47 protein-coding genes and 1 pseudogene (2 of these 48 running past the window's edge) are annotated in these 57,671 nt (G+C 67.7%); 19 read left to right on the forward strand and 29 right to left on the reverse strand.

The genetic code is table 11. The annotated features are described in order from the left end of the window. The 3 genes and pseudogenes from tssA to rng all read right to left on the reverse strand — a co-directional run. On the reverse strand, positions 1-209 hold the start of the coding sequence (tssA, locus tag OTERR_RS14630; protein ID WP_149426213.1) for a type VI secretion system protein TssA. The gene continues 1,354 nt to the left of window position 1, outside the view; only the first 209 of its 1,563 coding nucleotides appear in the window; it begins with the start codon at positions 207-209; its stop codon lies beyond the left edge, outside the window. 239 nt (positions 210-448) lie between these two features. Next, positions 449-922 (reverse strand): annotated as a pseudogene (locus OTERR_RS14635) (IS3 family transposase); the annotation flags it as partial. Positions 923-1,209: 287 nt separating this feature from the next. Then, entirely contained in the window at positions 1,210-2,688 is a 1,479-nt protein-coding gene (gene rng, locus OTERR_RS14640) for a ribonuclease G (RefSeq protein WP_054620321.1), read from the reverse strand. Positions 2,689-2,865: 177 nt separating this feature from the next. On the opposite strand from rng, the gene trhP reads away from it, so the two are divergent. Together trhP and OTERR_RS14650 are read left to right on the forward strand one after the other, a co-directional pair. Beyond that, positions 2,866-4,125 carry a prephenate-dependent tRNA uridine(34) hydroxylase TrhP gene (trhP, locus tag OTERR_RS14645; protein WP_149426568.1) on the forward strand — a complete coding sequence of 420 codons (1,260 nt, stop codon included), beginning with the start codon at positions 2,866-2,868 and terminating at the stop codon, positions 4,123-4,125. 21 nt (positions 4,126-4,146) lie between these two features. After that, positions 4,147-5,328, forward strand: a complete 1,182-nt coding sequence (locus OTERR_RS14650; protein WP_149426214.1) for a hypothetical protein — start codon at positions 4,147-4,149, stop codon at positions 5,326-5,328. 225 nt (positions 5,329-5,553) lie between these two features. Here the strand turns inward: OTERR_RS14650 and OTERR_RS14655 are convergent, their stop codons facing one another. The 8 genes from OTERR_RS14655 to OTERR_RS14690 form a co-directional block, all read right to left on the reverse strand. After that, positions 5,554-6,177 carry a Maf family protein gene (locus tag OTERR_RS14655; protein ID WP_054620323.1) on the reverse strand — a complete coding sequence of 208 codons (624 nt, stop codon included), beginning with the start codon at positions 6,175-6,177 and terminating at the stop codon, positions 5,554-5,556. A gap of 144 nt (positions 6,178-6,321) precedes the next feature. After that, positions 6,322-6,792, reverse strand: coding sequence for a 23S rRNA (pseudouridine(1915)-N(3))-methyltransferase RlmH (gene rlmH / locus OTERR_RS14660; RefSeq protein ID WP_054620324.1), 471 nt, complete (start codon positions 6,790-6,792; stop codon positions 6,322-6,324). A 25-nt stretch (positions 6,793-6,817) separates the two neighbouring features. Then, positions 6,818-7,201 carry a ribosome silencing factor gene (gene rsfS, locus OTERR_RS14665; protein WP_054620346.1) on the reverse strand — a complete coding sequence of 128 codons (384 nt, stop codon included), beginning with the start codon at positions 7,199-7,201 and terminating at the stop codon, positions 6,818-6,820. A gap of 59 nt (positions 7,202-7,260) precedes the next feature. After that, the gene (nadD, locus tag OTERR_RS14670) at positions 7,261-7,944 is read right to left on the reverse strand and encodes a nicotinate-nucleotide adenylyltransferase (protein ID WP_246154202.1); all 684 of its coding nucleotides are present in this window, start codon (positions 7,942-7,944) and stop codon (positions 7,261-7,263) included. A gap of 40 nt (positions 7,945-7,984) precedes the next feature. Then, a complete protein-coding gene (locus OTERR_RS14675) occupies positions 7,985-8,824 on the reverse strand; it encodes a BPSS1780 family membrane protein (protein ID WP_149426215.1) in 840 nt (279 codons plus the stop codon). A gap of 2 nt (positions 8,825-8,826) precedes the next feature. After that, positions 8,827-9,582, reverse strand: a complete 756-nt coding sequence (locus OTERR_RS14680; protein WP_054620327.1) for a BPSS1780 family membrane protein — start codon at positions 9,580-9,582, stop codon at positions 8,827-8,829. Between the two features lie 104 nt (positions 9,583-9,686). Then, positions 9,687-10,022: a DUF2782 domain-containing protein gene (locus OTERR_RS14685; RefSeq protein ID WP_054620347.1), complete on the reverse strand. Its 336-nt coding sequence runs from the start codon at positions 10,020-10,022 to the stop codon at positions 9,687-9,689. Between the two features lie 185 nt (positions 10,023-10,207). Beyond that, a complete protein-coding gene (locus tag OTERR_RS14690) occupies positions 10,208-10,936 on the reverse strand; it encodes an LOG family protein (RefSeq protein ID WP_054620328.1) in 729 nt (242 codons plus the stop codon). 18 nt (positions 10,937-10,954) lie between these two features. Here OTERR_RS14690 and polA point away from each other — a divergent pair, with 18 nt between their 5' ends. After that, on the forward strand, positions 10,955-13,714 hold the full coding sequence (polA, locus tag OTERR_RS14695; RefSeq protein WP_149426216.1) for a DNA polymerase I: 2,760 nt from the start codon (positions 10,955-10,957) through the stop codon (positions 13,712-13,714). A gap of 24 nt (positions 13,715-13,738) precedes the next feature. On the opposite strand, the gene OTERR_RS14700 is transcribed toward polA, so the two are convergent. From OTERR_RS14700 to cobT, 15 genes are all read right to left on the reverse strand, one after another. After that, complete coding sequence (locus OTERR_RS14700; protein WP_223115958.1) at positions 13,739-14,806, reverse strand: glycosyltransferase family 9 protein; 1,068 nt, start codon at positions 14,804-14,806, stop codon at positions 13,739-13,741. Continuing rightward, positions 14,796-15,860 carry a glycosyltransferase family 9 protein gene (locus OTERR_RS14705; protein WP_149426217.1) on the reverse strand — a complete coding sequence of 355 codons (1,065 nt, stop codon included), beginning with the start codon at positions 15,858-15,860 and terminating at the stop codon, positions 14,796-14,798. The genes OTERR_RS14700 and OTERR_RS14705 overlap by 11 nt, the downstream gene beginning before the upstream one ends. Further along, the gene (locus OTERR_RS14710) at positions 15,857-17,065 is read right to left on the reverse strand and encodes an O-antigen ligase family protein (RefSeq protein ID WP_149426218.1); all 1,209 of its coding nucleotides are present in this window, start codon (positions 17,063-17,065) and stop codon (positions 15,857-15,859) included. Before OTERR_RS14710 ends, OTERR_RS14705 begins: the two co-directional genes overlap by 4 nt. Beyond that, entirely contained in the window at positions 17,062-17,832 is a 771-nt protein-coding gene (locus OTERR_RS14715; protein ID WP_149426219.1) for a glycosyltransferase family 25 protein, read from the reverse strand. Before OTERR_RS14715 ends, OTERR_RS14710 begins: the two co-directional genes overlap by 4 nt. A 44-nt stretch (positions 17,833-17,876) precedes the next feature. Continuing rightward, on the reverse strand, positions 17,877-18,998 hold the full coding sequence (locus OTERR_RS14720; RefSeq protein ID WP_149426220.1) for a glycosyltransferase family 9 protein: 1,122 nt from the start codon (positions 18,996-18,998) through the stop codon (positions 17,877-17,879). Positions 18,999-19,007: 9 nt separating this feature from the next. Continuing rightward, positions 19,008-20,225 carry a glycosyltransferase gene (locus OTERR_RS14725; RefSeq protein WP_149426221.1) on the reverse strand — a complete coding sequence of 406 codons (1,218 nt, stop codon included), beginning with the start codon at positions 20,223-20,225 and terminating at the stop codon, positions 19,008-19,010. Next, a complete protein-coding gene (locus tag OTERR_RS14730) occupies positions 20,218-21,453 on the reverse strand; it encodes a glycosyltransferase family 9 protein (RefSeq protein ID WP_223115959.1) in 1,236 nt (411 codons plus the stop codon). Before OTERR_RS14730 ends, OTERR_RS14725 begins: the two co-directional genes overlap by 8 nt. Before the next feature lie 2 nt (positions 21,454-21,455). Continuing rightward, positions 21,456-22,295: a polysaccharide deacetylase family protein gene (locus OTERR_RS14735; protein WP_149426223.1), complete on the reverse strand. Its 840-nt coding sequence runs from the start codon at positions 22,293-22,295 to the stop codon at positions 21,456-21,458. Between the two features lie 2 nt (positions 22,296-22,297). After that, on the reverse strand, positions 22,298-23,422 hold the full coding sequence (locus OTERR_RS14740) for a glycosyltransferase family 4 protein (RefSeq protein ID WP_246154204.1): 1,125 nt from the start codon (positions 23,420-23,422) through the stop codon (positions 22,298-22,300). Positions 23,423-23,442: 20 nt separating this feature from the next. Then, positions 23,443-25,146: a lipid A export permease/ATP-binding protein MsbA gene (msbA, locus tag OTERR_RS14745; protein WP_246154207.1), complete on the reverse strand. Its 1,704-nt coding sequence runs from the start codon at positions 25,144-25,146 to the stop codon at positions 23,443-23,445. 182 nt (positions 25,147-25,328) lie between these two features. Then, complete coding sequence (locus OTERR_RS14750) at positions 25,329-26,531, reverse strand: glycosyltransferase family 4 protein (protein WP_149426225.1); 1,203 nt, start codon at positions 26,529-26,531, stop codon at positions 25,329-25,331. Then, positions 26,528-27,697, reverse strand: a complete 1,170-nt coding sequence (rfaQ, locus tag OTERR_RS14755) for a putative lipopolysaccharide heptosyltransferase III (RefSeq protein ID WP_149426226.1) — start codon at positions 27,695-27,697, stop codon at positions 26,528-26,530. The genes OTERR_RS14750 and rfaQ overlap by 4 nt, the downstream gene beginning before the upstream one ends. 32 nt (positions 27,698-27,729) lie before the next feature. After that, complete coding sequence (locus OTERR_RS14760) at positions 27,730-28,347, reverse strand: histidine phosphatase family protein (protein ID WP_054621481.1); 618 nt, start codon at positions 28,345-28,347, stop codon at positions 27,730-27,732. A gap of 11 nt (positions 28,348-28,358) precedes the next feature. Further along, on the reverse strand, positions 28,359-29,141 hold the full coding sequence (locus OTERR_RS14765; protein ID WP_187775258.1) for an adenosylcobinamide-GDP ribazoletransferase: 783 nt from the start codon (positions 29,139-29,141) through the stop codon (positions 28,359-28,361). Positions 29,142-29,156: 15 nt separating this feature from the next. Then, entirely contained in the window at positions 29,157-30,221 is a 1,065-nt protein-coding gene (gene cobT, locus OTERR_RS14770) for a nicotinate-nucleotide--dimethylbenzimidazole phosphoribosyltransferase (RefSeq protein WP_149426227.1), read from the reverse strand. Between the two features lie 66 nt (positions 30,222-30,287). On the opposite strand from cobT, the gene cobU reads away from it, so the two are divergent. From cobU to OTERR_RS14815, 9 genes are all read left to right on the forward strand, one after another. Next, a complete protein-coding gene (gene cobU / locus OTERR_RS14775) occupies positions 30,288-30,929 on the forward strand; it encodes a bifunctional adenosylcobinamide kinase/adenosylcobinamide-phosphate guanylyltransferase (protein WP_149426228.1) in 642 nt (213 codons plus the stop codon). 145 nt (positions 30,930-31,074) lie between these two features. Next, positions 31,075-32,238 (forward strand): polyphosphate kinase 2, encoded by a 1,164-nt coding sequence (ppk2, locus tag OTERR_RS14780; RefSeq protein ID WP_149426229.1) that lies wholly within the window; start codon positions 31,075-31,077, stop codon positions 32,236-32,238. Between the two features lie 65 nt (positions 32,239-32,303). Continuing rightward, the gene (locus tag OTERR_RS14785; protein ID WP_149426230.1) at positions 32,304-32,546 is read left to right on the forward strand and encodes an RNA recognition motif domain-containing protein; all 243 of its coding nucleotides are present in this window, start codon (positions 32,304-32,306) and stop codon (positions 32,544-32,546) included. A gap of 152 nt (positions 32,547-32,698) precedes the next feature. Further along, positions 32,699-34,888 carry a TonB-dependent siderophore receptor gene (locus OTERR_RS14790; RefSeq protein WP_149426231.1) on the forward strand — a complete coding sequence of 730 codons (2,190 nt, stop codon included), beginning with the start codon at positions 32,699-32,701 and terminating at the stop codon, positions 34,886-34,888. 137 nt (positions 34,889-35,025) lie between these two features. Then, entirely contained in the window at positions 35,026-35,721 is a 696-nt protein-coding gene (locus OTERR_RS14795; RefSeq protein WP_149426232.1) for a response regulator transcription factor, read from the forward strand. Continuing rightward, positions 35,721-37,652, forward strand: coding sequence for a sensor histidine kinase (locus OTERR_RS14800; protein ID WP_223115960.1), 1,932 nt, complete (start codon positions 35,721-35,723; stop codon positions 37,650-37,652). The genes OTERR_RS14795 and OTERR_RS14800 overlap by 1 nt, the downstream gene beginning before the upstream one ends. 169 nt (positions 37,653-37,821) lie before the next feature. Further along, complete coding sequence (locus tag OTERR_RS14805) at positions 37,822-39,567, forward strand: ShlB/FhaC/HecB family hemolysin secretion/activation protein (RefSeq protein WP_187775259.1); 1,746 nt, start codon at positions 37,822-37,824, stop codon at positions 39,565-39,567. Between the two features lie 126 nt (positions 39,568-39,693). Further along, the gene (locus OTERR_RS14810; RefSeq protein WP_149426234.1) at positions 39,694-43,167 is read left to right on the forward strand and encodes a two-partner secretion domain-containing protein; all 3,474 of its coding nucleotides are present in this window, start codon (positions 39,694-39,696) and stop codon (positions 43,165-43,167) included. Between the two features lie 39 nt (positions 43,168-43,206). Further along, complete coding sequence (locus tag OTERR_RS14815; protein ID WP_149426235.1) at positions 43,207-46,416, forward strand: two-partner secretion domain-containing protein; 3,210 nt, start codon at positions 43,207-43,209, stop codon at positions 46,414-46,416. A gap of 186 nt (positions 46,417-46,602) precedes the next feature. On the opposite strand, the gene OTERR_RS14820 is transcribed toward OTERR_RS14815, so the two are convergent. Then, positions 46,603-48,120, reverse strand: a complete 1,518-nt coding sequence (locus OTERR_RS14820; protein ID WP_223116071.1) for a cobyric acid synthase — start codon at positions 48,118-48,120, stop codon at positions 46,603-46,605. 381 nt (positions 48,121-48,501) lie between these two features. On the opposite strand from OTERR_RS14820, the gene cbiB reads away from it, so the two are divergent. Genes cbiB through OTERR_RS14835 form a run of 3 tightly spaced genes read left to right on the forward strand, consistent with a single transcriptional unit; the run spans position 48,502 to position 51,474 of the window. After that, a complete protein-coding gene (gene cbiB, locus OTERR_RS14825) occupies positions 48,502-49,527 on the forward strand; it encodes an adenosylcobinamide-phosphate synthase CbiB (protein WP_187775260.1) in 1,026 nt (341 codons plus the stop codon). Beyond that, positions 49,520-50,545, forward strand: a complete 1,026-nt coding sequence (gene cobD, locus OTERR_RS14830; protein ID WP_149426237.1) for a threonine-phosphate decarboxylase CobD — start codon at positions 49,520-49,522, stop codon at positions 50,543-50,545. Before cbiB ends, cobD begins: the two co-directional genes overlap by 8 nt. Further along, complete coding sequence (locus OTERR_RS14835; protein ID WP_149426238.1) at positions 50,545-51,474, forward strand: cobalamin-binding protein; 930 nt, start codon at positions 50,545-50,547, stop codon at positions 51,472-51,474. The genes cobD and OTERR_RS14835 overlap by 1 nt, the downstream gene beginning before the upstream one ends. Positions 51,475-51,734: 260 nt before the next feature. Here the strand turns inward: OTERR_RS14835 and OTERR_RS14840 are convergent, their stop codons facing one another. Together OTERR_RS14840 and OTERR_RS14845 are read right to left on the reverse strand one after the other, a co-directional pair. Further along, positions 51,735-52,790 carry an MBL fold metallo-hydrolase gene (locus tag OTERR_RS14840; protein ID WP_149426239.1) on the reverse strand — a complete coding sequence of 352 codons (1,056 nt, stop codon included), beginning with the start codon at positions 52,788-52,790 and terminating at the stop codon, positions 51,735-51,737. Positions 52,791-53,008: 218 nt separating this feature from the next. Next, entirely contained in the window at positions 53,009-54,511 is a 1,503-nt protein-coding gene (locus tag OTERR_RS14845; RefSeq protein WP_149426240.1) for a cryptochrome/photolyase family protein, read from the reverse strand. 242 nt (positions 54,512-54,753) lie between these two features. Between OTERR_RS14845 and OTERR_RS14850 the strand changes: the two genes are divergently transcribed. The 4 genes from OTERR_RS14850 to pyrR all read left to right on the forward strand — a co-directional run. Next, positions 54,754-56,427: a flagellar assembly protein A gene (locus OTERR_RS14850; RefSeq protein ID WP_187775261.1), complete on the forward strand. Its 1,674-nt coding sequence runs from the start codon at positions 54,754-54,756 to the stop codon at positions 56,425-56,427. 61 nt (positions 56,428-56,488) lie between these two features. Next, complete coding sequence (locus OTERR_RS14855) at positions 56,489-57,088, forward strand: YqgE/AlgH family protein (RefSeq protein ID WP_054621495.1); 600 nt, start codon at positions 56,489-56,491, stop codon at positions 57,086-57,088. Continuing rightward, positions 57,081-57,548, forward strand: a complete 468-nt coding sequence (gene ruvX, locus OTERR_RS14860) for a Holliday junction resolvase RuvX (protein ID WP_054621496.1) — start codon at positions 57,081-57,083, stop codon at positions 57,546-57,548. Before OTERR_RS14855 ends, ruvX begins: the two co-directional genes overlap by 8 nt. Further along, positions 57,538-57,671, forward strand: the start of a protein-coding gene (pyrR, locus tag OTERR_RS14865) for a bifunctional pyr operon transcriptional regulator/uracil phosphoribosyltransferase PyrR (RefSeq protein WP_054621497.1). Its footprint extends 370 nt past the window's final position; the window shows 134 of its 504 coding nt (coding positions 1-134); the start codon lies at positions 57,538-57,540; its stop codon lies beyond the right edge, outside the window. The genes ruvX and pyrR overlap by 11 nt, the downstream gene beginning before the upstream one ends.

Consider the following 57,671-nt stretch of genomic DNA (forward strand, 5'->3'; position numbering starts at 1 on the left):
GCCACCAGCATGTCTTTTCCCTTGTCCGCCAACAAGGCCTTGGCAAGTGCTTCCACCTGGGCCCAATCCACGGTGCCGGAGGCCGTCGGGCTGGACAGCTTGCCGATTTCGGCCTGGAGGCTTTCAAATTCTGGTTCGTCGCGCACATCACGACCGGCACCACCGGCGATATCCCGCGTGCCCAGGTCAGCGTAAAGATTAATTTCCACGAATTAATGATCTCGGATGTGGTCGAGGGCCTCGCCCCCTCTGCTATACAGTCGATCCGGCAACCTCAACGGCCTCGTGTGCACGAGTGCTTCAGCGAACAATTCACGCCACGGGGATAACCGGCTGCCCAACGACGCCAATTTGTAAATTGTTGCCAACCAGGAGCGACTCAACGTCCAGAGCAGCATTCGAGCTGTGCGTCCCTTGCGTCAAAATTAACTACTGAATCGCCCCGGCTTCAGTAGACGCTCTGTTGCCGGTTGAAATACTGCTTTTCGAACTCTACCGGAGAAAGTCCGTTTGCATAGCCGTGACGGCGTTTCGGGTTGTAGAAGAGCTCGATGTAATTGAACACGTCTCGTCGCGCCTCCTCCCGGTCGAGATAGATTTTTCGCTTGATTCGTTCGCGCTTGAGTAGTTGGAAGAAGCTCTCGGCGACAGCGTTGTCGTGACAGTTGCCGCGTCGGCTCATGCTGGCGCTCAGGTTGTGCGCTTGCAGGAACGCCTGCCAGTCGTGGCTGCTGTACTGGCTGCCCTGGTCGGAGTGCACGATCACCGGCACGGATGGATTCCTTCGCCAGATAGCCATCAGCAAGGCATTGAGCGCCAAGCCCGTCTCCCTGCGCGACTGCATCGACCAGCCAACAAATTGCCGTAAGAAGAGATCCATCACTACGGCAAGATAAAGCCAACCCTCGTGTCCCCGGATGTAGGCCCTGACCGATGTGATTGTGGCCTGGATGCGCGAAACCGTTTAGGAGGTAAATTTCTGCACCGGACAAAGCAGTGGAAGACTTCCGCAAACGCTTCGCTCGGGTAGCGGAGCCCCCCGTCGAAGTGCTCGACCGCCTCGCCGACGAAGGCCACGCCCGGTCAGCCGCGCGACCGGCCTGAGCACCCGGGCAGCATCACGCCGCACTACGAAAAACGCCCCGGTGGACAACCACCGGGGCGTTTGCATTTGCTGGCCCTTGAACGCCTGGGACGGCCCCGGAGCCCTCACAGCAGCACGATGTCGTACTGCTCCTGGGAGTACCCGGGCTCAGCCTGGAGCGAGATGGGTTTGCCAATGAAGTCGGAGAGCATCGCCAGGGACTGGGATTCCTCGTCCAGGTACAGGTCGATCACCGCCGGAGCAGCGATCACCCGGTATTCCCGGGCGTTGAACTGGCGGGCCTCGCGCAACAGTTCGCGCAGGATCTCGTAGGTGACGGTGCGCGCCGTCTTCACCTCGCCCCGACCGCCGCAGGTGGGACAGGGCTCGCACAGCACGTGGGCCAGGGACTCCCGGGTGCGCTTGCGCGTCATCTCCACCAGGCCCAGGGCGGTGAAACCATTGACCGTCATGCGCGTGTGGTCCCGGGCCAGGGCCTTGTTGAACTCGGCCAGCACCGCGTCGCGGTGCTCCGACGTCTCCATGTCGATGAAGTCGATGATGATGATGCCGCCCAGGTTGCGCAGGCGCAGCTGGCGGGCGATGACGTGGGCCGCCTCCAGATTGGTCTTGAAGATGGTGTCGTCGAAGTTGCGGTGGCCGACGAAACCGCCGGTGTTCACATCGATGGTGGTCATGGCCTCGGTCTGGTCCATGATCAGGTAGCCGCCGGACTTCAACTCGACGCGCCGCGCCAGGGCCTTCTCGATCTCCTCCTCCACCCCGTGCAGGTCGAACAGGGGGCGCTCGCCGGTGTAGTGCTCGAGCAGTTCCAGCACCATGGGGGTGTACACCTCGGCGAACTGGGTGAGCTTCTGGAAGTTTTCCCGGGAGTCGATGACGATGCGCGCCGTCTCCGGATTGACGAAATCGCGCAGCACCCGCTGCCCCAGGGACAGCTCCTGGTAGAGCAGGGCCGGCGGCGAGGAGCTGCGCGCGGCGTCGCGGATGTCGCGCCAGATGCGGCGCAGGTACTCGATGTCCCGGGCCAATTCGTCGTCGGTGGCCCCTTCGGCCATGGTGCGGACGATGAAGCCGCCGGGCTCGTCCTCGGGCACCAGCTTGGTCAGGCGCGACTTCAGGGCGAGGCGCTCCTGCTCGTCGCCGATGCGCTGGGAAATGCCGATGTGCTTTTCCTGGGGCAGATACACCAGCATCCGCCCGGCGATGGAGATCTGGGTGGACAGGCGCGCCCCCTTGGTGCCGATCGGATCCTTGATCACCTGCACCAGCAGGCTCTGCCCCTCGGACAGGATGCGCTCGATCGGCTTCGGCACGGCGTGCCCGTGGCCGCTGCCATTCTCTCCCGGCTCCCGGGGCATCAGGATGTCGGCCACGTGCAGGAAGGCGGTGCGCTCCAGGCCCACGTCGATGAAGGCCGACTGCATCCCCGGCAGGATGCGCACCACCTTGCCCAGGTAAATGTTGCCGACGATGCCGCGGCTGGCGGTGCGCTCGATGTGCAGTTCCTGCACCACCCCCTGCTGCATCACGGCAACGCGGGTTTCCTGGGGGGTGAAATTGATGAGGATATCTTCGGGCATGGCGGGAGCGGTAAAATTGGTCGGACCGCAGGAACGACGTCCTCCACGAGGCCCCTCCGTTCGGCTGCGGTTTTTGCTTTCTTGGATTCTAACCCAGTGCCCCGCTCCGCCCCCGCCGCTACCGCCCCCTCGCTTCGCCGCGTCCCCGAACTGCTCGCCCCCGCCGGCTCCCGGGCCATGGCCGAGACCGCCTTCGCCTTCGGCGCCGACGCGGTTTACGCCGGCCAGCCCCGCTACAGCCTGCGTACCCGCAACAACGAATTCGGCACCCTGGAGCATCTCGCCCAGGGCATCGCCAGCGCCCACCGACTCAACAAGCTGTTCTATCTGGTGAGCAACGTCATCCCCCACAACGCCAAGGTCAAGACCTACCTGGCCGACCTGGCCGAAGTGGTGGCGCTCAAGCCCGACGCCCTGATCATGGCCGACCCGGGGCTGATCGCCATGGTGCGCGAAGCCTGGCCCGAGCTGCCGATCCACCTGTCGGTCCAGGCCAACACGGTGAACTACGCGGCGGTGAAGTTCTGGAAGCACGTCGGCGTCGAGCGGGTGATCCTGTCCCGGGAGCTGTCCCTCGACGAGATGGCGGAAATCCGCCAGGAATGCCCGGACACCGAACTGGAGGTGTTCGTGCACGGCGCCCTGTGCATCGCCTACTCGGGCCGCTGCCTGCTCTCCGGCTACTTCAACCACCGGGATGCCAACCAGGGCACCTGCACCAACTCCTGCCGCTGGGACTACAAGGTGCTGCCCGGCGAGGAACAGCCCAGCGGCGACGTGGCCCGCCTGCCGCCCCCCCCTCCTGCCGCCGCCCCCACCGGCCAGGTCTGGCTGCTCGAGGAAGGCCAGCGTCCCGGCGAGCTGATGCCCATGGAAGAGGACGAGCACGGCACCTACGTGCTCAACTCCAAGGACCTGCGCGCCATCGAGCACGTCGCCCGGTTGGTGGAGATCGGCGTCGACTCGCTCAAGATCGAGGGCCGCACCAAGTCGCCCTACTACGTCGCCCGGGTGTGCCAGACCTACCGTCAGGCCATCGACGACGCCGTGGCCGGCCGCCCCTTCGACGCCAGCCTGCTGTCCGAGCTGGAAGGCCTGGCCAACCGGGGCTACACCGGCGGTTTCTACGAACGCCACCCGGACCAGGCCTATCAGAACTACCTGCGCGGCCACTCCGAATCGGACCGCAGCCTCTACGTCGGCGACGTGGCCGGCTACGACCCGGCCCGGGGCCTGGTCGAGGTGGTGGTGAAGAACCGCTTCGGCCGCGGCGACCGGATCGAAGCGATCCACCCGGCCGGCAACCGGGAATTCGTCGTGGAGCGGCTGGAGAATGCCGCCGGCGAGGCCATCGAGGTGGCCCCGGGCAGCGGCCACCGGGTCTGGCTGCCCCTGCCGGAGGAGTTGGCTGGCGCCTTTCTCGCCCGCTTCGTTTAAGCGGCGGCGCGCGCACCGGCCATGGCCCACCTGCTCGTCACCATCACCGGCCACGGTTTCGGCCACATCGCCCAGACCGGCCCGGTACTGGCGGCGCTACGCCAACGCTGCCCCGACCTGCGCCTGACGGTGGTCAGCAGCGCCCCCGAAGCCACGCTGCGCCAGCGCCTGCCGGAAGGCTTCACCCTCATCCCCCGGGCCCTGGATTTCGGCTTCGTCATGGCCGACCCGTTCCGCATCGACATCCCCGCCAGCGCCGCGGCCTACCGGGAATTCCACGCAGACTGGGACGCCCGTGTGGCGGCTGCCGCCGACTGGCTACGCCACTTGCCCGGCGGAGTCCCAGCCCCGGACTTGGTGCTGAGCAACGTCGCCTACCTGCCCCTGGCCGCCGCCGCCCGGGCCGGCATTCCGGCCTACGCCATGAGTTCGCTGAACTGGGCCGACCTGTTCGCCGCGACCTTCGCCGCTCCCACCGAGGCAGCCTGGGCCGCGCCCATCCACGCCCAGATGCGGGCCGCCTACCGCAGCGCTCGGGCCTTCCTGCAACTGACGCCGGCCATGCCCATGGCGGACCTGGACAGGCGCATCGTCGTCGGCCCGGTGGCCCGTCTCGGCCAGCCTCGCCGGGACGAACTGGCAGGGCTGCTCGGCCTGCATCGTGGGTCAGACACCGCCGCCAGCGCTGCACCGGCGCGGATCGTCCTCGCCGCCCTGGGCGGCATCGCCCTGCCCACCGGCCCGCTGCGCCTGGCGGAATGGCCGCAGTGCCCGGGCTGGCGCTGGCTGGTGCCGCAGCGCTGGCGGGAGACCATGACCCCGGCCGAACGGGCGGCACGGCCGGACATTGCCGCCTTCGAGCCCCTGGGCTGGGACTTTACCGACCTGCTCGCCTCGGTGGACGCGGTGCTCGGCAAGCCGGGCTACGGCACCTTCGCCGAGGCCGGCTGCAACGGCACGCCCATGCTCTACGCCCGCCGCCCCGGCTGGGCCGAGCAGGACGCACTGATCCCCTGGCTGGCGGCCCACGGCCGCTGCCGGGAAATCGCCGAGGAGCAGCTGTTCACCGGGAATGTCCTGGCGGATCTGGCCGCACTGTGGGCCAAGCCCGCGCCACCGCCGCCCGCCCCGGACGGGGCAGCCCAGGCCGCGGCAGTGCTGGCGGAAACGTTGGCGGACGCCGGGGAGCCCCAAGGCCGGTGATCCCGGCACCCGGTCTGCCGCCGGGACATCCATCCGCAGCTACGTCCAGCCCCGCCGCACCGAACGGCGGCCGAGCATAGCCCGGCCGAATTCTTCAGTTTTACTTATGTAATTGGCCAGGCGAATCGTAAAACCCTACGACTGGCGCGGACCTTTGCTTTTTGCCCGCCCCAATACTTCAGTTTTACGCATGTATTGGCCGAGCCCCGAGGCACCGGCCACGGCTCACAAGCCGTCGAAGCCGATTTTGCGCAGCAGCGCGCCGGTTTCGAACAGGGGCAGGCCCATGATGCCGGTGTAGCTGCCTTCCATATGGGCCACGAACAAGGCCGCCCGACCCTGGATGCCGTAGCTGCCGGCCTTGTCCAGCGGCTCGCCGCTGGCCACGTAGCGGCGGATCTCGGCATCGCTCAGTTCGCGGAAGCGCACCCGGCTCTCGGACAGGGCGGCCTCGATCTGGCCGGCCGGGGTGGCCACCACCACGGCGGTAAGCACCCGGTGGGCGCGGCCGGACAATAGACGCAGGGTGCGGGCGGCATCGTCCCCGTCCACCGGCTTGCCCAGGATCTGGCCATCGACTTCGACCGTGGTATCCGCCGACAGCACGACCTGGGGCTGCAATTTGCGCCAGACCAGGATGCGCCGGCCGTGCTCGGCCTTGGCACGGGCCACCCGCTGCACGTAGGTCACCGGGTCCTCACCGGGCAGGGGAGTCTCGTCCACCTCGCCATCGGCCCGGGCGCCGGCACGGAACAGCAGGGTGTCGAAATGGACGCCGATCTGAGTGAGCAGTTCGCGCCGCCGCGGGCTGCGCGAGGCGAGGTAAAGGCGTTGCGGGGCAAGGGTCATGGCAGCGTCGTCAAGCGGTGAGGGATGGGGTGCGGTCAGCCGGATGAGCCGGCGGAATGCCGCAGGCCGTGCGCCGCGCGCACCGGGTGCCCTGACTACGGCAAGACATCCCGGCGGCGTAGCCTGGTGGCAGGCGGATGGGCATCACTCCCGGTGGTAGGGATGGCCCTTGATCAGGCTGGCGGCCCGGTACAGCTGCTCGGCCAGGATCAAACGGGCCATGGCGTGGGGCAGGGTCATGCTGGACAGGCGCAGCAGACCGTCGGCCCGGGACTTGATCGCCGGGTCCAGGCCGTCGGCGCCGCCGATGACGAAGGCCAGGTCGCGGCCTTCCTCCATCCAGCGTTCGATGCGCTCGGCGAAGCGGGCCGTGGTCAGGTCGTCGCCGCGCTCGTCCAGGGCGATCAGGCGGGCGTCCTTGGGCAGCACGGCCTCGATGCGGCTGCGCTCGGCGGCCATCAGCTGCTCCCGGGTCTTGCCGCCGGCGCGGGGCTCGGGCTTGATTTCGAGCACCGCCGCCGGCAACTCCCGGGGCATGCGCTTGAGGTATTCCTGGCAGCCGCTTTCGACCCAGCCGGGCATCTTGTGCCCGACCGCGAGGATGTGGAGCTTCATGGCAGGGGATTACCGGGGGCCGCGCTCAGCCGGCCTCGGGAGGCTCCACCAGGGGCGAGGCGGGGCGCCGGGCGGGGGCCCGGGAGGCCCACAGCTCTTCGAGGGCGTAGTACTGGCGCACGGCGGGCTGCATGACATGGACGACGATGTCGCCCAGGTCCACCAGCACCCATTCGCCGCTACCCTGGCCCTCCACGGAAATGACGTTGAGGCCGGCTTCCTTGGCCTTTTCCTCGACGTTGCGGGCCAGGGCGTTGACCTGGCGGTTGGAGTCGCCGGTGGCGATGACGATGCGGTCGAACAGGGAGGTGAGCTTGGAGGTGTCGATCACCTCGATGTCCTTGCCCTTGATGTCTTCGAGGGCGTCGACGACCAGGGCGACGGCGTGTTGCAGGTTGGGGGTGTCCATCAAATCAGTCAGTGGGTAAAACAGGTTGAAAAACGCAGCGAATCTGTCGCCAACGCCCGTCATTCGGGGCGATAGAGACCATTCGCCGCAATATAGTCGATCACGCTCGGCGGCAGCAAATAACGCACGCTGCGTCCCTCGCGCAGCCGGGCGCGGATATCGGTGGCCGATACCGCCAGGGGCGCCATGGGCACGAAGAGCAGACTGCCGGCCGGGCGCGCTTCCAGGCTGGCCCGCTCCGCCGGATCGAGACGGCGCTCGGCGATCAGGTCGGCCAGCTCGGCATCGGCGTGCATCCCTTCGCCGGCCGCCACCCGGGCCGGATCGAACTGCACGCCGGGACGGGTGAGCACGGCCAGGTGGGCCAAGGCGACGATGTCGCGCCAGCGGTGCCAGCGGGTAAAGCCGAGAAAGGCGTCGGCGCCGAGCAGCAACACCAGGGGGCGGTCGCCTTCCAGGATGCGCAAGCGCTCCAGGGTGGTGACGGTGTAGGACGGCGCGGCCGAATCGACCTCGGCGCTATCGACGCTGAAGGCCGGATTGTCGGCCACGGCGGCGCGCACCAGGGCCAGGCGGTGGGCCGGGGCCACGCTCGGGCCGGCCCGGTGCGGTGGCTGGCCGGCGGGAATCCAACGTACCTCGGGCAGGGCCAGTTGCTCCCGGGCCTCTTCGGCCAGGCGCAGGTGGCCGATGTGCACCGGGTCGAAGGTGCCGCCAAAAATACCCAGCAGCCGGGAAGGCACGAGGGACGCGGAGTTTGACACGGGCTGCCCGGACATTGGCTCAGGGCGCCGCGTTCGGGCCATCGGCCTCGGAACTCGGCTCTTGGCGCGGGGTTTCAGCCGATGGTTCGACGCCGTCCGGCGTTTCGTCATCCGCCGCTTCGCTGAACACGTCCCGGTAGCTGAGGTAGAAGCTGGCGAAGAAAATCGGCGCAATGGCCATCAGGAACGGCACCGAGAGCAGCACCGCCAGATTGCCGCCACCGGCCAACAGCCCCACCGCCAAGCCTGGAATGACGCCGCCGAGCAGCACCAGGGTCACGCCGTAGACGAGGAAAGCGCGCCAGTTGCGCAGGCAGGCGAAAAAGCTGAAGAACAGGCTTTTGCCCAAGGAATGGTCGTGCCAGGCGACCAACTGGGGGGCGTACCAGAAGGCCAGGAACACCGGGATGTAGAGCGCCAGGCCGACCTCGGCGGCGGTGGCCAGGGCCTCCAGCTCGTCGGCGTCGGGACGCACGCCGCTGCCCATCCAGCGCAGCAGGGCGCCGTCGTCGAGCAGGGACACCAGGGACAGCACCAGCATCGAGCAGATGAAGTTGAGCCCACCCAGGGCGACCAGGGGGCCGAGGCGCTGGCGCAAGCCGGCGAACAGCAGGTGGGGCAAGGGTGAGCGGCCCTGGTCGATCTCGCGGCAGGCGGTCAGCACGCCTACCGACAGGGCCGGCACCAGCATGGTGGCGGCCACGCCACCCAGGATCGGCACCAGGTTGAGGGCGCCGAGCAGGAACCAGTAGCCCACCACCATCAGGGCCAGCACCCCGGGGTTGCGGCGGAACAGGCCAAAACCTTCGCTGACCCAGCGCCAACCTCGGGAAGCGGGGACGATGCGGGCAATCAGCATGGTCAGGTCCCGAGGAAGACGTCGCGGTACGAGACGTAGATCGAGCAGGCGATCACCGGGGCGGCCACCACCAGCCCCAGGCCGAGGGACAGGGCGCCGAAGAACAGGATGAGCAGGATGAACAGGCCGTAGACCAGGAAGGCCACGCCGTTGCGCGCCACCGCCTCGAAGCTGGCGCGCATCGCCGCCCGGGCCGACATGTCGTGGAAGTAGGCCAAGGCCGGGGCGTACCACACGGCCATGACCAGAGGCACCGAGCTGACCAGGACGACGACGATGGCGAACAGCACGCCAGCCACGGCGATGCCGGTGCCGAGCAGGCCGCCGCCGGCGGCCGCCTGGACCGAACCTCCGAAGGTGGCGGCCCAGCCGATCAGGATGCCGATGGCGATGATCGCCAGCCAGCCGACCATGAACAGCACGCCGACGCGCAATACCGGCGCATGCTTGGGCGAGAAGGCCGAGAACATGTCGGCCACGTGGGCTTCTTCACCCTGTTCGATACGCCGCGCCGCCGCCATGAGACCGGCCGAGAGCACTGGTACGAACCAGTGGGCGGCCAGTTCGCCGACCACGGGGAAGATCATTACGCCGATGACGATGACGAAAAACAGGGCGCCCATGGCCAGCCACACCCCCGGCTGGGCGATGAACAGGGCCCAGCCTTCGCGCAGCCAGTCGATGGCACGGCCGGCGGGCACGACGCGGGAATCCCCCTCGAAGGGCGGGGCGGGCAGGGGAAAATCGGGAGCCGTCATGAAGGCAGCAGAACTCCGGAGAACGACAGGAAGAAACAGGAACCGTTGCAGCCCGCCCGCCCTGTCGCCCGGTCAGGCCGGAGGCAGGCGGCGGCTGCGCCGGATCAGAAGGTGCCGATCAGCCACATCGGCGGACGCACCCCGGTATCGAGGGAATCGCGCCGGGTGAAATTGCCGTCACCCCGGTCATCGATCAGGTAGTAGGGGGGCCCGACCTTGGGGGTGACCTTGACCATGTACAGGCGACCCTTGATGCGGTACTCCTCGACCGTATCCTCGTCGCGCTTCTTGATGGTCACTTCAGGCTCGATGGCAGCATCGAAGGGGGCCATTTCCGGAGGCGGCGGCGGCACATTGGGCAGTGGCGTGCGGCCGGCGGTCTGGGCGACAACGGGCGCGGCGAGGGCAAGGCTCAGGAGGGCGAGAAGGGTGCGCTTCATGGCGGGCATCCTGGGGGAAGCTCCCCCGAGTGATTAGGTGGTTATCCGTGAGACGGGCGCCGCGGCCAGAGGTTCGCCCCGGCGGCGGCGCGGCCCGAGGGCCTCGCCGTTCACAATCTTGTCTGGCTTGCGGCGTGCAAGCTCGCAAGCACGTTTTCCCGCGCAGTTTACCAGCCCGGCCCCGGTTACAGGTTGAGCAGCATTTCCCGCTCTTCGGGCAGGGGCTCGAAGCCCCGGGTTTCGTAGTGCTTGAAGATGGCCGAGACCACCTGGTCCGGATCGTCGATCACCTGGATCAGGTTCATGTCCTCGGGGGAGATCATGCCCTCCCCCACCAGCCGATCACGAAACCAGTCCACCAGGCCCTGCCAGAAGCCGGCGCCCACCAGCACCAGGGGAATCTTGCGCCCCTTGCCGGTCTGGATCAGGGTCAGGGCCTCCATCACCTCGTCCAGGGTGCCGAAGCCTCCGGGCATCACCACGTAGGCATTGGCGAAGCGCACGAACATGTACTTGCGCGCAAAGAAGTGGCGGAAGGTCTGGGAAATGTCCTGATAGGCATTGGACTTCTGCTCGTGGGGCAGCTGGATGTTGAGCCCCACCGACGGACTCTTGCCGGCAAAGGCGCCCCGGTTGGCCGCTTCCATGATGCCCGGACCGCCACCGGAAATGACCGAGAACCCGGCATCGGAGAGTTTACGGGCGATGGTCCGGGCGAGTTCGTAATAGGGCGAGCCTTCCGGCACCCGGGCGCTGCCGAAAATGGACACGGCAGGGCGGATCGGGGCCAGGCGGTCAGTGGCTTCGACGAACTCTGACATAATGCCGAGGATTCGCCAGGATTCCCGCGACGACTGGGTTTGCAGGGCGGCTTCGCGCTCGGCGAGGTCGGGCAGTTTGATTTTTTCGCTCATTTTTTTCAGGTTCTCGTTATGGCTTCTTTGCTGCTCGTCGATGGCTCGTCGTATCTCTACCGGGCCTTCCATGCCCTCCCTGACCTGCGCAATGCAGCGGGAGAGCCGACGGGTGCGCTATACGGGGTCTTGTCCATGCTACGTCGGCTGGAAGCCGACCACAAGGCGATGGCCGGCGATGCAACGGTCTATCGCGCCTGCGTTTTCGATGCCAAGGGCAAGACCTTTCGCGACGACTGGTACCCGGATTACAAGGGGCATCGCCCCCCCATGCCGGAGGACCTGGCTGCCCAGATTCCCGCCATCCACGCGGCCATCGCCGCCGCCGGCTGGCCGATCCTGACCATCGACGGGGTCGAGGCCGACGACGTCATCGGCACCCTGGCCCGCCAGGCCGAGGCGGCCGACATCGACGTGGTGGTGTCCACCGGCGACAAGGACCTGGCCCAGCTGGTCAGCCCCCGGGTCACCCTGGTCAACACCATGAGCAACGAGACCCTGGACGTGGCCGGCGTGGAAGCCAAGTTCGGCGTGCCGCCGGGATTGATCGTCGATTACCTGACCCTGATCGGCGACACGGTGGACAACGTGCCCGGCGTGGCCAAGGTCGGCCCCAAGACCGCGGTGAAATGGCTGACCCAGTACGGCAATCTGGACGGCGTCATCGCCCACGCCGGCGAGATCGGCGGCGTGGTCGGGCAGAACCTGCGCGACCATCTGGATTTTCTGCCCCTGGGGCGCCGCCTGGTAACGGTGAAGTGCGACGTGGCCGATCTGCCCGCGGTGACCAGCCTCGTTCCCCGCACCCCGGACCTGGCCGCCCTGGCCGGGATGTATGCCCACTACGGCTTCAAGACCTGGCTCAAGGAAGCCACCGGCGAGGCGGCGGGCGAGGCCGGCAGCGACGCCCGGGCGGGAGCCAGCGCCGTGGCCGCCAGCGACCCCGCCGCCCTGGTAGCCGACGGCCGCCACCGGGACGGCTACGAAACGATCCTCGACCAAGCCGGCTTCGAGCGCTGGCTGGCCCGCATCGAGGCCGCCAGCCTGGTGGCCCTGGACACCGAAACCACCAGCCTGGACCCGTTCGAAGCGCGCATCGTCGGCATGTCCTTCGCCCTGGCCGCCGGGGAGGCCGCCTACCTGCCCCTGGCCCACTGCGGCCCGGATGCGCCGGTCCAACTCGACCGGGAGTCCGCCTTGGCGCGGCTCAAGCCCTGGCTGGAATCGGCCGCCCACGCCAAGGTGCTGCAGAACGCCAAGTACGACCAGCACGTCTTCGCCAACCACGGCATCGCCCTGGCCGGGGTGGCCCACGACACCATGCTCGAGTCCTACGTGGTGGAGGCCGACAAGGGCCACGACCTGGAGCAGCTGGCCAAGCGCCACCTGGGCTTGGTGGGCCTCTCCTACACCGACCTGTGCGGCAAGGGGGCCAAGCAGATCGGCTTCGACCAGGTGGCGGTGGACCAAGCCTCCGCCTATGCCGCCGAGGACACCGACTTCACCCTGCGGGTGCATGAACGGCTCTATCCGGCCATCGCTGCCGATGCGGGGCTGACGCGCATCTACCACGACATCGAGTTGCCCTCCCGGGAGGTGCTGTTCGCCATGGAGCGCACCGGCATCCTCATCAACAGCGCCCGGCTCGACGCCCAGAGCCACGCCCTGGGCAAGCGCCTGCTGGAGCTGGAGCAGGAGGCCCAGGTGCTGGCCGGCCAGCCCTTCAACCTCAATTCGCCCAAGCAGCTGGCCGAGATCCTGTTCACCAAGCTCGAACTGCCGGTGAAGAAGAAGACCCCGGGCGGCACCCCCTCCACCGACGAGGAGGTGCTCTCGGAACTAGCCCTGGACTACCCCCTGCCCAAGCTGCTGCTCGAGTACCGCAGCCTGGCCAAGCTCAAGGGCACCTACACCGACAAGCTACCGAAGATGGTGAACCCGGTCACCGGGCGCATCCACACCCATTTTTCCCAGGCCACCGCGGTGACCGGGCGGCTGTCGTCGTCGGACCCCAACCTGCAGAACATCCCGGTGCGCACCCCGGAAGGGCGGCGCATCCGCGAGGCCTTCGTCGCCCCGGCCGGCCATGTGCTGGTGTCCGCCGACTACTCCCAGATCGAGCTGCGCATCATGGCCCACCTGTCGGAGGACGCCGGCCTGCTGGCGGCCTTTGCCGCCGGGGAGGACGTGCACCGCGCCACCGCCGCCGAGATATTCGGCATCACGCCCCTGGAAGTGACCAGCGAACAGCGCCGCTACGCCAAGACCATCAACTTCGGCCTGATCTACGGCATGAGCGCCCACGGCCTGGCCCGCTCCCTGGACATCGAGCGCAGCGCCGCCCAGACCTTCATCGACCGCTACTTCGCCCGCTATCCGGGCGTGGCCCGCTACATGGAGGAAACCCGGGCCCGGGCCCGGGAGCAGGGTTATGTCGAAACCGTGTTCGGCCGCCGCCTGCAGCTGCCCGAGATCCGCGCCAGCCAGGCCGGCCGTCGCCAAGGCGCCGAGCGGGCGGCGATCAACGCGCCGATGCAGGGCACCGCCGCCGACCTGATCAAGCTGGCCATGGTGGCCGTGCACCGCTGGCTCGCCACCGAAGGTGTAAAGAGCCGCCTGCTACTGCAGGTTCACGACGAATTGGTACTGGAAGTGCCGGATGCCGAGTTGCCGCGCATCCGCGCCGAACTCCCCGGCCTGATGGCCAGGGTCGCCGACCTGCGCGTGCCCCTGGTGGTGGAAGTAGGGGCGGGGGCGAGCTGGGAAGAAGCGCACTAAGGAGGCGAGGAGCCCCCCTCGCGCCTAGACGGCTACGGTTACGGGTGTGGCTCCTGCAGTCCGCAGCAGGCTGGCAAACGCCTCGGCCGCGACTTCGGGGGTGATGTCCACCACGTTGTGGCTAGGGGTCTGTAGTACCTGGTAGGGCACGCCCCAGGGGTGCCAGCGGTTGGCATCGGAATTACCGAAGAAGCAGACAATCGGCTTGCCCAGTCCGGCCGCCACGTGCATGGCGCCACCATCGGAACATACCACTGCATCGGCCAGGGATAGGCCGGCAATCAACTCTGAGAGATGTTCGGTGCGAACCGGCGCCACCGGCAAACCGGCCATCAATTCTTGCAGGTGTGCCGCCTTGCCATCGTCTCCCGGATGGAAGGGATTTTTCTCATCACCGGGCGACCAGAAGAGTAAAAAACGGGCGCCGTGTTCGGCATGCAAACGTCTGGCCAGAGCAGCAAAATTCTCCACCGGCCAACGCTGCGGCGGCTTGCGCGCACTGATGTGCAGCGCCACCAGTGGGCCTTGCCCGCTGCGGAGTGCCTCTGGCAATGCGGTCCTCAAGGAGCGGGCCACGTCCTCATCCGGCACCACGTGAAGCGGGGGAATGGGTGCGGCAACACCCAGGGGCGCCAACAGGCGGAACATATCCTCCGTTTCGTGGAGGCTCTTGCCGCTACCATGCTCGATTGCTACATCCAGTGTGGGTAACTGAGCGGGATCGGTGACAAAACCAACGACATGGCGCGGCTTGATGATGCGTGCCAACCCCAGGGCGCGCTTGGCATAACCGGCAGAGGCCAGCACCACGTAATCGAAACGCTGCTGGCGCAAGGCAAGAAGCAGTTTGGCACGTCGCCAGTAGGCTCCCAACACTGTCTCCCCCTCGGCGTGCTTGCCTTTGGTATAGGCATGAATAGCATCCAGGTGCGGATTGCCGGCGATGGCCGGGGCATTGTAGCTATTGACCAGCGCTGCCAGGTAGGCGTCCGGATAACGCTGGCGCAGGGCAGCGAACAACGGAGTGGTGCAGATCAGATCGCCAATATTGTCGCGGCGGATGACAAGGATTTTCAGCGACTCATTCCGCATGATGGCATGCTCCGTGGCGGTAGACGCTGTTGCAGGCTTGCTCATCCGCCGGTAATGCCAGGAGCGGGCAAGCGGCAGGCATCTCTCCTACCGCGGCGGCCACATCCCGGGTACCGGCCAGGTTGGCCGCCGCCCGGTCAATGCACAGGGGAGTCCTGCATTGCTTTTCAGCACAATGCCGCTCGCCCAACCCCGCCACGCGCCAGCCCCATGCATTTTGTCCGGGCAAAAGGATTTTGTACGGTTGGGTCGGCCCAAACAGAACATGGCAAGGAATGCCCATGGCGGCGGCGACGTGGTACAGCCCGGTATCGGCGCCGTAATACGCCCGCATGGCACTGAAGCATGCCAACAAGCCGGGGATGTCCTGGAATGCGACCACCTCGGCACCACCGATCTCGCCCTGGACGAATCCCTTGTCGCCGAAGTTGCGCACCAGAATCTTGACCGGGATCCCCGGGTGATCTGCCTTGATTCTATCCACCAGGGCGAGGACGGCCTGACGTGAAAGGTCCTTGCGCGCCTCATCGGTGAGCGGGCAGATGCCGACGAACTCATCCTGCCCCGCTTCACGCCGCATCGCCTGCAACCCCGGAAACAACAGCCGTTCCGGCTTTTTCAGGTTGCTATCCAGTACCTGGGCCACCCGCCAGCTGGCATCGATGATTGGCGCATTTTCGCTGTCGTGAAAATCGACCTGGGGGAACTCGGGGAAGACCTCGGCAAAGCGACCGTTCATGTAGATCTTGCGCCGGGCACGCACCAAGCGCCCCAGCCGCTTCACCCGAGGGCCAAAACCGCGCAGCACGGCAAAAGCGTCAAACGCCGGCCGGGTCAATCGCGCCCAGAGCGCCCAGGCTTGAGCCTGCAAGGCCGATTTGTAGAACACCAGTTCGACCTCATCGACTGCCGCAAACAGTGGCGCGTAATCCTCCCGGACCATGACCGTCACGTGGACTTCCGGATTATTCCTTGCGTATGCCAGGGCCACCGCAACGGCGAGAAGGCTGTCGCCCAGCTTGTCCCGTACTAAAAACAACACCGACTTCGTCATTCCCCCCCCTTGGCCAGGACAAATGTCGTCATCGGAAACAGCACGGCAAAACACGGCCAGTTCACACTATCCGTCTGTCCAAGGACCCCATAGGCCCCCAACCAGCTACCTAGCAGTGCCAAAAATACAGGGGCCGTTTCCACCGACGCACGCTTCCAGGATCGCCAGAGCCTAACAATCACGGCCCCGACAAGACTTACGTAGGCTAGCGCGCCCAGTAAGCCCGCCTGGAAGAAAAATCCCAGAACCATATTGTGTGCTCCAGGCATAACGACGCTCCCAAGCCCTCGATCAACCCATTTTTCCTGGTAAACCCGGGTATACGCTAACGGGTCGAAACCGTGGCCCAACCAGAAGGCGTCACGCAAAAACAGGAGGGTCGGGTGCCACACCTGCGCGATGCGGCTATTATCGCTGGCCCCACGCCGCAAGGCGCTGAAGAAGAGATTATCGCCAGAACCCGAAGCAGCCACGAAGAACAGGGCTAGCCCTGCCATCAAGAAGTACGGCAGTGCCTTGAGCAAACGCCTCCAGCCGGCAACGACACCCAGCCCAACCAGGAAGCCCAACCAAGCCCCGCGAAAGCCGGTGCTAGCCAACAGAACGCAATTGAGTGCCAACCAGGCGACCAGCGCGGCCCGGACCCATTTTTTTTCCGTATGAAACAAGGCAACCGCGAGAAATGGCGCCAAAACGAGCTGCATCGCTCCAAAATTTCGGTAGCGATAGAAAACATCCATTGGATAACTTTCCGGACGCAAGGCGATCGGGCTATTTAGGAAGTAGTACAGCTGGAAAAGGTTCAAAACCACCAGCAATCCCAATGCCCCAGCCAGCACGCCGCGGAAACTGACTGGTGCCCGCTTCATTACGAGCAGTGCCACACCAATCAGCAGCGCTTTTCCCGGACCGTCATAGCTATAGAAAGTTGGCCAGCCGCTCACCAGCGTTCCGGTAGCCACACTCACCCCATAAGCCACCACGAAGAGGGCTCCGGCCGCCCAGAACACCGGGTCTCCACCGACTTTCCGACGCGATTCGCCATCCAGCACGCAAAGAAGGATGAATAGCAGCAGGGATAGGCCGAGCGCTAGGTTGCCCAGGGCCCGGGAAGGAAAAAACACGCACAGCAGCCAGACCAGCAACAGCATCGGCAGCGCGCGCGCTGCCAATCCATTCAGGCGGACACCAAGACCACCTGTCATGATGAATAATGCTCCGGGGTCACCAGGTATTTATTCTTCATTTTTAGGCGGAATTGGCGCCAGACCTGTCGCAGGGCCCCACGTCGCTTACCCTGTGCCGCGGCAATCCGCTGGTCGGTACGCCCGCCAATGTCCGACGGACATTGTGCGTCATCCAATTGGCGCAGCAGGGGCGGACTAACGATCTTGATCGGCGTCACCCCCTTGAACCCCGGGGTTGAATACCAAAAGTCGATGGGAAACCAGATCGGCATCGATTTTTCCAGCAGCCGCTGTGCTGCCAGAGGCGTGATGTAGTACCCACAGGCCAGGTAAAGCGCCTGGTTGACCCAAGCCAGTCGGCGTCCCGCCGGCAATGCCTCCTGACCGAAAGCATAGAGTTCGCTGGGGCCGACGCTGAACAACACCACGTCACCATTCTTGATCTTGGGGACAAGTGCACTGACAACCTGGGTGAATTCCGGCAAGAGTTCGACGTCGTCCTCCAGAATGATCCATCCCGTCTCACCACTCACCACCAGTTCCTGCCAGAGCGCCCGGTGGCTCAAGGCGCAACCGATCTCTCCGCGGTTCAACACTCCCCAATTGGTCTTTTGTGCCAGGTCAGCGCGATACACCTGGGCGATCTGCTCGTCCGTCATCAGCCGGCCATCCACCGCGGGAAAGAACTCTCCAGTCACTCCCTGCTTGTCGAGGACGCTGGCCATATGCCGACGTCGTTCTTCTGAGCGCGGCAGATTAATGATTTTGATTCTGGGGAAGTTCATGACCACCACAATCCATTCAAATAAACGTCAAATACATCAATCAACTAGCAGCAGCTATCCGCCAATATATCTACAGCCGCTTGGACCATCTGCTCCAGGGGAGCGCTGACAATACACGCCCGCGTCCCCATATGGCATTTGTATGGCGCATCGAAACTGTGCGAGCACGGCGCACATGGCTCAGTGCTTCGGATAACACGCACCAACTTGCCAAGCGGACGCTGATCCTCGGCATCTGCCGGGCCCATGTAATCCACGACGGGGATACCGACGGCGTCCGCCAAGTAGGTCACTCCCGAGTCCACCCCGAGATAACAATCCAGCAGCCTCAGCAACTCAGGCAACTCATCCAAGGAAAATTTGCCGACCGCATTAATGATCCGTACACCGCCACATGCCTCGGTCAGACGCGTCGCACACGCCTGATCTGGCGCACTGCCGATCAACACTACCGTGGCGCTGGTTCTGGCCAGCAGGCCTCGCACCACTTGCAGGAGTTGGGCCTCAGTCAGGGCCTTCAAGCGATTGCCGGCACCGATACCCAGCCCCACCAGGGACGAGACATCGTGCGGCAGAATTTCCGCGACCCGCTCACGACCTCCGGGCGAGTCGATCGTCAACGGGGCATCACCCTCAACTCCCTCACTCGCAATGGACAAACCCCGCAACGCAAGCATGGCGGTATCCCGGAACAGACGCCCCGGCTGGTGAGACTGACCGTGGGATAAGAAGGGATAAGCCAAGCGCACGCTACCGGCACGCCGGTCGGGGAGCACGGAAACACGGCAGGCTACTCCCGCCCAGAAGGGTGCCAGGAAAGTGCTCAAGTTCGGGCTAAGCACCAGCACGCCATCGACATCGGCAAGGAGACGCCACAACCATTTCTTGCCTTTCCAGCCGGAATAGCCCCCCGGCGGCAAAGGAATCACCTTGTCAATACTGGACATGTGGCGCGCCAAGGGCACATTGACGGAATGAACCAGTGCGCGGATCTCCGCATCAGGCAAACGGGAACGCAGCACGGCAAACACCTGCCGGGTGGCCACGAAATCACCGATCTTGGCCGTATTGATGACCAGAACACGCCGAAGCGGACGCTTTTTTTGCAGCAGGAGCCTCAGCCAAAAATAGGGGCTCAGCAGCCATGTCAGGAACAGATAAGCCACTGTTTTCCCTTAGCTAACTCGCATGCAAGCCGCAAGCACGTCCTCGACGCCCTGAATATAGGCATCGATGGAAAACTCCCGGAGCACCCGTTCCCGTCCGGCGTTCCCTAAGCGCTCGCGCAGCGCGGCATCGTCGCACAGCCGTTGTAATTGCAGCACCAGACGAGCAATGTCGCCGTAGGGGTAAAGCAACCCCGTTTCCCCATCTCGAACCAGTTCTCGGGTCCCCGTCACATCGCTGCCCAATACCGGTTTCGCGGTCAACATCGCCTCCAGCACTGCCCGCGGCAGCCCCTCGCTGGGTGAGGATAGGGCCAGAATATCCATCGCCCCGATCCAGGCCAGCGGATTATTCTGGAAGCCGGCAAAGGTAACCCGGCCAGTCAGTCCCTGCTCTGCTACCAGTTTCTCAAGTTCCCCTCGCTCCGGACCGTCTCCGACCAGTAGCAGGTGTAGCGGCAACCCTTGTCGCACCAATGCCGCAACCGCGCGTACCAGATGATCGACCGACTTGCGCGCCAGCAGGGAGCCCACGCAGCCGACCACTACATCCCCTGCCTGGATACCGCCAAGCTCCACAGGCGGCGGCACCGATTGACCCCCATCAATCGCGTTATAAACAACGCGAATGCTCTGCTCGGGAATCCCCTGTCCTACGAGCGAATCCGCCACCCCCCGGGATACGCAGATAATGCTTCTGGCAATACGTCCGGCAATGGCGCTTTCTTCCGCGGAAAGGGAGGGATTGGTGCGGCAGTGCTGTACCACCGGCACCCCGGCCTGCTCCCCGGCGAGGTAACCCTCCAGATTCGAGGAGGGCTGGTTGTTCATGTAAAGCAGGTCGAACGGTCCCTGGCCATTACCTTCCCGCAGCAGGCGGACGATCTGGGCGATGCGCGGCCGGACCCGCCACAGGATGTCGATGCCCAGCACCAGGCGGCGCTTGCGTTGCGGCGACCAGAAGAACAGGCCGCGCAGCACCTCCTTGGCCAGCTTGGCCCAGGCTGGACGATGCACCTCGGGCAAGACCACCAGGGGAATACCGATGGCCGCCAGTTCGTCGGAGAGATGGCGGCCACCATCGCCCTTGGGATAATCGCGGTAGAAACAGGCGGTGACGGCGAAGCGTTGCCGGTCGAGGCGTTTGAGCAGCTCGATCATGCTGTTGGTGCCACCACCCCACTCGTTGCCGGTATCGAGCAGCAGGATTCGTTTCGGATCAGCCATGGGTTTCGGGCACGGGTGCGGTACGGCACAACAGGGTATCGACAGCGTCAACCACCTCGTCGACACTAATGTTGTTCATGCAAATCGGTTCGGCGTAAGGGCAGCGCTTCGAGAGGCAAGGGGTGCACGTGCGCCACTTGCGGATAACGATGTGGCGATCGAGATCGTAGGCGGGCCCGGAACGGGCCGGATCGGAGACGGCAAACAGGGCCACGACCGGGGTGCCCACGGTGACGGCAAGGTGCATCGGCCCGGTATCGCCGCTGACCACGCCTTGGCAACGGGCAAAAAGGCCCGGCAGCGCCGTCAGGAGCAGCTCCCCGGCAGAGGCCCAGGCCAGCGCTTCGTCAGCCGGGGCACGGCCGGCATTGATGCCGTCGGCCACTTCCCGGCAGAGGGCGGCTTCGGCTGGAGATCCGGTGACCACGAAGCGCAATGCGGGATGATTCGCTGCCAACTGCCGGGCGGCGGCAATGAACCGACTACGGGGCCAGCGACGGCTGTTGGTGGAGGCTCCCGGTTGCAGGGCAATGAGACGACGTTCCTGCCAGCCAAGGCGCGCGAGGGCCTGGCTCACGGCCGCCGCGCCGGCGGCGTGGCGTGGTACCGACATGCGGCGCAGCGCCTCGAGGAACGGAGTACCCAGAGGCGGAGCAGGCAAGCAGGGCGGCTTGCCGCATGCCAGTCCCGCCACGGCCAGGCGCTGGTCGACGCCGTGCCCCAGATCGTCCCAGCCCAATAGCGGCTCAGGATTGGCGAGCAGGAAACGAAAACGGTTGGTATTGGGTAGTTTGAAGATGAAACGGGCGCCGGACAGGTAAGCCAGCGGGGTGACCTGAGGCTCGTTGCCATGGAAGATCGCCGCCAGATCGTAATCCGCCGACGTTCCGCCCGAGACACGACGTGCCTGTTGGCGGAGAGCCCGGAGGGCCCGCCAGAACCCCCGCCACTTGCCCACATAGGGCACAACCGCATCGACCCCTTCGACCCCGGCGAACAGCTCCGCCAAAGAGGGATGGGCAACCAGGGTCAGGTGGGCATCGGGATAGGCCGTGCGCAAGGCACGCAGCCCCGGGGTCGAAAGCAAGGTATCTCCCAGGGCCGTATTGGAGATCGCCAGGATGCGATGAATATGCGACGACCCTAGCTCGGCCGGGTCGCGGGGGCGGCGATCGAGAGCCCGCTTGAGGCGCAAGCCCCAGTAGAGCAGGCCCTCACGCAGCTTCAACCTCATTTCCGACCTTTCAGACCCAGGTACAGGGCGGCGGTCAGCGGGTTGCCGTAGAGGCGCAAGCGCGACGCAAACCAGCCGGCCGGCTTGTCCTTGACGACGATGCGCGGGATGCGCGCCGGATCGGTGTCCCCCCGGGCCACGCCCGCCTCGGTGGTGTACAGGTGGCGAAAGCCGGCCGCCTGGGCCACCCGCTGGTAGGCCGCGTCGTAATAGCCCTGGGGCCAGCAAAGGTGAGCACTGCCATTTCCCAGTCTCGCCGCCAAGGTGGCGCGGGAAGCGGCCAAGTCGTCGCTCAGGGCCCGATCCCGGGCGTCCTGGTCGGCAATCGTCTTGTCCCAGCGGGTATGGCTGTGGGTATGGGAGTGAAACTCGAAAGTACCGGCATCGCGCATGGCATGGACTTCGGACCAGCGCAGAAAGGCACCGTCCAGCGGGACAGGGTCAGCCGCGTCCTGCCAGGCGCGCCCTGCGGCCATGGCGCCTTTGTGGTCGGGCACATCTGGGACCGGCTGACCCTGCCCGGCGTGGGCCCGCACCTCGCCCTCGCCGATCCAGCCAGTGATGAGGAACAACACCGCGTGCAAGCCGAACTCGGCCAGGACCGGGTGGGCATAGACCCAGTTGTCCAGGTAGCCGTCGTCGAAAGTGATCAGTACCGCCCGCTTCGGCACCGGCGCACCGGCCAGGCAGGCGGCGAACTCGGCCGCGGTCAAGGAGCGCCACCCGTGCTCGGCCAGCCAGGCCATGTGTGCCCTGAAGTTCTCGGGGGAGACCGTCACCAGCCCGGGTTTGGGGCTGACGTGGTGGTACATCAGGACGGGAATCGGGCGTTGCATGGTCAGGCCACCAGGAGGCGACGATAGAGGGCTTCCATGCCGTCCACCATCCGTTCCAGGCAATACGTCTCGCGCACGAAACGGCTGCCGGCTTCGCCCATGGTGTGGCGACGCTGACCATCGCTCGCCAGGGTGGCGATCGCCTCGGCCAGGGCAGGAGCATCTTCTGCCGGGACCAGCAATCCGGTCTCGCCCTCGCGCATGGTTTCCGGCACCCCACCGACCCGGGTACCGATCACCGGCAGCCCCATGGCCTGGGCCTCGATATAGGAGGTGCCGAGGGCTTCCTCCAGGGTCGGCAGGACGAACAGGTCGAGGCCAGCCATCACTGCGGGAATGTCGCGACGCAGGCCGAGCAGAAAGATCCGGTCCTGCAGGTGCAACTCGGCGATGCGGGCCTTGAGATTGTCGGTCTGGGGACCATCGCCGGCAAAAACGAAGCGCACCTGTGCCCCACGTGGGTCGTCGCGCAGGCGGGCGGCAGCCTCCAGCAGCACATGGTGGCCTTTTTTCTTGCGCAGGATGGCGACGGTCCCCACCAGCACCGCATCGGCAGGCAGGCCCAGTTCGCCGCGCAGGTCGGCGGCCGTCGTCTGGCCGGGATCGAAGCGGGTGAAATCCACGCCGGTCGGCACGGTGGTCACCTGGTCGCCGGCGATGCCCTTGGACAACAGGTAATTGCGCACGGCATGGCTGACCGCCACCACCTGGTCGGGCAGGCGGGCGTAGGTGAAGGTGGACGTGATCGGCAGGATCAGGTGGCGGGTGCGCACCACCCGCGGCCGACGTCCCGGGTAGGCCAGGGGCAGGCGCGCCGCCAGACCGGCCAGGGTGGTATCGCGGCTGCTGTGGGTATTGACCACGTCGGCGCGCACCTCGCGCAGCACCTTGGCCAGGTGGAACACCGCCGGTAGGTCGAAGCTCTTGCGCATGCGCACCGCGGCGGTGGCAAAACCGGCCTGGGCGGCACGCTCGAGCAATCGGGCGCCGGGCTGGGCCACCACCGTCACCCGGTGGCCCCGGGCGCGCATGCCCAGGCACTCGTTGAGGGTGCGATTTTCCTGCCCCCCCCAGCCGGTGGAGCTTTCGGTATGCACGATGGACAGCGCTCCGGACGGGGCAACCAACCCGGCGTTCCCCGCAACGCTCACAGCGGCTCCCCGGTGGCCAGCTGGTTACGGTACAAGGCGGCATACGCCCCTTCCTTGGCCAGCAGCTCGGCATGGTTCCCCTGTTCCACCACCCGCCCCCGGTTGAGCACGACGATCTGGTCGGCGTGTTCGATGGTGGACAGACGGTGCGCGATGACCAGGGTGGTGCGACCGGCCATCAAGGTATCCAGGGCGGCCTGGACGGCGCGTTCGGATTCGTTGTCGAGGGCCGAAGTGGCCTCGTCGAGGATCAGGATCGGGGCATTCTTGAGCAGGGCTCGGGCGATCGCCAGACGCTGGCGCTGGCCGCCGGAGAGGCGCACACCGTTCTCGCCGATCAGGGTGTCGAATCCCTGGGGCTGGGCCTCGATGAATTCCAGGGCGTTGGCCGCCCGGGCCGCAGCGCGGATTTCGTCCATGGACGCGTCGCGCTTGGCGCCGTAGGCGATGTTGGCCGCAATGGTGTCGTTGAACAGCAGCACTTCCTGGCTGACATAACCGATGTGGCGGCGCAGCCCGGCCAGGGAATAGCTCTGCAGGTCGAGCCCGTCGAGCAGGATCTGGCCGGAAGTCGGCGCGTAGAAGCGGGGCACCAGGGTCGCCAGGGTGGACTTGCCGCCCCCGGACTGGCCGACCAGGGCGATGGTCTGGCCGGGTGCCACGGAGAGGCTCACGTCGGCCAGGGCATCCCGCTCGGCGTTGGGGTAGCGGAAGGAAACGTGGCGAAAATCGATGCGCCCTGCCACCTGATCCGGATTCACGGTTCCGGAGTCTTCCTCCAGTTCTTCATCGAGCAACTGGAAAACGCTCTCGGCAGCGGCCAGACCGCGTTGCAAAGGGGCGTTGACGTCGGCCAGGTGCTTGAGCGGCGCCAACAGCATGAGCATGGCGGTGATGAAGGAAACGAAACTGCCCACCGTGGTGGTGCCGCTGGACGATTGCTGCAGGGCCACGTACACCACCACCGCCACGGCGACCGCAGCGAACAGCTGGGTGATCGGCGTGGTGGCGGCAGCGGCCACGCTAGCCCGCATGCTGTAGCGGCGCTGCGCCTGGTTCGATTCGGAGAAACGCGCAATCTCCTGGGCTTCTCCACCGAAAATCTTGATCACCCGATTACACAGGGTGCTTTCCTGGAGGATCTGCAGCATGTGGGACATCCCCTTCTGGGAATCCCGGCTTGCCTGCCGCAAGCGACCTGAAAAGGATTTGACGACGAACGCCACCACCGGAATCAGGGCAAAGCAGACCAGCGTCAGCTGCCAGTTCAACCACAACAGCCAACCGAGCAGACCGATCACCGTCATCGAATCCTTGATCACGGTCACCGCCACGGTCGTCGCGGCCCCCGCCACACCGCCGACGTCGTAGGCGATCTTGGTCATCGGCACGCTACTGGCGTGGTTCTGGAAATAACTGGCCGGCAAACGGACCATCCGGGCATACATCTGCTCGCGGATATCGGTAATCACCCGCTGTGAAACCCAGGCAAAGCCATAGGATGAAAAGTAGTTGAAGATGCCGCGCAAGATAAATACGCCAACGATACCCAGAGGGATCCATACCGGGTCGTCGAAAATCCCATTCCGCGTATTGCCAGCAGCGGCAAAGCCTTCATCGAGCAGGGGCTTGAGCAGGGCGGGGAACATCGGCTCGGTGGCGGCAGTAATGGCCGTAGCGAGCAGGGACAGAGCAATCACTTTCCAGTACGGACGCACATAGCTCAGCAGCCGCAAGTAAAGGGCTCGACTCTCGGACAGTGAGTGCACCGGGGACTGTTTTTTCTTGGCCATATAGATGAGAGAAACGACCCCGCCACGGGGGAAAAACGCAATCGGGCATTATACCCGGCCGCAGGGCGTCACCCGGCGCCAGCGAAGCTTCAGGCACTCGGCGCCAGGCGGCGATAGAGGGCAAGCAACTGGCCGGCCATAGCGGCCAGAGACAGGTCGGCGACGCTGGCCCGGGCGGCCTCGCGCATCCTTGCAGCCGCGCCGGGTTCCGCCAGGGTCGCCAGGTGGCCGGCCAGGGCGGCCACGTCCAGGGCATCGCAGACGAAGCCGTTTTGTCCGGGGACGATGCGCGCCGCGGCACCGCAGGTGGTGGAGGTCACCACCGGCAAACCGGACGCCAGGGCCTCCAGGGCGGCATTGGGAAAGGGGTCGTAGAGGGTGGGCAGGACGAAGGCGTCGGCCGCACCGTAATAGGGCTTCACATCCTTCTGCGGACCGACGAAGTGCACCCGCCCGGCCAGCCCCAGGGCGGCAGCGCGGCGCTGTAGGGCGCTCAGGCGGCGGTCGCCGCCAACCACCACCAACGCCCCTGCCGGCACCTGGGCCAGGGCGTCGAGCAGACGCGGCACCCCCTTGCGCTCGAACCCACCGCCCACGTAGAGAAACAGTGGCGTCGTTTCCGCCACACCCAAAGCCTGGCGCACGGCAGCACGATGGGTGGTGGCCAGGTTCGGATGGAACGCTTCCAGATCCACCCCATTCTCGATCACCACCAATTTGTCCGCGCCAACCCCGTAGTACCGGGCGATCTCCTCCTTGACCAGCGCCGAGTTGCAGATCACGGCCCGCAGCCGGGGATGAGCGAACATGGCCGCCTCCTGGGCGACGACATAACGGTGGTAGGGCGACAGGCGTTGCCCCAGCCGCCCCAGGGGCGACAACAGCCGGGATCGATGGTCGAGCCAGGCGGCATGCACCCCGTCGCCGGCACGAAAGATCATGCAGCCGGGTAAGCGCTCGTGGGACTGGGTGATGTCGAAGCCCCCGTGCTCCAAGGCATCGCTGGCGCAGGCGGCAAACGCCTTGTCCCGCCCGGTCCGCCCGCCCAGCAGCCTGGAGAACAAGGAACGGCGCGGGTTGCAGCGTTGCAGGGTAAACCCCGAATCCGGCGCCGGTTCGACTCCGACCCATTCCCGGGCGATCAGGGTGACATCGGCACCTTCGGCGACCAGGGCCGCCAAGGCCCGCTCGACGAAGCGCTCGGCGCCACCGTAGGGGTTGTAACGCTGCCGCACCAAGGCGACGCGCAGGCGATGGGCCGGGTTGGGCTGCGCCAGGGCCGCCTCGCTCATGCCCAGCGTCCTTCGGCTTCGGCCAGTACGCCGTCGAGGGCGGCAAACACCGCTTCGGGGGTCAGGGCGACCAGGCAGTCGCTCACCTTGCCGCCGCCGCAGCCGTCGATACCGCAGGGTCGGCAGGGATGGCGGGTGCTGGCCACCACCCGGTGCGACACGGTCTGCCCGGCACCGCTGATCGGCCAGGGGCCCCACTCCTTGTCGCCGGAGGGGCCGAACAGGGCCACCGCCGGGGTGCCCATGGCAGCGGCGATGTGCATCGGCGCCGAATCGACGCCGACGAACGCCCGGGCCCGAGCGGTCAGGGCCGCCAACTCCTTGAGGCTCAACTGCCCCGCCAGGCTCACTGCCTTGCCCGGCGCCGCCGGCAGGGCGGCGATGATAGCTGCCACCAGGCCTTCCTCGGCCGCACCGGGCGCACCGGAAAACACCAGATGCTGCCCCCGGTTCACCAACTGAGTGGCCAGCGCAATCCAGGCCTGGGTGGTCCAGCCCTTGAACATCCAGCGCGACGCCGGGTGCAGATGGATAAAAGCGCCTGGCGCCAGGCCATGCCCCGCCAGCAACGCCTCCACCTTGGCCTCCGCCACCGCGCCGGGGACCAGGGCCACCCCCCGAGCCTCAGGGGCCGGGTAGATGCCAATGCGGCGCAGGAAGTCGAGATTGCGCTCCACCGTGTGGCGCAAGGCATTGCCTGGTTTGGCGACGAAATGGGTGAAGGCCTTGGCCCAGCTACCGTCGCGCCCCTTGACCCGGGGCGCCACGCCGTAGCGGGCCCCGCTCAAACGGGTGATCCAGGCGCCGCGGCGGTGTTCGGTGAGATGCAGCACCAAGTCGTAGCGCCGTCCGCGCAGGGTGCGCAGCAGGCCCCATTCGGCCTGCAGCTGACCCAGCGGACCGCGCTTCTTCCAGTTGCGGTCGATGCAATGCACGGCGCTGATCGCCGGGTGGCCGGTGAGCATCTCCCGGGTATCGGCATAGACCAGAGCGTCGATCTCGGCATGGGGAGCCGCCGCCTTGAGCACGGAAAAGACCGGGGCGGAGAGCAGCACGTCGCCGTGGTGGCGCAGCTTGATCACCAGCACCCGCTTCAGGTCGGCCAGGGGGACCGGATCGGGCACGACCGGCGCAGCAGCGGGTAGAAATGTCAGTGGAGCAGTCATGGCGGCGGATTTTACAGGGCGGAACGCCCGGATTAACGGTTGAGCGCCAGCAGGCGCGGCGGTGCGCCACCGGCCCGGGGCCACTCCAGCACCGTCAAGGCGGCAAAATCCACCTGCAGGCGGAACCAGTCCGCCGGCGCCAAGCCCAGGGCAGCGCCGGTCAGCGCGCGGATCACCCCGCCGTGGGTCACCACCACCCGGGCCCCGGCCGCGACGTCACCTGCGACCTCATGGTCGCGGGCTTCCGCAGCCAGGTCGTCGAGCCATTCCAGCACCCGCCCCTGCAACATGCGCGCCGATTCCCCGGCCGGCGGGGCGAAGTCGCTCATGTCCTCGGCCCAGGCCGTCAGGGGGCCTGGGCCGATCTCGTCCCAGGTGCGCCCTTCCCAGGTGCCGAAGGCCATTTCCATCAGGCGCCCATCGACGACCGGCTCCGGATGCAGTTCCCGGGCCAGGGCCAGACAGCGGCTCAAGGGGCTCGAATAGAGAGGCAGCGCCACCGGCGGCAGCAAGGTGCGCAGGCGCTCGGCCGCGGCACCCGGCGGCGCTGCCAGGGGAACGTCGCGCTGGCCGTAGCAGATGCCGGGCGGGGTAGCCACCGCCGGGTGACGGATCAAGTACAACGTCAGCGGTGCAGCGGTCCCGGCCATGGCCAGCCCCCTCAAATCGCCGGCCACTGGGCGAGCAGGCCCAGGTAGAAGGCGATCTCGCTGACCTGTTGGGCCGCCCCCAGGCAATCGCCGGTATACCCGCCCAGGTTGCGCAGCATCAGCCGGGCCAGCCAGACGGTCGCCAGCAACGCCAGGAACAGGGCCGGCAGGAGGAGGGCGGCAGGGGCCGCCGCGCACCACAGCGCCAGGCCGGCGGCGGCGAACAGGGCCGATACCGCCAAGGCGGAGAGCGGCATCCGGTTGGCTAGGGGCTTGGACTTGCTGCTCAGGTCCTCGCGCACGTAGTCGAGCCGGGTCAGCAAGGCGCCGCTGCAGCAGCGCGACACGCTGTGGCCGGCCACAAGGGCGGCCGGCACCCAGGCGGCGGGCAGCAGGCAGAGCGCCGCCACCTTGCCCGCCAGGGCGAGGAACAGGGCGGTGGCGCCGTAGCTACCGACCCGGGAATCTTTCATGATGTCCAGGATGCGCTCCCGGGTCCAACCACCGCCGAAGCCATCCACCATGTCCGAGAGGCCATCCTCGTGGAACGCGCCGGTGGCGTACAGGGTGGCCGCCAGGGAGGCCAGCACCGCCACCGGCTGGGGCCACACCTGGGCGGCCAGCCAGAATGCGGCAGCGCCGAGGCCACCAACCAGCAGCCCGACGGCGGCAAAGTAGCGCGCCGCAGCCTGCAGCATTTCAGCCGAATGCCCCACCCAGGCCGGTACCGGCAGGCGGGTGAAGAAGCGCACGGCGGCGAAAAAATAGGCCAGTTCGCGCAGGAGCAGGGTCATGACGATAGGGCTGGCTTACTCGGTGTCCTGGTCGCTCACCCCAGCCGATTCGAAGCTGGCCATGTCGTTGAGGAAGGCCACCGCCGCCTTGACCATCGGCCAGGCCAGGGCGGCACCGGTCCCTTCGCCCAGACGCAGGCCCAGGTCGATCAGGGGGCGGGCGTTGAGTGCCGCCAACTGGGCGGCGTGGCCGGGCTCGGCGGAGCAGTGGCAGAACACGCAGTAGTCGCGCAGCGCCGGCTCCAGGCGAATCGCCGCCAGGGCGGCGCTGCCGACGATGAAGCCGTCCACCAGCACCACCATGCGCCGCACCGCGGCGGCCAGCATGGCACCGGCCATCTGCACGATCTCGAACCCGCCGAAGGCCGCCAGCACCTCTAGGGGTGCGTCGCCACCGCCGGCCAGGCGGTGCCGCTCCAATGCAGTGGCGAGCAAGGCCTGCTTGCGTGCCAGGCCGGCATCGTCCAGGCCGGTGCCGCGGCCAATGCATTCGGCCAGGGGGGTGCCGGTCAGGCAGTGGGTGATCAGGGAGGCGCTGGCAGTATTGCCGATGCCCATCTCGCCAAAGCCCACCACGTTGCAGCCCCTGGCCGCCAGGTCGGCGATCACCGCGGCGCCAGCCGCCAGAGCCTCGTCGCGCTGGGCCGGCGTCATGGCCGGGCCTTCCAGGTAATTGGCGGTGCCCGGGGCGATCTTGGCCGAAACGAAGTCCACCCCGTCGCCGCCGCGGCCGGTGCCAAAGTCATGGGCGACCCCGGCGTCCACCACGGTCAGGCCCAGGCCGTTGCTGCGGGCAAAAACGTTGATGGCGGCGCCGCCGGCGAGAAAGTTTTCCACCATCTGCCAGGTCACGTCCTGGGGGTAGGCCGATACGCCAGCCTTGGCTGCGCCATGATCGCCGGCGAACACCGCCACGTGGGGCGCGTTCAGGGCCGGGCTCAAGGTCTGCTGGATCAAGCCGATCTGCAGGGCCAGTTCCTCCAGCTGACCAAGGGCGCCAAGAGGCTTGGTCTTGCGGTCGATCTTGGCGCGCAGGGCGGGCACCAGGGTGCGGTCAGGGGCGTGCAGGGGAGCGGGCATGGCAAGGGTCGAAAGCGGGAAAGACGCGGATTCTACTCTCCGGACCCCGTGCTACCCTGACGCCCCATGACGACCCGCCCCGCCTTCCCCTCCCCCTTTTCCGCCACTTCGACCCCGGACGCTGCCCCACCGCCGGCCTGGAGCGAACTGGTGGTGGGCGGCGCCCGCTCGGGCAAGAGCGCCTATGCCGAGAACCTGGCACGGACATGGCAGGCCGCTGCTCCGGGACGGCGCGTGACGGTGGTGGCCACCGCCGAGGCCCGGGACGACGAGATGCGGGCGCGCATCACCCGTCACCGGGCTATCCGCCCCACCGACTGGCTGGTGGTCGAAGAGCCCCTGGCCCTGGCCGACGCCCTCACCCGCCACGCGGCACCGGATAACTGCCTGGTGGTGGATTGCCTGACCCTATGGCTGACCAACCTGCTCTTCCAGGGGCGCGCCGCGGCCCAGGCCGAAGCGGGCCAGGCGGTGGATTGCCCGCTGTTCACCGGCCAGGTGGATGCCGTACTGGCGGCGCTGCCGACCCTGCCGGGAATGACCGTGCTGGTCTCCAACGAAGTGGGCTGGGGCATCGTGCCGATGGGCGCGTCCACCCGCCTGTTCACCGACGAACAGGGCCGTCTCAACCAGCGCGTCGCCAGCGTCTGCACGGCCGCCACCCTGGTGGCGGCGGGCTGCCCCCTGGCCCTCAAACGGCCGGCGTGACGCCCGGCCGGGAGACGCCGGCCAGGTAACGCCAGCCAGGAAAAAACGCACACAAAACACACATTATCACCAGGGTCTTTCCCAGAAGCGGGGGCTACAATGGCCGGTCACCGTCCTTCACCGAGAAGCCAAGGAGTCTTGCTGCATGGAAGCTGACAACAAGAAGAAAGCCCCCGCCCCCCGTGCCCGCGCCGCCGCCAAGCCGGCCAAGGCACCCGCCCCGCGCCGCGCCAGTGCCGGCGACATCGCTCCCGGACTGAGCGAGCAGAGCATCGAGCGCTTCGAGGTGGGCCAGGCCATCGCCGCCGCCGAGAACGCCAAGGTCAGCGCCGTCAGCGACATCCTCAAGGCCACCGCCCGCCAGACCAACGGCAAGGTGTCCCAGACCCTGGAAGCGATCCTGGCCGGCGCCTCGCCGGACGACATCGAAGCCCTCAAGGCGACCCTGCTCGCCGCCAACGCCAGCCGCCCGACGACCTCTCCCGACGACGAGCTGTCCGAGCACTGGCGCATCGGCGGCTACCCTTACAAGAACCTGATGCTGCGGCGCAACTACGAGCGCCAGAAGTACCGGCTGCAGGTCGAGCTGCTCAAATTGCAAGCCTGGGTCAAGGAAACCGGCCAGCGCGTGGTGATCCTGTTCGAAGGCCGCGACGCCGCCGGCAAGGGCGGCGCGATCAAGCGCTTCATGGAGCACCTCAATCCCCGCGGCGCCCGGGTGGTGGCCCTGGAAAAGCCCTCCGAGGTGGAGCGCGGCCAGTGGTACTTTCAGCGCTACATCGAGCACCTGCCCACCGCTGGCGAGATCGTCCTGTTCGACCGCTCCTGGTACAACCGGGCCGGGGTCGAGCGGGTGATGGGCTTCTGCAACAATGACGAATACAACGAGTTCATGCGCCAGACGCCGGAATTCGAGCGCAACCTGGCGCGCAGCGGCATCCACGTCATCAAGTTCTGGTTCTCGGTGAGCCGCGCCGAGCAGCGCCGCCGCTTCAAGGAACGGGAAACCCACCCGCTCAAGCAGTGGAAGCTCTCCCCCATCGATCTGGCGTCCCTGGACAAGTGGGACGACTACACCAAGGCCAAGGAGGCGATGTTCTTCTACACCGACACCGCCGACTCACCCTGGACCGTGGTCAAGTCGGACTGCAAGAAGCGGGCGCGCCTCAACGCCATGCGCTACGTGCTGCACAAGCTGCCCTACGCCAAGAAGGACCTGGAGCGCATCGGCCCCCTGGACCCGCTCATCGTCGGCCGCGCCAACGTGGTCTACGAGAGCGGCGAAAAGGACGGCGCGCCCCTGATCTAACCCGGCGCGCCGGGGCGGCCACCGGTCCCGGCCGCCCCCGGCTCCCCGCAACACAAGGAGGTCCCATGGCCAAACTCTGCCTGGGCGGTTTTTCCGCCGCTGTCAGCTCCGACGACATCCGCGCCGGCCTGGAACGCTACGGCGAGGTGATCGACGTAACCCTGATCACCGAGGGCAACCCGGACAAACCCCTGGCCATGGTGGAATTCGCCATGGACCCGATCAGCCTGCACGAACTGGCCAACCGGCTCGACGGGCTGTGGCACGACGGCCAGTTCCTGCGCGTGTTCACCATGCTGCGGGACTGAGGGGGACGAAGGATGTGCGCCTGCATCGATGCCCCGCTTGGCGTGTCGTAGCCGTGTCGCTTTCCGGACAAGGTGAGCATCAGACCTCAAAATACCGCCCGGCCTCTTCAAAACTTGAATAACCCGCTGATCGCCCCGCCCCCAGTCGCCGCTTGAAACCCATCCTACGCAACACCTTCTCCCTCCCCTGTCCGCCCAGATGGCATGCCTGTTGGCGCACCGCCCTGGCCATGGTCGGCGGTATTGCGCCCGCGGCGGCAAGCACTGACCCTCCTCTCCTCCCCGAGGTTGTCGTCACCACCGCACTGGCCGCGACCACTGACGATCCTGAGGCGTACACCAGCAGCGCTCCCGTGTTCATCGCCACCGGGCTCCCCCTTTCCCTGCAGGAAACGCCTCAGCCCGCTACCGTCACCACCCGGCAGCAGATCGACGACCAGCACCTGCGGACCCTGGAGGACATCGCGCCAGCGGTGCCCGGTCTTGCCCTGTCTCGGGACCAGTTCTATGCGCGGGGCTTTGCGCTGGACACCCTGATGCTGGACGGGCTGAACACCACCTTCGACAAGACTGTCGATCTGGCCAACAGCCTGGCGATGTACGAGCGCATCGAAATCGTGCGGGGCGCCGCCGGCCTCGTACAAGGCCCAGGCAACCCCTCGGCCACCCTCAACCTGGTACGCAAGCGGCCAACGGCCGACGCCAGGATCAGCCTCACCGGCCACCTCGGCAGCTGGGGCCGCCACGGTGCCACGCTGGATGTTTCCCGCTCCCTGAACAGCGCCGGCAGCCTGCGGGGTCGCTTCGTTGCCGAACAGCGGGAAGAAGGCAGCTTCCAGCCTACCGTCTCGCGCCGAAACAGCACCTTCTATGGCATCCTCGAAGCGGATACCGGGCAGCACACCACCCTCAGCCTGGGGGCCTCACGGCAGAGCAGCGCCAACCGCGACACCTGGGCCGGCATCCCCACGGCGCCCGATGGCAGCGACCTGCACCTGCGCCGCAGCACCTATCTGGGCAACGACTGGGACCACTGGGACCAGTACACCACCACGGTCTTCGGCCAACTCGAACACCGTCTGGCAAACGGCTGGCGCCTGCGCCTGGACGCGCTGCACAGCCACTCCGCCTTCGACTATCTGGGCACCTACTTGAGTGGCGGCACCCCCACAGACATGCGCCAAAACCTGGGGCAATACCGCTACACCAATCGCCAGTCCAGTTACGCCCTGTCCAGCAACGGCACCTTCAGCGGCTTCGGGCGACGGCACGAACTGGCCTTCGGTGCCAGCCAGCGCAACTTCACCGCTGGCGGGCAAGGGCAGACGGTCTTTGACTTCGCCACCGGCATGGACGTGCGGGCCTGGGACCCGCATCGCATTGCCAAACCGAATCTGGACGCCCTGGCGCCCTACGCCTACCACTACAGCCCAAGCAGCCAGACCGCGCAAAAGGGGGTTTGGCTGACCACCCACCTGAGCCTGAGCGAGCGCCTGAAATTGGTCCTAGGCGCCCGGCTGGACTGGTACCGCCAACACAGCGTGATCCAGGACAGCTTTACCTCCCTGCGCACCGACCTGAGCGCCAGCCATCACCTCAGCCGCTACGGCGGCCTAATCCACGACCTGGACGCACACCACAGCCTCTACGCCAGTTTCGCCGACATCTTCCAGCCCCGCACCCAGCAGGACGTCGCCGGCCGGCTGCTGCCCCCCAGCGCAGGCCAGACCTACGCCACCGGCCTCAAGGGCAGCTATTTCGGCGACACCTTGCACGCCGGCGTCCACCTGTTTCAGACCGAGCAGAAAAACCAGCCCGCACTTCTGGACAGCCAGGCCAGCTGCCCCGGCTTCCCCGTCTCAACCTGTTACCAAGCCAGCGGCCTGGTGCGCAGCCAGGGCGTGGAACTGGAAATTCACGGCGCCCTCACTCCCGCCTGGCAGATCATGGCCAGCCATAGCAGCATCCACAGCCGTTATGTGGACGATCCCGTCCGCCAAGGCCAGCGTTTTGAGCCACAGCTACCCGGTCGGCAACTCAAGCTCGCCACCGTCTACCGCCTGCCCGGTGGCCAATGGCGCATCGGCGGCAATCTCTACCGCCAAAGCGCGATCTCCAACCAGGGGCACGACGCGTTGACCGGCTTTCACTATCGCATGCAGCAGCCCGCCTACACCCTGGCGGGGCTGATGGTCAGCCACCAGCCGACCCGCAACCTGCATCTCCAGCTCAACATCAACAACCTGCTGGACCAACGCTACTACCAAAGCATCGAAGCCCCCACGCTCACCTCCTACGGGGCGCCGCGCAACGTGATGCTGACCGCCCATTACCAGCTCTGAACATGCGCGCCGTCTTGACTGGACGCCCCGGGGCTACCCCCAAATACCTGAGTACAGGGATAGGCACGCCCGGCGTCATCATCCATAGTCGGCCCTACTCTCCAGGCTGGCCCTCCGGCCATTCCACGCTTCAGATCATGCCCGCCAACGCACAGCCCCCAGCCTCCTCGACCCTGCCCGTCCCCGTGCTGGTCGTGGAGGATGAACCTTTGATCCGGCAGCGCCTGGAAATCATCCTCGGCCAGCTCGGCTACACACCGGATGCAGTGCGCTCTGCCGCCTCGCTGGCCCAGGCCCGCCAGCAAATCGCGCAGCAGCCCGTGGCGCTGGCCTTGGTGGATCTGGGCCTGCCCGATGGCAACGGCATCGACCTCATCGCCGAACTGCGCGCCGCCGACCCGGCCATGGGCATCCTGGTCATTTCCGCCTGGAGCACCGAAGACGCCATCCTCGCAGCCCTGCGTGCCGGCGCCACCGGCTACGTGCTCAAGGAACGGGACGATCTCGAAGTCACCCTCTCCATCCGCAGCGTGCTGCGCGGGGGCGCCCCTATCGACCCCTTCATTGCCCGCCGTCTCATCGCCGAGCTGCAGCGCAACCAGAGCGATCCGGTGGAAGACGCCAGAACTGCGGACGATACCGCCCTGAGCAGCCGCGAAGGCGAAATTCTCGTCCTGGTCGCCAGCGGCCTGTCCAACCGGGAAATCGCCGCGCGCCTGTACATCTCGCGTTATACCGTCGAATCCCACGTCAAGAACATCTACCGCAAGCTGGCCGTCTCCTCACGCATCCGGGCCATCAGCGAAGCCCGTGCCCGGGGATTGCTCGACTGATGCGCGTCCCGTTGATACGGCATCTGGCCCTGCGGCTGGGACTACTGCTCGTCTGGATGTTCCTGGCGCCATCCGCCCTGGCCGCCGATAGCACTCCTGGCGCCTGTAAGCCGCGCATCACCAGCGTCATCGCGTTCCGGTACGGTCCGGACGCCCAGCTCATGAGCGACTGGCAACCCGTCACCCTGCCCGACAACTGGAGCCGGCGCTGGCCCGACTACGACGGCCCTGTCTGGTACCGCATCGACTGGGAACAAGGCTGTTCCAGCCCTGCGGCGCCAGACCGAAGCGCGAGCCATCGCCCCGTGGCCCTCACCATCGACTCCATCTGCATGGCGGGCGAAGTCTTCATCAACCGCGACCTGATCTGGCGCGACCGCCACCTGCGCGAACCCCTCTCCCGCTCCTGGGCCATGCCACGCTACTGGCTGCTGCCGTCGTCGTCGCTCAGCGAGGACGGCGCCAACACCCTGTGGGTACGCGTCACCGGCGTCGCCGCGCAAAACCCGGGTCTGGGCGTCGTCGAACTGGGTATGCCAAATGAGATGCTCAGCCTGCACGAGCACAACTACTGGCGATCGCGCACACTGACCATACTCAACATCGCCGTGTCGACAATGCTGGGGGTGATGGCCTTCTTCATCTGGCTACCAAACCGCAAACCCAATCTCTTCGGCTGGTATGCCCTCGTCTCCCTGATGTGGGTGATGTTCGCGGCCTACGCGCTCAACACGGAGGCCTGGCCCTTCTCCAGCACCCAGGCCGTGGCCCGGGCCAACAACCTGTTCTACATCGCCTTCGTCGCCTGCTTCACCATCTTCACCTGGCGGCTGACCGACTGCCCCCCCTCTACCCGGCGGGAAAACGCCCTGTGGGCATTGAGCGCAGGCGCCGCCGCGATCATCGTTATCACGCCCGGTTGGACCTGGATGCAGCAGGCCGCCCATTTCTTTACGCTCATTTTCTTCGCCAACACCGTGTACCTCGTCTGGCATGCTCGGCGCACCCGGAACCCGGAACACATGATCGTTGCTGCCTGCCTCCTGCTCATGTTCCTGCTCGGCATCCGCGACACTCTCGTACTGCACGACGTCATCCACAGCCGTACCTTCTACAGCCACTACACCGGCGCGCTGTTCATGCTCGTGGCTGCCATCATCCTTCGCCTGCGCATGCTGCGCGACGCCCAGCCCATCGAACGCTTCAACCAGGAGCTGACCGAAGCCGTCAGCCGCGCCTGCACCGACCTCAGCACCACCCTGGAGCACGAACACAGCCGGAATCTCGCCAACGTCCAGCTACAAGAACGCCTGCAACTGGCCCGCGATCTCCACGATGGCCTGGGGGGGCAAATCGTGCGCTCCATCATGCTGGTGGAGCAAACCGACACCCCCCTGAGCAAGCAACGCTTCCTCTCCATGCTCAAGCTGCTGCGCGACGATCTGCGCCAGGTTGTCGATAGCGGCGCCAGCATTGGCACGACCGTGCCCGCCACCCCGCTGGAATGGTCCGCGCCGCTGCGCCACCGCTTCGTCAGCTTGTTCGATGAACTCGACATCACGTCGCGATGGCATATCCCCGCCACCTGGCAAACCCCGCCCAACGCCCTGCAGTGCCTGCTGCTGGCCCGCGTCATCGAAGAAGCGCTCACCAACATCGTCAAACACAGCCAGGCGAGCAACGTGCTCGTCAGCCTGGATAGCGCCGCCCCCGCACGCCTCATCCTGCGCATCGAGGACGACGGCATCGGCTTCGACGTACAAGTCATCCAGCGCGCCGGCCTGGGCATCGGCATGTCCAGCATGCGTGCACGCATGGAACGCATGGGCGGCACCCTCCAGGTCAGTTCACGGCCGGGCGCCACCACCATCCAGGCCACCCTCTTCCTGGATAGCGGCCTCGCCCCCCTGGCCGATACGCCCCCCGCCTGATCCGGAGCCCCGAAACACTAGCACGGCGGCCATGGCCGGAGCCATGCCAAAAGAATTCACACCGCCCGGCAAAATCCCCAAACTCAGTGATATTCAATGCCAGGGGAATCCGCTTCAATTCATCGCCTAACGATCTACTCCCCCCGAGGGGTTAACAGGAATGTCTGCGATGAAAAGAACAAACTCCGGGCAACGTCAGCACGTACCGTGCGCCCCCGCCACCCTGCTCGCCCTGCTGCTTGGTCTGCCCGCCCTTGCTGCCCAGGCCCAGACCCCGCCCGACGCAGGCTCCCTGCTGCGCGAGAGCGAGCGCAACCTGCAAGCCCCCCGCCCCGCTGAACGCCCCGCCGCCACCCCCGCTGCCCGGCCCATGGCCGAGGACGCCAAGGCCACCCGGGTCAGCGTCAAGCGCATTGTCATCGACGGCGCCACCCTCATCCCCGCCGCCGAACTCGACCCCCTGGTGGCCGACCGCATCGGCCAGTCCCTGACCCTGGCCGAACTCGAACAGGCCGCCCAGCGCATCGCCGCCTACTACCGGGAGCGGGGCTGGTACGTCCGCGTCTATCTGCCACGCCAGGACGTCACCGACGGCATCATCCACATTCAGGTCCTCGAAGGCCGCTACAGCGGCAGCCACCTCGACAACAAGGGCCGCCGCGCCAACGGCACCTACGCCCAGGGCGTCGTCACCCGCCGCCTCGTCGAGGGCGAACCCCTGTCCGCCGCCGATCTGGAACGGGGCCTGCTGCTCGCCAACGACCTGCCCGGCATTCGCGCTACCGGCTTGCTCGAAGCCGGCCAGGCCCAGGGCGACACCCGGCTCAACCTGATCGTGGACGACACACCCCTCGTCTCCGGCGACATCGGCATCAACAACCACGGCGTCAAATCCACCGGCACCAACCAGGTGGTCGGGGGGCTGGCCCTCAACAACCTCACCGGCATCGGCGACCAGTTGGCCCTGCGCGCCCTGGCCGCCGAGGACATCTACAGCGGCCTGCTGCGCTACAGCCTGCCCCTGGGCCAGGACGGCCTGCGCCTGGCCGCCCACGCCTCCACCCTGGGCTACCGGCTCGGCGGCCGCTACAAACCCCTCAAGGCCGAGGGCAGCGCCTTCACCAGCGGCCTCACCCTGAGCTACCCCCTGATCCGCCAGAGCGACCGCAACCTGAACGTTTCCGCCGGCTACGAACACCGCAGCTACGACGACGACATGCTCAATGCCGCCCTGCGCCGCCACCGGATCAACGCCTTCACCCTGGGGCTGTCCGGCGACCAGCGCGACGGTTTCCTCAACGGGGGCGTCAGTTGGGGCAACCTGCAACTCACCCAAGGCACCCTGGACATCCGCAACATCGCCAACGACAAGGCTCTCGATGCCGCCGGGCCGCGCAGCAACGGCAACTACAGCAAGCTCGCCTTCTGGGCTAACCGCCTGCAATCCCTGGGCAACGGCGGCTGGCAGGTGCTGGCCGCCCTCTCCGGCCAATTCGCCGACAGCAATCTGAGCAGTTCCGAACGCTTCACCCTGGGCGGCCCCACCCAGGTGCGCGCCTACCCGGTCAACGAGGCCAGCGGCGACGAAGGGCTGCTCTTCAAGCTCGAACTGCAACGGGAACTGGGCAACGGCTGGCAAGCCATCGCCTTCTACGACGCCGGCCGCATCCGCCAGCACAAGAACACCTGGGCCGGCTGGCAGGGTGGCGGCAAGCAGCCCAACGAATACGGCCTCTCCGGCGTCGGGGTCGGCGCCAACTGGCGCGGCCAGGGCAGCCTGAGCGGCTGGCTGCTCGCGGCCAGCGTCGCCGTACCCCTGGGCAATAACCCGGGCCGGGACGCCAGCGCTCACAACAACGACGGTAGCAGCACCTCGTCCCCCCGCTTGTGGCTCAACCTGAGCCGCGTGTTCTAAGCGCCCCATCCGCCGCCCACGCCACCCAGGCCCCCATACGGATCAAGGGCCTGGACAAGCAATAGACACGGGAGCCCCACACCTTTGGCCGATGGCCTTCCGTCTTTCTTCCAGGATCAAACCGCCATGAACCACACCTACCGTCTCGTCTGGAACGACCAAACCCAGCGCTACGTTCCCGCCCCCGAAATCGCCCGCGGCCGGGGCAAGGTCGGCGGCCGGGCGCCCGCCCGGCTCAAGGCGGCCACCCTGCTGCTCGGCGCGGCCTTCTCCCTGCCCGTCTTCGCCCAGGCCGCCGGCGCCCTCGCCGCCAACGCCCTGCCCACCGGCGCCCAGGTGGTGGCCGGCCAGGCCGGCATCGCCCAGAGCGGCAACCAGATGACCGTCACTCAGGGCTCGGACAAGGCCATCATCAACTGGCAGAGTTTCAACATCGGCGCCAACGCCGCCGTCCAGTTCATCCAGCCGTCCACCAGCGCCGTCGCCCTCAACCGGGTGATCGCCGGCGATGCCAGCCAGATTCACGGCAAGCTCTCGGCCAACGGCCAGGTGTGGCTGATCAACCCCAACGGCGTGGTGTTCGGCAAGGGCAGCCAGGTCGACGTGGGCGGGCTGGTGGCCTCGACCATGAATATCACCAACGAGGATTTCTTGGCTGGCAAGGCGGTATTCACCCGCAACGGCACCACCGGCGGCATCGTCAACCAGGGCACCATCAATGCCGCCGACGGCGGCCTGGTGGCCCTGCTGGCCCCCACCGTGCGCAACGAGGGCATCGTCACCGCCCGGCTGGGCACCGTGGCGATGGCGGCGGGCGACCGGATCACCCTGGACGCCGGCGCCAATGGCCTGCTCCAGGTGGCGGTCGACCCGGCCACGGTCAAGACCCTGGTCGAGAACAAGCAACTGATCGTGGCCGACGGCGGCCAGGTGGTCATGACCGGCAAGGCCGCCGATGCGCTCTCCGCCAGCGTCGTCGCCAATACCGGCACGATCCAAGCCCGTGCCGTGGCCGAGCATCAAGGCCGCATCCTGCTGATCGCCGACATGGAACATGGTGAAACCCAAGTCGGCGGCACCCTGGACGCCAGCGCCCCGGCCGGCGGTAACGGCGGCTTCATCGAAACCTCCGCCGCCCGCGTCACGGTGGCCGATAGCGCCCTCATCACCACCAAGGCCGCCAGCGGCCAGAGCGGCACCTGGCTGATCGACCCCAACGACTTCACCATCGCCGCCAGCGGCGGCAACATGACCGGCGCCGCCGTGTCTGCCGCGTTGCAGAACAACGGCAACTTCACCATCGAGACCGCCACCCAGGGTACCGCCGGGGGCAAGGGCGACATCCGCGTCAATGATGCGGTCACGTGGTCGGCCGCCAGTACCCTGACCCTCAACGCCGAGCGCAACATCGACATCAACGCCGTGGTCTCGGTCAACGGCGACGGCAAACTGGCCATGAACTACCGCAGCGGCGGCAACATCAATACCCCGGGCTTCTCCGGGCGGGTGAATTTCGAGAAGTCGGGAAGCGGCCTGCTCACCGTCAAAGGCGAAGGCTACACCGTCATCAAGGACTTGACGGCCTTGCAGGCCATCAATGGCGGCCTGGACGGGAAGTACGCACTGGGCGCCGACATCAACGCCAGCGGCGGCGGCAACTTCACGCCGATCGGCAGCGACTACAACACCTCATTCACCGGCACCTTCGACGGCCTGGGGCACGTCATCCGCAATCTCGTCATCGATTATCCAAGCGAGAGCTACGTCGGCCTGTTCGGCTATACCTCGCTTGGCAGCATTATCCGCAACGTCGGGCTGGAGGGCGGGTCCGTAAACGGGAAGGGCTACGTCGGCGGGCTGGTCGGCTTCAACACTGGCAGCATCAGCAGCAGCTACGCCACGGGCAGCGTCAGCACCAGCGGGATCGTCGGCTACGACGGTGTCGCGGGCGGGCTGGTCGGCTACAACTCCTATGGCCGCATCAGCACCAGCTACGCCGCGGGCAGCGTCAGCGCCAACGCGTCGGGCGGCGGCAGCTCCTTTGCGGTCGGCAGCGCCTATGCGGGCGGGCTGGTCGGCTACAACACCTATGGCAGCATCAGCACCAGCTACGCCACGGGCAGCGTCAGCGCCAGCGCGTCGGGCGACGTCTACGCCAATGCGGGCGGGCTGATCGGCTACAACTACTATGGCAGCATCAGCACTAGCTACGCCACGGGCAGTGTCAGCGCCAGCCCGTCGGGCGGCGGTAGCGCCTCTGTGGGCGGGCTGGTCGGCGTAAACCTTGGCAGCATCAGCGCCAGCTACGCCACGGGCAGCGCCAGCCCGTCGGGCGGCGGCAGCACCTCTGCGGGCGGGCTGGTCGGCGCAAACGGCGGCACCATCACCGACGCCTTCTACGCCACCACCGACATCAATGGCAACGTCATCAACAACGGCGGCCTAGTGAATGGCGATTGGACAGGCAACGCCCTCGGCACCGGCAAATCCCTGGCCGACCTGCAAAAAGCCGGAACATTCGCCGCCTGGGGGGCGAACATCGACGATCGGGGCGGCAGCGGCGCCGTCTGGCGCATCTACGACGGGCACAGCACACCGCTGCTGCGCAGCCTCTTGAAGGCGCTGACGGTGGATGCCGGCACCCTGGCCGGCAAGGTCTACGATGGCAGCGCCGCCAGCGGCACGGTGGGCAGCTACACCCCCAGCGTGAGCGGCGCCCAACTGGACGGCAGCCTGAGCTATGCCACCGCCGGCAAGAATGCGGGCACCTACCGCGCGAGCGATGGTTCGCTGCAGCTTGGCGGGCTGTACTCGGACCAGCGCGGCTATGACATCCGTTATGCCGGGAGCCTGAAGATCGACAAGGCAGCGCTGACCGTCACCACCGGCGCCGTGAGCAAGACCTACGACGGCACCACCGCCGCCGCCGGCAGCGCCATCGTCAGTGGCGGCCAGCTGTACGGCAGCGACGCCCTCTCCGGCGGCAGCTTCGCCTTCACCGACAAGAACGCCGGTTCCGGCAAGACCGTCAGTGTCTCCGGGGTCACGATCAACGACGGCAACGGCGGCAACAACTACGCCGTCACCTACGCCGCCAATACCGCCAGCACCATCAACAAGGCGGCCCTGACCGTCACCGCCGCCAACGCCAGCAAGACCGAAGGCAGCCTGCTGGCGTTTACGGGCACCGAGTTCACGACGGGTGGCGGCCAGCTGAAAAACGGCGAGACCCTCGTCAGGGTGGATTTAAGCAGCAGCGGCGCCCCAGCCGATGCCAAGGCCGGCAGTTACGCGATCGCGGTTGGCAGCGCCCAGGGCGGCAACGGCTTTGACGCAAGCAACTACGACATCGCCTACGTCAACGGCGTCTTGAGCGTGGCGGCCAAGGCGGGGGCGCAGGAAAACCCGGCGGGGGCGCAGGAAAACCAGGCACCGTCCAGCGGCACCATCTGGCGAAACCAGGCGCATGAGGCCCATAAAGCACACCAGGCGCCACCTCAGGAGCGCCTTGGACAGGCCCGCGGCGGCCAGACACTGGCGGGTACCAGCCCTTTCCTGACCCTGGCCCCGATCTTCATCCGCGCCCGGGACGAGGACTGAGCCGGGAAGACCATCAAGCACGTTGCTCGGATTAACGCCATGAACCACACCTACCGTCTCGTCTGGAACGACCAAACCCAGCGCTACGTTCCCGCCCCCGAAATCGCCCGCGGCCGGGGCAAGGTCGGCGGCCGGGCGCCCGCCCGGCTCAAGGCGGCCACCCTGCTGCTCGGCGCGGCCTTCTCCCTGCCCGTCTTCGCCCAGGCCGCCGGCGCCCTCGCCGCCAACGCCCTGCCCACCGGCGCCCAGGTGGTGGCCGGCCAGGCCGGCATCGCCCAGAGCGGCAACCAGATGACCGTCACTCAGGGCTCGGACAAGGCCATCATCAACTGGCAGAGTTTCAACATCGGCGCCAACGCCGCCGTCCAGTTCATCCAGCCGTCCACCAGCGCCGTCGCCCTCAACCGGGTGATCGCCGGCGATGCCAGCCAGATTCACGGCAAGCTCTCGGCCAACGGCCAGGTGTGGCTGATCAACCCCAACGGCGTGGTGTTCGGCAAGGGCAGCCAGGTCGACGTGGGCGGGCTGGTGGCCTCGACCATGAATATCACCAACGAGGATTTCTTGGCTGGCAAGGCGGTATTCACCCGCAACGGCACCACCGGCGGCATCGTCAACCAGGGCACCATCAATGCCGCCGACGGCGGCCTGGTGGCCCTGCTGGCCCCCACCGTGCGCAACGAGGGCATCGTCACCGCCCGGCTGGGCACCGTGGCGATGGCGGCGGGCGACCGGATCACCCTGGACGCCGGCGCCAATGGCCTGCTCCAGGTGGCGGTCGACCCGGCCACGGTCAAGACCCTGGTCGAGAACAAGCAACTGATCGTGGCCGACGGCGGCCAGGTGGTCATGACCGGCAAGGCCGCCGATGCGCTCTCCGCCAGCGTCGTCGCCAATACCGGCACGATCCAAGCCCGTGCCGTGGCCGAGCATCAAGGCCGCATCCTGCTGATCGCCGACATGGAACATGGTGAAACCCAAGTCGGCGGCACCCTGGACGCCAGCGCCCCGGCCGGCGGTAACGGCGGCTTCATCGAAACCTCCGCCGCCCGCGTCACGGTGGCCGATAGCGCCCTCATCACCACCAAGGCCGCCAGCGGCCAGAGCGGCACCTGGCTGATCGACCCCAACGACTTCACCATCGCCGCCAGCGGCGGCAACATGACCGGCGCCGCCGTGTCTGCCGCGTTGCAGAACAACGGCAACTTCACCATCGAGACCGCCACCCAGGGTACCGCCGGGGGCAAGGGCGACATCCGCGTCAATGATGCGGTCACGTGGTCGGCCGCCAGTACCCTGACCCTCAACGCCGAGCGCAACATCGACATCAACGCCGTGGTCTCGGTCAACAGCGACGGCAAACTGGCCATGAACTACCGCAGCGGCGGCAACATCAATACCCCGGGCTTCTCCGGGCGGGTGAATTTCGAGAAGTCGGGAAGCGGCCTGCTCACCGTCAATGGCCAAGGCTACACCGTCATCAAGGACTTGACGGCCTTGCAGGCCATCAATGACGGCCTGGGCGGCAAGTACGCACTGGGCGCCGACATCGACGCCAGCGGCGGCGGCAACTTCACGCCGATCAGCGGCGTCGGCAGCGACTACAACACCCCATTCAACGGCACCTTCGACGGCCTGGGGCACGTCATCCGCAATCTCGTCATCGAGCAGCCCAGCACGATCTACGTCGGCCTGTTCGGCTATACCTCGAGTGACAGCGTTATCCGCAACGTCGGGCTGGAGGGCGGGTCCGTAAACGGGAGCGGCTACGTCGGCGGGCTGGTCGGCTTCAACACTGGCAGCATCAGCACCAGCTACGCCACGGGCAGCGTCAGCACCAGCGAGATCCTCGGCTTCGACATTGGCGCGGGCGGGCTGGTCGGCCAAAACCGTGGCAGCATCAGCGCCAGCTACGCCACGGGCAGCGTCAGCGCGTCGGGCGGCTTCCGCGCCTCTGCGGGCGGGCTGGTCGGCCTCAACAGCCACGGTGGCAGCATCGGCACCAGCTACGCCACGGGCAGCGTCAGCGCCAGCGCGTCGGGCAACGTCTACGCCTATGCGGGCGGGCTGGTCGGCTACAACTACAGCGACATCAGCAGCAGCTACGCCACGGGCAGCGTCAGCGCCAGCGCGTCAGGCGGCGGCAACGCCTTTGCGGGCGGGCTGGTCGGCTACTACTCCTATGGCAGCATCAGCGCCAGCTACGCCACGGGCAGCGTCAGCGCGTTGGGCGACTCCCTCAATTGCGCGGGCGGGCTGGTCGGCGTCGACGAAAACGGCGGCACCATCACCAACGCCTTCTACGCCACCACCGACATCAATGGCAACGTCATCAACAACGGCGGCCTAGTGAATGGCGATTGGACAGGCAACGCCCTCGGCACCGGCAAATCCCTGGCCGACCTGCAAAAAGCCGGAACATTCGCCGCCTGGGGGGCGAACATCGACGATCGGGGCGGCAGCGGCGCCGTCTGGCGCATCTACGACGGGCACAGCACACCGCTGCTGCGCAGCCTCTTGAAGGCGCTGACGGTGGATGCCGGCACCCTGGCCGGCAAGGTCTACGATGGCAGCGCCGCCAGCGGCACGGTGGGCAGCTACACCCCCAGCGTGAGCGGCGCCCAACTGGACGGCGGCCTGAGCTATGCCACCGCCAGCAAGAATGCGGGCACCTACCGCGCGAGCGATGGTTCGCTGCAGCTTGGCGGGCTGTACTCGGACCAACGCGGCTATGACATCCGTTATGCCGGGAGCCTGGAGATCAACAAGGCGGCGCTGACCGTCACCGCCGCCAACGCCAGCAAGACCGAAGGCAGCCTGCTGGCGTTTACGGGCACCGAGTTCACGACGGGTGGCGGCCAGCTGAAAAACGACGAGACCCTCGTCAGGGTGGATTTAAGCAGCAGCGGCGCCCCAGCCGATGCCAAGGCCGGCAGTTACGCGATCGCGGTTGGCAACGCCCAGGGCGGCAACGGCTTTGACGCAAGCAACTACGACATCGCCTACGTCAACGGCGTCTTGAGCGTGGCGGCCAAGGCGGGGGCGCAGGAAAACCCGGCGGGGGCGCAGGAAAACCAGGCACCGTCCAGCGGCACCATCTGGCGAAACCAGGCGCATGAGGCCCATAAAGCACACCAGGCGCCACCTCAGGAGCGCCTTGGACAGGCCCGCGGCGGCCAGACACTGGCGGGTACCAGCCCTTTCCTGACCCTGGCCCCGATCTTCATCCGCGCCCGGGACGAGGATTGAGCACCACCTCGACCGCTGCCCGGCGGCGCCCCTGCCGCCCTCGTCAAAACGCCCGCGCAGCCGCAATGGCTGCGCGGGCGTTTTGTTGCAGCACGACCTCCACCGCGCCACGGACCCGCGCCGCCGGCGCCCATCAGGTTTCTGCCGACGCGCCCCTACGGCCCTGCTACCGCGTTAGGTGCTGCCCTAATCCCCTTGCAGGGCCCGGGCCGGCAGGCAGTCGGCCAGCAGCGTCAGATCCAGGCTGGCGGCGATGCTGTCGGCCAGCCGGTCCAGGTCGGCCTCGCGCCGGGCGGCCAGGTCCACCGTCTGGAAGCCGCTCCGTTCCCCGTCCCGGCCGCTGCCTTGCGCCGCCCAGGCGAGCAGGGCGGCCAGGGCCTGGGGTTCGTCGAACAGGCCGTGGCAGTAGGTGCCGAGCACCTGGCCGTCCTCGGAGATGGACCCGTCCGGCCGGGGCAGCACCATGCCCGGTGCCGCCAGCCATACCGCCGGCCGGCCGCAGCCCGGCCCCCGGGTGACGCCCATGTGGATCTCGTAGCCGCTCACCGCCGCCCCGTCGGCCACCCCGGGCAGGCCCTTGAGGGCCAGCCGGCCGGTCACGTTGCGCAGCTGTTTTTCCGCCTCCAGGGTGGTTTCCACCTCCAGCACCCCCAGGCCGGCCCGGCTGCCCGGTGCCCCTTCCAGACCCTGGGGGTCGTGCAGCCATTCCCCCAGCATCTGGTAGCCGCCGCACAGACCGATCACCTTGCCGCCGTAGCGCAGGTGGCGCTTCAGGTAAGGAATCCAGCCCTGCTCTTCCAGCCAGGCCAGGTCGGCCTGGACCGCCTTGGAGCCGGGCAGCACCACCAGGTCCGCCGGGGGCGGGGTCTGGCCCGGGCCGATCCAGCGGAAATCCACCTCCGGATGCAGGCGCAGCGGGTCCAGGTCGTTGTGGTTGGACACCCTGGGGTAGGCCGGGGCGATCACCGTCAGCTTGGGCGCCACCTTGGCCACGGTGGCGGTGCCCAGGGCGTCCTCGGCGTCGAGGAACAGGCCGTGCAGGTAGGGCAGCACCCCCAGCACCGGCTTGCCGGTACGTTCCTCCAGCCAGCGCAGGCCGGGTTCGAGCAGGGAAATGTCGCCGCGGAAGCGGTTGATGACGAAGCCCCGCACCCGGGCCTGCTCGGAGGGCGAGAGCAGCTCCAGGGTGCCCACCAGGTGGGCGAACACGCCGCCCTTGTCGATGTCCGCCACCAGGATCACCGGGCAGTCCACCGCCTCGGCGAAACCCATGTTGGCGATGTCCCGGTCGCGCAGGTTGATCTCCGCCGGGCTGCCCGCCCCTTCCACCAGCAGGCATTCGTAGGCCCGGGACAGGCGGGCGTGGGATTCGAGCACCGCGGCCATGGCCCGGGTCTTGTAGGCGTGGTAGTCCCGGGCGTCCAGGTCGGCCACCGGGTGGCCGTGCACGATCACCTGGGCGCGCCGGTCGGTGGTGGGCTTGAGCAGGATCGGGTTGAAGTCGGTGTGGGGCTTGAGGCCGGCGGCCAGGGCCTGCAAGGCCTGGGCCCGGCCGATCTCGCCGCCGTCCTCGGTGACCGCGGCGTTGAGCGCCATGTTCTGGGACTTGAACGGCGCCACCTTGACGCCGCGCCGGGCGAACAGGCGGCACAAGCCGGCCACCACGGTGCTCTTGCCGGCGTCCGAAGTGCAGCCCTGGACCATCAGGGTGGGGATGCGTGGTGCGGCAGGTGGCACAGCGCTCGAATCAGCAGCGGAGGCAGAGGAAACAGGCAACGTCATTGCGGCGAAATCGGCAGAAAGGGAAAGAAAAGGGGGCAATGGCGATGACGCGCCACACCGCGTGCAACGCAGCGCCCCCAGCAATGCAGGGAATAGGGAGGAGCGCGAGGGGGATTCCCCCGGCATTGCCATACCTACCGGCCATTACAATTCACGGCCTGCCCTGCGGACTCTGCACGCTCTGCGTCGAGCTCGACTGGCGGGTAAAAGCGCGCCGGGGAGGCGATAATAGCGGCCCCGCGCCGGCCCGGTTGCCTCTGGCAGCCGTCGCCGGCCCCGATCGTCCAACGCCCCGATTGTCGCATGACCGCTGCCCTACCTTCCTGGACCGCCCTGCTGTCACCCCTGTTCTTGCCCCTGCTGGCCCTGGCCGGCTGGGCCCTGGACCGCCGTTTGGGCGAGGTAGCGCGCTGGCATCCCCTGATCGGCTTCGGCACCCTGGCGCAACGTATCGAGGCCCTGTTCAACCCCCTCACCGCAGTGGCCGAAACCACCGGCCACGAGCTGCGCGGTGGCCGTCCCCTGGGCCTGCTGGCCTGGGCCGTGGCGGTGCTGCCGGCGGTGGCCCTGGCCGCCTGGCTGTGCGCCCAGCCCTGGCTGGGGGCGGTTTTCCACGTCCTCTGCCTGTACTTCGCCCTGGGCCACCGCAGCCTGGCCGAGCACGGCGCCCGGGTGGCCGACGACCTGGCCCGGGGCGACCTGGCCGCCGCCCGCACCCATGTGGGCTGGATGGTTTCCCGCGATACCACGGCCCTGGACGACTCCGGGGTGGCCAAGGCCGGGGTCGAATCCCTGCTGGAAAACGGCAACGACGCGGTGTTCGGCACCCTGTTCTGGTTCCTCGTGCTGGGCGGCCCCGGCGCGGTGCTGTTCCGCCTGGCCAACACCCTGGACGCCATGTGGGGCTACCGCACGCCGCGCTTCCTGCGCTTCGGCTGGGCCGCGGCGAGAATCGACGACCTGCTCAACTGGCTGCCCGCCCGGCTCACGGCCCTGACCTACGCCCTGCTCGGCGACCGGGCCACGGCGCTGGGCTGCTGGAAGGCCCAGGCCCCGGCCTGGGACAGCCCCAACGCCGGACCAGTGATGGCTGCCGGCGCCGGCAGCCTGGGGGTGCAGCTGGGCGGCGCCGCCATCTACCACGGCGTCGAGGAAATCCGCCCGCCCCTGGGGGCCGGCCGCCCCCCGGAACGGCGCGACCTGGGCCGGGCCCTGGCCCTGATCCAGCGCAGCGTCGGCCTGTGGCTGGCCGCCGCCCTGCTGCTCGGCGCCGTGGCCGTGCTCACCCGGGCCACCCTGGCGACCCTGGCCGGAGCCCCCCATGCTTGAGCACGGCGGCCGCCTGCACGCCGCCAGCCAGCGCTACGGCATCCCTCGGGAGGACTGGCTCGACCTGTCCACCGGCATCAATCCGGCCTCCTATCCCCTGCCGGCCATTCCACCCCAGGCCTGGCAGCGCCTGCCCGAAGGCGACGACGGCCTGGAAGCCGCCGCCCGCGCCGCCTACGGCGTCAGCGCCGACGCCACCCTGCTCGTCCTGCCGGGCTCCCAGGCCGCCATCCAGGCCCTGCCGGCGTTGCGTCCGAGCAGCACGGTCGGGGTGCTCGCCCCCACCTACGCCGAACACCCCTACGCCTGGGAAAGCCGCAGCAACGGCACCGGCCCCGGCCACCGCCTGATGCCCTTCGCCGCCGACCAGTTGGCCGAGGCCGCGGCCAGCCGGGACGTGGTGGTGCTGGGCAACCCCAACAATCCGGACGGCAGCCGCTTTGCCCGCGCCGACCTGCTCGCCGCCGCCCGCGCCCTCGGCGCCCGGGGCGGCTGGCTGGTGGTGGACGAGGCCTTCGCCGATGCCGAGGCCAACGATTCGGTGGCGCCCTTTGCCGGCACCCCGGCCTACCCGGGGCTGATCGTGCTGCGCTCCCTGGGCAAGTTCTACGGCCTGGCCGGCGTCCGGGTCGGCAGCGCCCTGCTCGCCCCGGCCCTGGCCACCCGCCTGGCGGAAGCCCTGGGCCCCTGGCCGGTGGCCGGCCCGTCGCGCTGGGTGGCCCGGGCCGCCCTGGCCGATGCAGCCTGGCAGACCGCCGCCGGCGCCGCCCTGGTGCAGGCCAGCGCCCGCCTGGCCGCCCTGCTGGCGCCCCACGGCCCGGTGGCCGGCTGCGCCCTGTTCCAGACCCTCACCCTGACCCCGGCCCAGGCCGCCGCCGGCTACGACCAGCTGGCGCGGCGCGGCATCCTGACCCGCCTGTTCGCCCCCCAGGGCCGGCTGCGCTTCGGCCTGCCCCCAGCCGACGAGGCCGCCTGGCAGCGCCTGGCCCGGGCCGTCGACGCTTTCAAGGAGTTGTGATGATCACTTCTGCCCGCCCCCGGCACCTCGCCCGCGTCACCTGCGCCGGCCTCGCCTGCCTGGCCGCCCTTGCCGCGGCCCCCGCAACTGCCGCGACTGCCGCGCCGATCACCGTCAGCGACGACACCGGCCGCAGCATCACCCTGGCCGCACCGGCCAAGCGCATCGTCAGCCTGGCGCCGCACATCACCGAGCTGCTTTACGCCGCCGGGGCCGGCGAGCGCATCGTCGCCACGGTGGACCACAGCGACTACCCGGAGGCCGCCGCCAAGCTGCCCCGGGTCGGGGGTTACTCGCGCATCGACCTGGAGGCGGTAGCCGCCGCCAAGCCGGACCTGGTGATCGCCTGGCAGAGCGGCAACGCCGCCGCCCACGTGGACAAGCTGAAAACCCTGGGGCTGCCCCTGTTCCTCTCCCAGCCCAACCGCATCGAGGACGTGGCCGCCAGCCTGGAAAAATTCGGCCAGCTGGCCGGCACCAGCGCCCCCGCCAATGCCGCCGCCGCCCAGTTCCGCCGCAAGCTGGCGGAGCTCGACCAGCGCTACCGGCAACGGCCCAAGGTGCGGGTCTTCTACCAGGTGTGGAAGCAACCCCTGCTCACCATCGGCGGCCACCAGATCATTTCCGACGTGATCCGCCTGTGCGGCGGTGAAAACGTCTTCGGCCACCTGACCACCATGGCGCCGGCGGTGTCGGTAGAAGCGGTGGTGGCGGCCAACCCGGAGGTGATCGTGGCCAGCGGCATGGGCGACGAACGCCCGGACTGGCTGGACGACTGGAAGCGCTGGACCCGGGTCACGGCGGTGGCGCGCAACAACCTGTTCTTCGTCCCGCCGGCCCTGATCCAGCGCCACACCCCGCGCCTGCTGCTGGGCGCCGAGCGGTTGTGCGAACAGCTGGAATCGGCCCGGGCAAAGCGGGCTCCCTGACACCCACCCCCTGGAACTCCGCGCCAGTAGCCAATCTCCAGGCGGTCATCGCTGAGCGCAAGCAACGGCGTACCTCTCCAGGCAGGCATCGTGAAGATGCCCGCCCCGCCTTGGGTTTGGACAGGTAAGTAAGAAGCGGATCGGAAATCGGGCGGTAGCGCCGCCAGGTGCGGAGCGATACGTGGCACCCCCACAGGGCGCGGGCCGGGCTACGCCCTAGCCACGGCCACTGGCCAGGCGCGCCGCTCCCGCCCGCCGGCTCAGAACGCCGCGGCTTCGGCTTCCAGGTAGGCCAGGCTGACGTATTTGCCGATGTTGCTGTCGAAGCCCTTGGTCTCGGCGGCCCGGGAGGCCACCCGGGGGTCCTTGAGCACCCGCGCCTTGGCCGCCTCCAGGGGCGCGCCGTCCTTGATCGCCTGCTCGCAGGTCTCGTAGATGCCGGCGAACAGGGCCCGGTTCCACTCCAGCACCCCGGCCGAGGGCAGGCCGTGGCCGGGAATCCACAGCTTGCTGCGGGTGTTCTTGAGCAGGGCGTCGTAGGTCTTGAAGGTGCCCACGTAGGAGCCGTCCTCCATGTTGGCGATGCGCCGGTCCATGGCGATGTCGCCGACGTGGGTGATGCCTTCCTCGACGATCTCGACGCAGATGTCGCCCGGGGTGTGGGCCCGGCCGTAGTGGTGGATGCGGAAGGTGCGGTCGCCGATCTTGATCGTGTCGCCGTGGTTCACCGCCGTATTGGGCACCACCACCTTGGTTCCGGCCGAGGCCAGGTTGGTCCAGCGCTCCATGGCGGCGCGCCAGCCCTCGCCCTCGCTGCCGCGGATGGCCTTGATGGTTTCCTGGTGGGCATAGATGGGCAGGGCAGCCTGGCCGGCCGGCGCGGCAAAGGCGGCGACGAAGGCCTGGTTACCAAGGAAATGGTCGCCGTGGTAGTGGGAATTGAAGATCGCCACCACCGGCTCCCGGGTCAGCTTCTGCAACTGGCGGATGGCCATCTCACCGATCTGCCAGGAGGCGCCGGAATCGAGCACCACCACGCCCTTGCCGGTGGACACGAAGGTGATGTTGGCCATCATCCCCTGGTTTTCCGGGGTGGGGAAACCGTCCGGGGCCTCGATCACCCACACCCGCGGGCTGATGCGGGTCGGCGCAATGTCCTTCACCGGCGGCCCCTTGATCGCCATCTCCATGTCCTCGGCGAAGGCCGACAGGCTGGGCGCCAGGGCCGCCCCGGCGGCAAGGCCGGCGCCCAGGCCGAGAAAGCGGCGCCGGCCGGCGGCCAAGGGGAAGGACGAAGGGAAGGGCGTCGGGGCCATGGGGGTCTCCTGCTGTTGTGGTTATGGGTCGGTCAGGGGCACCCGCGACGGACGGCGGCAGCGTCGCGGCCCTGGGGCCGTGCGGGGAGGTTGCCGGGGCCGCTGGAGCAGCACCGCGCGCACCTGACGGATCAGTAGTTTAGCGTTTTCTGATGCACCATGGCCGGCGGACCCGGCGTGGGGTCGGCGCTATCGCGCCCCAGGCCCCGGCACCGCGCCTACTCCGCCGCCGCCCCCTTGACTGCGGCGAAGCGCGCCAGGGTCGTCTCCCGAGCGCTGGCGTGGTCCACCACCGGGGCCGGGTAGTCCCGGCCGATCTTCACTTCGCAGGCCTCCTGCACCAGGGGGCCCATGGTCCACGGCGCGTGCAGGTACTTGGCCGGCACCGTCGCCAGCTCGGGCACGTAGCGGCGGATGAAGTGGCCCTCCGGGTCGAACTTCTCCGACTGGGTGACCGGGTTGAAGATGCGGAAGTAGGGCTGGGCGTCGCAGCCGGTGGAGGCCGCCCACTGCCAGCCGCCGTTGTTGGCGGCCAGGTCGAAGTCGATCAGCTGTTCGGCGAAGTAGGCCTCGCCGCGCCGCCAGTCGATGCCCAGGTCCTTGGTCAGGAACGAGGCGGAGACCATGCGCAGCCGGTTGTGCATGTAGCCGGTCTGGTTGAGCTGGCGCTGGGCCGCATCCACCAGGGGGTAGCCGGTGCGCCCGGCGCACCAGGCAGCAAAGCGCTCGTCCGCATCCGGCCCCTCGTCCCAGGCCAGGGCGTCGTACTCGGGGCGGAAGCAGGCGCCGACCACCCGGGGATGGCGGGCCAGGATCATGAAGTAGAAGTCGCGCCAGATCAGCTCGTTGAGCCAGGCCTGGGCCCCTTCGCTGCCATCGCGCCAGGCCAGGCCGGCCAGTTCCCGGATCGACAGGGTGCCAAAGCGCAGGTGCACCGACAGGTAGGAAACGCCCTTCACCCCGGGGAAGTCGCGTAGGGCCTTGTAGCGCGCCAGCCGGGGCAGAAAGTCGGCCAGCCGCGCCCGGGCGCCGGCCATGCCGGGCAGCACCTTCAGGTCCGCCAGGTTGGTGGGGGCAAAGCCCAGGTCGGCCAGGCTGGGCAGGGGTTGGTCAAGGTCGGCCGGCGGCGCGGCCAGGGTGCCGAAAGCGGCCCCCTCGGTCGGGTAGGGGCGCAGGTAGAAGTCGCCCCCCGGGGCCGCCAAGCGTTTCAGCCAGGCGTTCTTGTAGGGGGTGAACACGGAAAACGGCGCACCGCCCTGGGTGAGCACCTCATCACCGTCGAACACCGCCTGGTCCTTGGTGGCGCGAAAGGCGACCCCGGACTCGGCCAGAGCCTGGGCCACCAACTCGTCCCGGGTGATCGCCGCGGGCTCGTAATCCCGGTTGGCGAACACCGTTCCCGCCCCCAGGGCGACCGCCAGGCGGGGAATTTCCTCGTGGGGCCGGCCATGACGGACAATCAGCCCGCCCCCCCGCGCCCGCAACGCCCCGGCCAGTTCGCCGATGCTGCCGTGGAGGAACTCGACGCGCCGATCCTGGCGCGGCAAGGGATCGAGGATGTCCCGGTCGAAGACGAAGACGCAGAACACCCGCCGGGCGCTCTTCAAGGCGTGGTAAAGCGCGGCATGATCGTAGTCGCGCAGATCGCGGCGAAACCAGACCAGGGCGATCTCCCGGGAAGGAGGCGCCGATACGGCCGGCAAGGACGAGGCTGGTGGCATGGGCAGGATGGAGCAAGGTAAGAAAAAAGACGCGGAGGCGATCCCCCCGGCGCCGCGATGGCGGCACCGCCCGGGATTATCCCCCGACGGCGCTGCACTGCGGGATGCGGCACCGCTCAATAACCGCCATACTCATGCCGATAAGCGACATGAGACCGCAGCAGGACGGCCCCGGCCGTGGAAGGTTCCACCCGGGCCGCCGCCATAAGAGCCGGCAAGAGCGCAGATCAAGGAGGATCGCCATGAACACCAGTACCACCGCCCCACCCCCTGCCGGCAAGCTGCCGGGCCTGGCATTCATGCGGGAAGGCGGTACGGTGCTGGCCAGCTTCGACCCCACCCGCGGACCGGCCCTGGCCGATGCCGCCGAGGGGCCGGAAGCCATCGCCGCGGCCCTGGCCGACGCCGGCTTCAGCGCCTGCCGCCCCAAGGAGGCGGCCATTCCGGTGCTGGCCCAGGCGCTGGCTACCGGCCAGGCGATCGCGGCCCTGCCGGTGGCCGACGCGGTGGACGGCGAAGTGGTGATCACCCTGGCCGAGGATCGCATGTCCGCCTGGCTGGGCATCCGCCCGCCCCAGGGGGGCCGGCCCGCCGACGAAGCGGCCATCCGCCGCGCCCTGAGCGAGCGCAGCGTGGTCTGCGGCCTCAAGGACGAGGTGATCCACCTGGCCGCCGCCCTGGCCGAAACCGGTACCCGGGAGGCCCTGGTGGTGGCCGAGGGCCGTCCGGCGGTAGCCGGCGAGGACGGCCGCTTCGAATCCCTGCTGCCCGGGCTGCGCTCCCGGGTGCCCCAGATCGACGCCAGCGGCCGGGTGGATTACCGCAACCTGGGCGAGGTGCAGACGGTGCAGCCCGGCGCCCCGCTGATGCGGCGCATTCACGCCACCGCCGGGGTGGCCGGTGAAACCGTCACCGGCCTGGCCATTCCCGCCAAGCCGGGCAAGGAGATGATGTTCGCCCCCAACCTGGACGGGGTGGCGGTGGATCCTCACGACCCGGACATTCTCACCTCCACCATCGTCGGCCAGCCAGTGGAAGTGCGCGGCGGCGTGATGGTCGAGCCGACCCACCGGGTACGGGCGGTGAACATGGCCACCGGCAACATCATCTTCGATGGCTCGGTGGTGGTCGAAGGCGACGTCCAGGCCGGCATGACCATCAAGGCCGGCGGCGACATCGAAATCGGCGGCACGGTGGAGGCCGTTACCCTGGAGGCCGGCGGCAACATCATGATCAAGGGCGGCGTGCTCGGCGCCCTGGGCCGGCCCGAATCCGAGGGGGGCAACCGGCGCATTTCGTGTCAGGGCAGCCTCACCGCCACCTTCGTGCAGCAGGCCGCCATCGAGGCCGGCGATACCATCCTGATCGACGATGTGGCCCTGCAGTGCCAGTTGGTGGCCGGCCAGCGCATTCTGGTCGGCGACAAGAAGCGCGGCCTGCTCGCCGGCGGCGCCGCCCGGGCCGGGCTGCTGGTCCAGGCCAAGGTGCTCGGCTCCCCCTCCCACGCCGAAACCCGCATCGAGGTGGGCGTACCCCAGGCGGTGCTGCACGAGCGCGCCAGCATCGCCCGCAGCCGGGAAGAAAAGGCCCGCCAGCTCGACCAGCTGGTGCAACTGCTGGCCCTCGGCCAGAAGCAGCCGGAGCGCCTGCCGCCGGGCTTTGCCGAAAAGGCCGGTCCGACCCGCCTGCGCCTGCTCGACGAACTGGCCGAACTGACCGCCCGGGACCAGCTCCTGCAGCGCCAGGTGGACCTAGCGGCAGACGCCAAGGTGGTCGCCGCCAGCGACGCCCACGAGGGGGTCGAGATCCACCTGGCCGGCCAGATCTACCGGATCAAGGGCGAGCGCGGCCACGGCGGGGTGTTCGCCCTGGACAAGGGCACCCTGTCCTGGCAGTTCGCCGTCCCCGGAGGCTGAGCGGCGACACGGCCCGGTACGCGCATTTGGGGGGAATCCCGGGGCAGTTTACAATTGGGGCATGACCACTTCCGGCCCCTCTTCACCGTCCGCCGCAGCCCAGGCCAGCGGCCAGTTGACCGACCACTTTCTCATCGCCATGCCGGCGATGACAGACCCCTATTTCGCCAAGAGCCTGGTGTACCTGTGCGAGCACAACGAGCGCGGTGCCCTCGGGGTGGTGGTCAACCGCCCCCTGGACATGACCCTGGCCGAGCTGTTCGAGAAGGTGGACCTGACCCTCGCCGCCCCAGGCTTCGCTGCCCAGCCGGTCTATTTCGGCGGGCCGGTACAGACTGACCGGGGCTTCGTCCTGCACCGCCCGGTGGGCAGCTTCCAATCCACCCTGGCGGTGGGCGACACCATCGGCCTGACCAGCTCCCGGGACGTGCTGCAAGCCATCGGCGACCACGGCCAGCCCGCCGAGGTGCTGGTGTCCCTCGGCTACGCTGGCTGGGGCCCCGGCCAGCTTGAGGAGGAGATCATGCAGAACGCCTGGCTGACCGTGGCCGCCGACGCCGACGTGCTGTTCACCCTGCCCCCGGAAGAACGGCTGGCCGCTGCCCTGCAAAAGCTCGGCGTCAATCTCGCCTTCCTCGCCGACGGCGCCGGGCATGCCTGAGCAACCCGCCTCCCCGGCTGCCGCCCCCGTCCCTCCCGTGGTGCTGCCCGCCGGCACCCTGCTCGGCTTCGATTTCGGCGAAAAGCGCATCGGTGTGGCCACCGGCGAGACCCTGCTGCGCCAGGCCCACCCGCTCACCGTAATCCCGGGGGAACAGGTGGAGGCCCGTTTCAACGCCATCGCCAAGCTGATCGCCGAATGGCGTCCGGTGGGGCTGGTGGTGGGCCGCCCGGTGCACATGGACGGCACGCCCCACGCCCTGACCGCCCGCTGCGAGCGCTTCGCCAACCAGCTGCACGGCCGCTTCCGCCTGCCGGTGGCGTTGGCCGAGGAGCGCCTAACCTCGGCAGACGCCGAATCGCGCCTGTTCGAGGCCGGCCACACCAGTCGTTCCGCCCGGCAGCACCTCGATGCCGTGGCGGCCCAACTCATCCTGCAAGGATATTTCGATGCTCTCTAAGTCCCTCCCCGACGCCGAAGCCCAGGTGGCCGAACTGGCCGCCAAGATCCGCCCCGACCTGACCGCGGACACCGCCTTGGTCGGCATCTTCTCCGGCGGCGCCTGGCTGGCGGAGCGGCTGCG

The organism is Oryzomicrobium terrae (assembly GCF_008274805.1).
Lineage (GTDB): Bacteria > Pseudomonadota > Gammaproteobacteria > Burkholderiales > Rhodocyclaceae > Oryzomicrobium > Oryzomicrobium terrae.

Coding starts and splice junctions, on each gene's coding strand:
- rng (WP_054620321.1), bottom strand. CDS start 2,688: ATGCCCGAAGATATCCTCATCAATTTCACCCCCCAGGAAACCCGCGTT.
- trhP (WP_149426568.1), top strand. CDS start 2,866: ATGGCCGAGACCGCCTTCGCCTTCGGCGCCGACGCGGTTTACGCCGGC.
- OTERR_RS14650 (WP_149426214.1), top strand. CDS start 4,147: ATGGCCCACCTGCTCGTCACCATCACCGGCCACGGTTTCGGCCACATC.
- OTERR_RS14655 (WP_054620323.1), bottom strand. CDS start 6,177: ATGACCCTTGCCCCGCAACGCCTTTACCTCGCCTCGCGCAGCCCGCGG.
- rlmH (WP_054620324.1), bottom strand. CDS start 6,792: ATGAAGCTCCACATCCTCGCGGTCGGGCACAAGATGCCCGGCTGGGTC.
- rsfS (WP_054620346.1), bottom strand. CDS start 7,201: ATGGACACCCCCAACCTGCAACACGCCGTCGCCCTGGTCGTCGACGCC.
- OTERR_RS14675 (WP_149426215.1), bottom strand. CDS start 8,824: ATGCTGATTGCCCGCATCGTCCCCGCTTCCCGAGGTTGGCGCTGGGTC.
- OTERR_RS14680 (WP_054620327.1), bottom strand. CDS start 9,582: ATGACGGCTCCCGATTTTCCCCTGCCCGCCCCGCCCTTCGAGGGGGAT.
- OTERR_RS14685 (WP_054620347.1), bottom strand. CDS start 10,022: ATGAAGCGCACCCTTCTCGCCCTCCTGAGCCTTGCCCTCGCCGCGCCC.
- OTERR_RS14690 (WP_054620328.1), bottom strand. CDS start 10,936: ATGAGCGAAAAAATCAAACTGCCCGACCTCGCCGAGCGCGAAGCCGCC.
- polA (WP_149426216.1), top strand. CDS start 10,955: ATGGCTTCTTTGCTGCTCGTCGATGGCTCGTCGTATCTCTACCGGGCC.
- OTERR_RS14700 (WP_223115958.1), bottom strand. CDS start 14,806: ATGCGGAATGAGTCGCTGAAAATCCTTGTCATCCGCCGCGACAATATT.
- OTERR_RS14705 (WP_149426217.1), bottom strand. CDS start 15,860: ATGACGAAGTCGGTGTTGTTTTTAGTACGGGACAAGCTGGGCGACAGC.
- OTERR_RS14710 (WP_149426218.1), bottom strand. CDS start 17,065: ATGACAGGTGGTCTTGGTGTCCGCCTGAATGGATTGGCAGCGCGCGCG.
- OTERR_RS14715 (WP_149426219.1), bottom strand. CDS start 17,832: ATGAACTTCCCCAGAATCAAAATCATTAATCTGCCGCGCTCAGAAGAA.
- OTERR_RS14725 (WP_149426221.1), bottom strand. CDS start 20,225: ATGGCTGATCCGAAACGAATCCTGCTGCTCGATACCGGCAACGAGTGG.
- OTERR_RS14735 (WP_149426223.1), bottom strand. CDS start 22,295: ATGCAACGCCCGATTCCCGTCCTGATGTACCACCACGTCAGCCCCAAA.
- OTERR_RS14750 (WP_149426225.1), bottom strand. CDS start 26,531: ATGAGCGAGGCGGCCCTGGCGCAGCCCAACCCGGCCCATCGCCTGCGC.
- rfaQ (WP_149426226.1), bottom strand. CDS start 27,697: ATGACTGCTCCACTGACATTTCTACCCGCTGCTGCGCCGGTCGTGCCC.
- OTERR_RS14760 (WP_054621481.1), bottom strand. CDS start 28,347: ATGGCCGGGACCGCTGCACCGCTGACGTTGTACTTGATCCGTCACCCG.
- OTERR_RS14765 (WP_187775258.1), bottom strand. CDS start 29,141: ATGACCCTGCTCCTGCGCGAACTGGCCTATTTTTTCGCCGCCGTGCGC.
- cobT (WP_149426227.1), bottom strand. CDS start 30,221: ATGCCCGCTCCCCTGCACGCCCCTGACCGCACCCTGGTGCCCGCCCTG.
- cobU (WP_149426228.1), top strand. CDS start 30,288: ATGACGACCCGCCCCGCCTTCCCCTCCCCCTTTTCCGCCACTTCGACC.
- ppk2 (WP_149426229.1), top strand. CDS start 31,075: ATGGAAGCTGACAACAAGAAGAAAGCCCCCGCCCCCCGTGCCCGCGCC.
- OTERR_RS14785 (WP_149426230.1), top strand. CDS start 32,304: ATGGCCAAACTCTGCCTGGGCGGTTTTTCCGCCGCTGTCAGCTCCGAC.
- OTERR_RS14795 (WP_149426232.1), top strand. CDS start 35,026: ATGCCCGCCAACGCACAGCCCCCAGCCTCCTCGACCCTGCCCGTCCCC.
- OTERR_RS14800 (WP_223115960.1), top strand. CDS start 35,721: ATGCGCGTCCCGTTGATACGGCATCTGGCCCTGCGGCTGGGACTACTG.
- OTERR_RS14805 (WP_187775259.1), top strand. CDS start 37,822: ATGAAAAGAACAAACTCCGGGCAACGTCAGCACGTACCGTGCGCCCCC.
- OTERR_RS14810 (WP_149426234.1), top strand. CDS start 39,694: ATGAACCACACCTACCGTCTCGTCTGGAACGACCAAACCCAGCGCTAC.
- OTERR_RS14815 (WP_149426235.1), top strand. CDS start 43,207: ATGAACCACACCTACCGTCTCGTCTGGAACGACCAAACCCAGCGCTAC.
- OTERR_RS14820 (WP_223116071.1), bottom strand. CDS start 48,120: ATGGTCCAGGGCTGCACTTCGGACGCCGGCAAGAGCACCGTGGTGGCC.
- cbiB (WP_187775260.1), top strand. CDS start 48,502: ATGACCGCTGCCCTACCTTCCTGGACCGCCCTGCTGTCACCCCTGTTC.
- cobD (WP_149426237.1), top strand. CDS start 49,520: ATGCTTGAGCACGGCGGCCGCCTGCACGCCGCCAGCCAGCGCTACGGC.
- OTERR_RS14835 (WP_149426238.1), top strand. CDS start 50,545: ATGATCACTTCTGCCCGCCCCCGGCACCTCGCCCGCGTCACCTGCGCC.
- OTERR_RS14840 (WP_149426239.1), bottom strand. CDS start 52,790: ATGGCCCCGACGCCCTTCCCTTCGTCCTTCCCCTTGGCCGCCGGCCGG.
- OTERR_RS14845 (WP_149426240.1), bottom strand. CDS start 54,511: ATGCCACCAGCCTCGTCCTTGCCGGCCGTATCGGCGCCTCCTTCCCGG.
- OTERR_RS14850 (WP_187775261.1), top strand. CDS start 54,754: ATGAACACCAGTACCACCGCCCCACCCCCTGCCGGCAAGCTGCCGGGC.
- OTERR_RS14855 (WP_054621495.1), top strand. CDS start 56,489: ATGACCACTTCCGGCCCCTCTTCACCGTCCGCCGCAGCCCAGGCCAGC.
- ruvX (WP_054621496.1), top strand. CDS start 57,081: ATGCCTGAGCAACCCGCCTCCCCGGCTGCCGCCCCCGTCCCTCCCGTG.